54 protein-coding genes (2 of these 54 only partly in view) are annotated in these 56,313 nt (G+C 58.6%); 28 read left to right on the plus strand and 26 right to left on the minus strand.

What is annotated here, in order from left to right:
* Together rnr and dapE are read right to left on the minus strand one after the other, a co-directional pair.
* Window positions 1–1,070: the beginning of a ribonuclease R gene (gene rnr, locus ACXAH3_RS08965; RefSeq protein ID WP_474861730.1), read on the minus strand. 1,186 nt of this gene lie to the left of the window's left edge; the window shows 1,070 of its 2,256 coding nt (coding positions 1–1,070); it begins with the start codon at window positions 1,068–1,070; its stop codon lies off the left edge, out of view.
* A complete protein-coding gene (dapE, locus tag ACXAH3_RS08970) occupies window positions 1,067–2,224 on the minus strand; it encodes a succinyl-diaminopimelate desuccinylase (protein ID WP_474861731.1) in 1,158 nt (385 codons plus the stop codon). The genes rnr and dapE overlap by 4 nt, the downstream gene beginning before the upstream one ends.
* Before the next feature lie 164 nt (window positions 2,225–2,388).
* Here dapE and ACXAH3_RS08975 point away from each other — a divergent pair, with 164 nt between their 5' ends.
* A complete protein-coding gene (locus tag ACXAH3_RS08975) occupies window positions 2,389–2,970 on the plus strand; it encodes a hypothetical protein (RefSeq protein ID WP_474861732.1) in 582 nt (193 codons plus the stop codon).
* Window positions 2,971–2,973: 3 nt separating this feature from the next.
* On the opposite strand, the gene ACXAH3_RS08980 is transcribed toward ACXAH3_RS08975, so the two are convergent.
* On the minus strand, window positions 2,974–3,609 hold the full coding sequence (locus ACXAH3_RS08980) for an HAD hydrolase-like protein (protein WP_474861733.1): 636 nt from the start codon (window positions 3,607–3,609) through the stop codon (window positions 2,974–2,976).
* A 4-nt stretch (window positions 3,610–3,613) separates the two neighbouring features.
* Entirely contained in the window at window positions 3,614–3,955 is a 342-nt protein-coding gene (locus ACXAH3_RS08985; RefSeq protein ID WP_474861734.1) for a hypothetical protein, read from the minus strand.
* A gap of 108 nt (window positions 3,956–4,063) precedes the next feature.
* Here ACXAH3_RS08985 and ACXAH3_RS08990 point away from each other — a divergent pair, with 108 nt between their 5' ends.
* On the plus strand, window positions 4,064–5,134 hold the full coding sequence (locus ACXAH3_RS08990; protein ID WP_474861735.1) for a transporter substrate-binding domain-containing protein: 1,071 nt from the start codon (window positions 4,064–4,066) through the stop codon (window positions 5,132–5,134).
* A 66-nt stretch (window positions 5,135–5,200) separates the two neighbouring features.
* Here ACXAH3_RS08990 and dapD read toward each other — a convergent pair whose 3' ends face one another.
* On the minus strand, window positions 5,201–6,028 hold the full coding sequence (gene dapD, locus ACXAH3_RS08995) for a 2,3,4,5-tetrahydropyridine-2,6-dicarboxylate N-succinyltransferase (RefSeq protein ID WP_474861736.1): 828 nt from the start codon (window positions 6,026–6,028) through the stop codon (window positions 5,201–5,203).
* A gap of 215 nt (window positions 6,029–6,243) precedes the next feature.
* On the opposite strand from dapD, the gene ACXAH3_RS09000 reads away from it, so the two are divergent.
* Window positions 6,244–7,086, plus strand: a complete 843-nt coding sequence (locus ACXAH3_RS09000) for an LOG family protein (RefSeq protein WP_474861737.1) — start codon at window positions 6,244–6,246, stop codon at window positions 7,084–7,086.
* A 109-nt stretch (window positions 7,087–7,195) separates the two neighbouring features.
* Window positions 7,196–8,464: a Hint domain-containing protein gene (locus ACXAH3_RS09005; RefSeq protein ID WP_474861738.1), complete on the plus strand. Its 1,269-nt coding sequence runs from the start codon at window positions 7,196–7,198 to the stop codon at window positions 8,462–8,464.
* A gap of 12 nt (window positions 8,465–8,476) precedes the next feature.
* Here ACXAH3_RS09005 and rlmN read toward each other — a convergent pair whose 3' ends face one another.
* Both rlmN and ACXAH3_RS09015 read right to left on the minus strand, forming a co-directional pair.
* Window positions 8,477–9,664, minus strand: coding sequence for a dual-specificity RNA methyltransferase RlmN (rlmN, locus tag ACXAH3_RS09010; protein ID WP_474861739.1), 1,188 nt, complete (start codon window positions 9,662–9,664; stop codon window positions 8,477–8,479).
* Window positions 9,665–9,769: 105 nt separating this feature from the next.
* Complete coding sequence (locus ACXAH3_RS09015; RefSeq protein WP_474861740.1) at window positions 9,770–10,297, minus strand: invasion associated locus B family protein; 528 nt, start codon at window positions 10,295–10,297, stop codon at window positions 9,770–9,772.
* A gap of 184 nt (window positions 10,298–10,481) precedes the next feature.
* Here ACXAH3_RS09015 and ACXAH3_RS09020 point away from each other — a divergent pair, with 184 nt between their 5' ends.
* Window positions 10,482–11,486 carry an asparaginase gene (locus ACXAH3_RS09020; protein ID WP_474861741.1) on the plus strand — a complete coding sequence of 335 codons (1,005 nt, stop codon included), beginning with the start codon at window positions 10,482–10,484 and terminating at the stop codon, window positions 11,484–11,486.
* A gap of 8 nt (window positions 11,487–11,494) precedes the next feature.
* Here ACXAH3_RS09020 and ACXAH3_RS09025 read toward each other — a convergent pair whose 3' ends face one another.
* Together ACXAH3_RS09025 and serB are read right to left on the minus strand one after the other, a co-directional pair.
* On the minus strand, window positions 11,495–12,253 hold the full coding sequence (locus ACXAH3_RS09025) for a TSUP family transporter (protein ID WP_474861742.1): 759 nt from the start codon (window positions 12,251–12,253) through the stop codon (window positions 11,495–11,497).
* Window positions 12,246–13,124: a phosphoserine phosphatase SerB gene (gene serB / locus ACXAH3_RS09030; protein WP_474861743.1), complete on the minus strand. Its 879-nt coding sequence runs from the start codon at window positions 13,122–13,124 to the stop codon at window positions 12,246–12,248. The genes ACXAH3_RS09025 and serB overlap by 8 nt, the downstream gene beginning before the upstream one ends.
* A gap of 263 nt (window positions 13,125–13,387) precedes the next feature.
* On the opposite strand from serB, the gene ACXAH3_RS09035 reads away from it, so the two are divergent.
* Both ACXAH3_RS09035 and serA read left to right on the plus strand, forming a co-directional pair.
* The gene (locus ACXAH3_RS09035) at window positions 13,388–14,533 is read left to right on the plus strand and encodes a phosphoserine transaminase (protein ID WP_474861744.1); all 1,146 of its coding nucleotides are present in this window, start codon (window positions 13,388–13,390) and stop codon (window positions 14,531–14,533) included.
* A 66-nt stretch (window positions 14,534–14,599) separates the two neighbouring features.
* Window positions 14,600–16,192 carry a phosphoglycerate dehydrogenase gene (gene serA / locus ACXAH3_RS09040; RefSeq protein WP_474861745.1) on the plus strand — a complete coding sequence of 531 codons (1,593 nt, stop codon included), beginning with the start codon at window positions 14,600–14,602 and terminating at the stop codon, window positions 16,190–16,192.
* A 54-nt stretch (window positions 16,193–16,246) separates the two neighbouring features.
* Here serA and ACXAH3_RS09045 read toward each other — a convergent pair whose 3' ends face one another.
* On the minus strand, window positions 16,247–16,930 hold the full coding sequence (locus ACXAH3_RS09045; RefSeq protein WP_474861746.1) for an aquaporin: 684 nt from the start codon (window positions 16,928–16,930) through the stop codon (window positions 16,247–16,249).
* A 110-nt stretch (window positions 16,931–17,040) separates the two neighbouring features.
* Here ACXAH3_RS09045 and ACXAH3_RS09050 point away from each other — a divergent pair, with 110 nt between their 5' ends.
* Window positions 17,041–17,775, plus strand: coding sequence for a metallophosphoesterase (locus ACXAH3_RS09050; protein WP_474861747.1), 735 nt, complete (start codon window positions 17,041–17,043; stop codon window positions 17,773–17,775).
* A 3-nt stretch (window positions 17,776–17,778) separates the two neighbouring features.
* Here ACXAH3_RS09050 and ACXAH3_RS09055 read toward each other — a convergent pair whose 3' ends face one another.
* Entirely contained in the window at window positions 17,779–18,147 is a 369-nt protein-coding gene (locus ACXAH3_RS09055) for a winged helix-turn-helix transcriptional regulator (RefSeq protein ID WP_474861748.1), read from the minus strand.
* Between the two features lie 92 nt (window positions 18,148–18,239).
* Between ACXAH3_RS09055 and ACXAH3_RS09060 the strand changes: the two genes are divergently transcribed.
* Entirely contained in the window at window positions 18,240–18,566 is a 327-nt protein-coding gene (locus ACXAH3_RS09060) for a nuclear transport factor 2 family protein (protein ID WP_474861749.1), read from the plus strand.
* 6 nt (window positions 18,567–18,572) lie between these two features.
* Entirely contained in the window at window positions 18,573–19,016 is a 444-nt protein-coding gene (locus tag ACXAH3_RS09065; RefSeq protein ID WP_474861750.1) for a nuclear transport factor 2 family protein, read from the plus strand.
* 41 nt (window positions 19,017–19,057) lie between these two features.
* Here ACXAH3_RS09065 and ACXAH3_RS09070 read toward each other — a convergent pair whose 3' ends face one another.
* The 3 genes from ACXAH3_RS09070 to ACXAH3_RS09080 all read right to left on the minus strand — a co-directional run bounded on the left by ACXAH3_RS09070 (window position 19,058) and on the right by ACXAH3_RS09080 (window position 22,869).
* Entirely contained in the window at window positions 19,058–19,675 is a 618-nt protein-coding gene (locus ACXAH3_RS09070; protein WP_474861751.1) for a pyridoxamine 5'-phosphate oxidase family protein, read from the minus strand.
* A 141-nt stretch (window positions 19,676–19,816) separates the two neighbouring features.
* A complete protein-coding gene (gene pnp, locus ACXAH3_RS09075) occupies window positions 19,817–21,970 on the minus strand; it encodes a polyribonucleotide nucleotidyltransferase (RefSeq protein WP_474861752.1) in 2,154 nt (717 codons plus the stop codon).
* A gap of 164 nt (window positions 21,971–22,134) precedes the next feature.
* On the minus strand, window positions 22,135–22,869 hold the full coding sequence (locus tag ACXAH3_RS09080; protein WP_474861753.1) for a sterol desaturase family protein: 735 nt from the start codon (window positions 22,867–22,869) through the stop codon (window positions 22,135–22,137).
* A 214-nt stretch (window positions 22,870–23,083) separates the two neighbouring features.
* Between ACXAH3_RS09080 and ACXAH3_RS09085 the strand changes: the two genes are divergently transcribed.
* Window positions 23,084–23,770, plus strand: a complete 687-nt coding sequence (locus ACXAH3_RS09085; RefSeq protein WP_474861754.1) for an SGNH/GDSL hydrolase family protein — start codon at window positions 23,084–23,086, stop codon at window positions 23,768–23,770.
* A 66-nt stretch (window positions 23,771–23,836) separates the two neighbouring features.
* On the opposite strand, the gene rpsO is transcribed toward ACXAH3_RS09085, so the two are convergent.
* Complete coding sequence (rpsO, locus tag ACXAH3_RS09090) at window positions 23,837–24,106, minus strand: 30S ribosomal protein S15 (RefSeq protein ID WP_474861755.1); 270 nt, start codon at window positions 24,104–24,106, stop codon at window positions 23,837–23,839.
* Between the two features lie 130 nt (window positions 24,107–24,236).
* Complete coding sequence (locus ACXAH3_RS09095; protein WP_474861756.1) at window positions 24,237–24,554, minus strand: DUF5665 domain-containing protein; 318 nt, start codon at window positions 24,552–24,554, stop codon at window positions 24,237–24,239.
* 178 nt (window positions 24,555–24,732) lie between these two features.
* Between ACXAH3_RS09095 and ACXAH3_RS09100 the strand changes: the two genes are divergently transcribed.
* The gene (locus ACXAH3_RS09100; RefSeq protein ID WP_474861757.1) at window positions 24,733–25,932 is read left to right on the plus strand and encodes a calcium-binding protein; all 1,200 of its coding nucleotides are present in this window, start codon (window positions 24,733–24,735) and stop codon (window positions 25,930–25,932) included.
* A gap of 9 nt (window positions 25,933–25,941) precedes the next feature.
* On the opposite strand, the gene ACXAH3_RS09105 is transcribed toward ACXAH3_RS09100, so the two are convergent.
* A complete protein-coding gene (locus ACXAH3_RS09105; RefSeq protein WP_474861816.1) occupies window positions 25,942–26,448 on the minus strand; it encodes a DUF1643 domain-containing protein in 507 nt (168 codons plus the stop codon).
* A gap of 88 nt (window positions 26,449–26,536) precedes the next feature.
* Between ACXAH3_RS09105 and deoA the strand changes: the two genes are divergently transcribed.
* Window positions 26,537–27,844 carry a thymidine phosphorylase gene (gene deoA / locus ACXAH3_RS09110; protein ID WP_474861759.1) on the plus strand — a complete coding sequence of 436 codons (1,308 nt, stop codon included), beginning with the start codon at window positions 26,537–26,539 and terminating at the stop codon, window positions 27,842–27,844.
* Window positions 27,845–27,931: 87 nt separating this feature from the next.
* On the opposite strand, the gene dapB is transcribed toward deoA, so the two are convergent.
* Window positions 27,932–28,741, minus strand: coding sequence for a 4-hydroxy-tetrahydrodipicolinate reductase (gene dapB, locus ACXAH3_RS09115; protein WP_474861760.1), 810 nt, complete (start codon window positions 28,739–28,741; stop codon window positions 27,932–27,934).
* 98 nt (window positions 28,742–28,839) lie between these two features.
* On the opposite strand from dapB, the gene rbfA reads away from it, so the two are divergent.
* On the plus strand, window positions 28,840–29,274 hold the full coding sequence (rbfA, locus tag ACXAH3_RS09120) for a 30S ribosome-binding factor RbfA (protein ID WP_474861761.1): 435 nt from the start codon (window positions 28,840–28,842) through the stop codon (window positions 29,272–29,274).
* Window positions 29,274–30,179 carry a tRNA pseudouridine(55) synthase TruB gene (gene truB, locus ACXAH3_RS09125; RefSeq protein WP_474861762.1) on the plus strand — a complete coding sequence of 302 codons (906 nt, stop codon included), beginning with the start codon at window positions 29,274–29,276 and terminating at the stop codon, window positions 30,177–30,179. The genes rbfA and truB overlap by 1 nt, the downstream gene beginning before the upstream one ends.
* A gap of 16 nt (window positions 30,180–30,195) precedes the next feature.
* Here truB and ACXAH3_RS09130 read toward each other — a convergent pair whose 3' ends face one another.
* Window positions 30,196–30,423, minus strand: a complete 228-nt coding sequence (locus tag ACXAH3_RS09130) for a DUF1674 domain-containing protein (RefSeq protein ID WP_474861763.1) — start codon at window positions 30,421–30,423, stop codon at window positions 30,196–30,198.
* 68 nt (window positions 30,424–30,491) lie between these two features.
* Here ACXAH3_RS09130 and ACXAH3_RS09135 point away from each other — a divergent pair, with 68 nt between their 5' ends.
* From ACXAH3_RS09135 to ACXAH3_RS09180, 10 genes are all read left to right on the plus strand, one after another.
* Complete coding sequence (locus tag ACXAH3_RS09135; protein WP_474861764.1) at window positions 30,492–31,751, plus strand: RsmB/NOP family class I SAM-dependent RNA methyltransferase; 1,260 nt, start codon at window positions 30,492–30,494, stop codon at window positions 31,749–31,751.
* Window positions 31,752–32,018: 267 nt separating this feature from the next.
* A complete protein-coding gene (locus ACXAH3_RS09140) occupies window positions 32,019–33,620 on the plus strand; it encodes a heparinase II/III family protein (protein ID WP_474861765.1) in 1,602 nt (533 codons plus the stop codon).
* Window positions 33,621–33,650: 30 nt separating this feature from the next.
* Window positions 33,651–35,240 carry a bifunctional phosphoribosylaminoimidazolecarboxamide formyltransferase/IMP cyclohydrolase gene (gene purH, locus ACXAH3_RS09145; protein WP_474861766.1) on the plus strand — a complete coding sequence of 530 codons (1,590 nt, stop codon included), beginning with the start codon at window positions 33,651–33,653 and terminating at the stop codon, window positions 35,238–35,240.
* Between the two features lie 3 nt (window positions 35,241–35,243).
* Entirely contained in the window at window positions 35,244–35,720 is a 477-nt protein-coding gene (gene lspA, locus ACXAH3_RS09150) for a signal peptidase II (protein ID WP_474861767.1), read from the plus strand.
* A gap of 57 nt (window positions 35,721–35,777) precedes the next feature.
* Window positions 35,778–36,305 carry a DUF3035 domain-containing protein gene (locus ACXAH3_RS09155; protein ID WP_474861768.1) on the plus strand — a complete coding sequence of 176 codons (528 nt, stop codon included), beginning with the start codon at window positions 35,778–35,780 and terminating at the stop codon, window positions 36,303–36,305.
* Between the two features lie 137 nt (window positions 36,306–36,442).
* Window positions 36,443–37,777 (plus strand): M16 family metallopeptidase, encoded by a 1,335-nt coding sequence (locus tag ACXAH3_RS09160; protein WP_474861769.1) that lies wholly within the window; start codon window positions 36,443–36,445, stop codon window positions 37,775–37,777.
* A complete protein-coding gene (locus ACXAH3_RS09165) occupies window positions 37,777–39,087 on the plus strand; it encodes a M16 family metallopeptidase (RefSeq protein WP_474861770.1) in 1,311 nt (436 codons plus the stop codon). The genes ACXAH3_RS09160 and ACXAH3_RS09165 overlap by 1 nt, the downstream gene beginning before the upstream one ends.
* A 50-nt stretch (window positions 39,088–39,137) precedes the next feature.
* Window positions 39,138–41,000 (plus strand): DNA mismatch repair endonuclease MutL, encoded by a 1,863-nt coding sequence (mutL, locus tag ACXAH3_RS09170; RefSeq protein WP_474861771.1) that lies wholly within the window; start codon window positions 39,138–39,140, stop codon window positions 40,998–41,000.
* Window positions 40,997–42,226, plus strand: a complete 1,230-nt coding sequence (locus ACXAH3_RS09175; protein WP_474861772.1) for a DNA recombination protein RmuC — start codon at window positions 40,997–40,999, stop codon at window positions 42,224–42,226. Before mutL ends, ACXAH3_RS09175 begins: the two co-directional genes overlap by 4 nt.
* 53 nt (window positions 42,227–42,279) lie before the next feature.
* Window positions 42,280–42,720 (plus strand): hypothetical protein, encoded by a 441-nt coding sequence (locus tag ACXAH3_RS09180; protein WP_474861773.1) that lies wholly within the window; start codon window positions 42,280–42,282, stop codon window positions 42,718–42,720.
* 283 nt (window positions 42,721–43,003) lie between these two features.
* Here ACXAH3_RS09180 and ACXAH3_RS09185 read toward each other — a convergent pair whose 3' ends face one another.
* The 4 genes from ACXAH3_RS09185 to ACXAH3_RS09200 are packed head-to-tail and all read right to left on the minus strand — an operon-like array spanning window position 43,004 to window position 46,123.
* Window positions 43,004–44,146 carry a saccharopine dehydrogenase family protein gene (locus tag ACXAH3_RS09185; protein WP_474861774.1) on the minus strand — a complete coding sequence of 381 codons (1,143 nt, stop codon included), beginning with the start codon at window positions 44,144–44,146 and terminating at the stop codon, window positions 43,004–43,006.
* Between the two features lie 14 nt (window positions 44,147–44,160).
* Window positions 44,161–44,409 carry a SemiSWEET family sugar transporter gene (locus tag ACXAH3_RS09190; RefSeq protein ID WP_474861775.1) on the minus strand — a complete coding sequence of 83 codons (249 nt, stop codon included), beginning with the start codon at window positions 44,407–44,409 and terminating at the stop codon, window positions 44,161–44,163.
* Window positions 44,409–45,464: a saccharopine dehydrogenase gene (locus ACXAH3_RS09195; protein ID WP_474861776.1), complete on the minus strand. Its 1,056-nt coding sequence runs from the start codon at window positions 45,462–45,464 to the stop codon at window positions 44,409–44,411. Before ACXAH3_RS09195 ends, ACXAH3_RS09190 begins: the two co-directional genes overlap by 1 nt.
* A gap of 8 nt (window positions 45,465–45,472) precedes the next feature.
* Window positions 45,473–46,123 carry a histidine phosphatase family protein gene (locus tag ACXAH3_RS09200; RefSeq protein ID WP_474861777.1) on the minus strand — a complete coding sequence of 217 codons (651 nt, stop codon included), beginning with the start codon at window positions 46,121–46,123 and terminating at the stop codon, window positions 45,473–45,475.
* Between the two features lie 145 nt (window positions 46,124–46,268).
* Between ACXAH3_RS09200 and fdhF the strand changes: the two genes are divergently transcribed.
* Window positions 46,269–49,019 (plus strand): formate dehydrogenase subunit alpha, encoded by a 2,751-nt coding sequence (gene fdhF / locus ACXAH3_RS09205; protein WP_474861779.1) that lies wholly within the window; start codon window positions 46,269–46,271, stop codon window positions 49,017–49,019.
* A 138-nt stretch (window positions 49,020–49,157) separates the two neighbouring features.
* On the opposite strand, the gene glpD is transcribed toward fdhF, so the two are convergent.
* Window positions 49,158–50,717, minus strand: coding sequence for a glycerol-3-phosphate dehydrogenase (gene glpD / locus ACXAH3_RS09210; protein WP_474861780.1), 1,560 nt, complete (start codon window positions 50,715–50,717; stop codon window positions 49,158–49,160).
* A gap of 168 nt (window positions 50,718–50,885) precedes the next feature.
* On the opposite strand from glpD, the gene ACXAH3_RS09215 reads away from it, so the two are divergent.
* On the plus strand, window positions 50,886–51,644 hold the full coding sequence (locus ACXAH3_RS09215; RefSeq protein ID WP_474861781.1) for a DeoR/GlpR family DNA-binding transcription regulator: 759 nt from the start codon (window positions 50,886–50,888) through the stop codon (window positions 51,642–51,644).
* On the opposite strand, the gene ACXAH3_RS09220 is transcribed toward ACXAH3_RS09215, so the two are convergent.
* Together ACXAH3_RS09220 and ACXAH3_RS09225 are read right to left on the minus strand one after the other, a co-directional pair.
* A complete protein-coding gene (locus ACXAH3_RS09220) occupies window positions 51,641–52,330 on the minus strand; it encodes a response regulator transcription factor (RefSeq protein WP_474861818.1) in 690 nt (229 codons plus the stop codon). The two genes, ACXAH3_RS09215 and ACXAH3_RS09220, sit on opposite strands and share 4 nt — an antisense overlap.
* Before the next feature lie 8 nt (window positions 52,331–52,338).
* Window positions 52,339–54,261, minus strand: coding sequence for a hybrid sensor histidine kinase/response regulator (locus tag ACXAH3_RS09225; protein ID WP_474861782.1), 1,923 nt, complete (start codon window positions 54,259–54,261; stop codon window positions 52,339–52,341).
* 214 nt (window positions 54,262–54,475) lie between these two features.
* Here ACXAH3_RS09225 and ACXAH3_RS09230 point away from each other — a divergent pair, with 214 nt between their 5' ends.
* Window positions 54,476–56,313 carry the 5' portion of an AMP-binding protein gene (locus ACXAH3_RS09230; protein ID WP_474861783.1) on the plus strand. It continues 328 nt past the right edge of the window, so 1,838 of the gene's 2,166 nt are visible here — the first part of the coding sequence; it begins with the start codon at window positions 54,476–54,478; its stop codon lies beyond the right edge, outside the window.

Raw genomic sequence — 56,313 nt, forward strand, 5'->3', positions numbered from 1 at the left:
TTGCCTTGCGCGTCCAGAACCATACGCACCGCCAGACAGGCGCGCGGGACGCCTTCGTGCAGGCTGCACAGATCGCCCGACAGTCGGTCCGGCAGCATCGGCACCACGCGGTCGGGGAAATAGCTGGAATTGCCGCGCTTGCGGGCCTCAACATCCAGCGCCGAGCCAGGCGTGACGTAATGCGCGACGTCGGCAATCGCGACCCAGACCACATGCCCGCCGGGATTGCCGGGCGTGTCATCGGCATGGGCGTAAACCGCGTCATCATGGTCGCGCGCGTCCGCAGGGTCGATGGTGACAAGCGGCAGGTTGCGCAAGTCCTCGCGGTTTTTCAGGCCCGCGGGCTTTTGGGCGTCGGCTTCTTCGATCACGCTGTCGGGGAATGCATCGGGGATGCCGTGTTGGTGGATCGCGATCAGGCTGACCGCCTTGGGTGCAGTCGGGTCGCCCAGACGCGCCACGACCCGCGCGCGGGGCAGGCCCATGCGCGACTTGGGGCCGGATTGCTGCGCCTCGACCAGTTCGCCATCCTTGGCGCCATCAGCTGCGCCGGGTTCGACGCGCCATTCCTTGTCCGCGCCCTTGTCAATCGGCACGATCCGCCCGCCTTCGGACCCTTTACGGAAGACGCCCAGAATGCGCTGAGGGTTGGTGCCGATGCGCCGGATCAATCGACCTTCATAGGCGTGTTGTTCGTCCTTTATCTCGGTCAACCGGGCCAAAATGCGTTCGCCCTGCGCCAGCGCGGGATCGCCATCTTTGGCCACCAGCAGCACGCGCGGCGCAGTGCCTTCGCCGGCCCATTCAGTCGGGTATGCAAACAGGTCGCCATCCGCGTCCGGACCTTCGACGCGCAGCACGGATACTGGCGGCAGTTTATCTGGATCGCGATAGGTCTTCTTGCGTTTTTGCAGATGTCCGTCGGCCTCAAGCTCTTTCAAAATTCGCTTCAGGTCGATCCGGGCCGCGCCCCGAATGCCAAAGGCCCGCGCAATATCGCGCTTGCCAGTTTGGGTTGGGTTTTCCGAAATCCAGTTCAGGATGTCTTTCTTAGTGGGCAGTTTGCTCATGCGAAATAGTCCTGAATGATGCGGCTGTAGATGGATTTAAGCTGAGGGATCAGGGCGACTTCGACCCGTTCGTCGACCGCGTGCATGGTTTTTCCGACAAGGCCGAATTCGACCACCGGGCAGTGATACTGCACGAAGCGCGCGTCCGAGGTGCCACCGGATGTGGACGCTTCGGGCACCATCCCGGTTTCGGCCTGCACGGCGCTGGAAATCAGCTCGGATAAAGGGCCCGGCGGCGTCACGAAACTTTCGCCCGAGACCTTCACGACCATTTCGATATCCACACCTGTGTCTTTGCCGACGCGCGTGGCCTCGGTCTGAAGCCATTTGGTCAGACTGTCGGAGGTATGAGCGTCGTTGAAGCGAATGTTCACCGTGGCGCGGCTTTCGGCGGGGATCACGTTGGTGGCCGGGTTGCCGGTGTCGATGGTGGTGACGGCCAGCGTCGAGGCGTCGAAATGGTCGGTGCCTTGGTCCAACTCATGTGCAGCAAGGTCGGCTATCAGGCGGGCCAAGGCTGGCACCGGGTTCAGCGCACGATGCGGATAGGCCGCGTGACCCTGCACGCCGCGTGCGGTGAAGTAAGCAGTCATGGAACCGCGCCGGCCGATCTTCATCATCTCGCCCATCTTATTGGGGCAGGTGGGTTCGCCGACAACGCAGTCGGTCATTTTCTCGCCCTGCGCTTCCATCCAGTCCAGAATGGCGACTGTGCCATCCGTGGCCGGGCCTTCTTCGTCGCCTGTGATGGTGATGACAAGCGATGCATCCTCGGGCGCGTCGCGGGTGAAATCCACTGCCGCGGCCACCCATGCCGCCACGCCCGATTTCATGTCGGTCGCGCCCCGGCCATAGAGGTATCCGTCACGAATTTCCGCGCCAAAGGGATCAACGCTCCAAGCATCCGCATCACCCACCGGCACCACATCAGTGTGGCCGTTAAAGCCAAGTGTGCGCGCATTCTTAGAGCCCCAGCGGGCAAACAGGTTCGACACCTCGCCACGATCCACGCGGGTACAAGTAAATCCTGCCTCGGTCAGGATGCCCTCAAGCAATGTCAGCGCGCCGCCCTCGTCCGGCGTCACCGACGCGCAGCGCACAAGTCTTTGGGTCAGGTCCACAGGGTCTAAGGGGGCGGGCAGGGTATGCGTCATCGAAATCTCCATTCCCACCACCCTTAACAGGTGCGGCGACGGGTGGAAACGTCCCTTCCCCGCGAAACGCCGCGCATTGCGCAAAGGTGCCTTGGCACGCTGGACCCTGCGCGCCCGCACCGCTAACCTGCGGGCAATTACAAACTTCTGATCGGAGCGCCCACATGCGTAAACTCCTGTTCCTTTTGTGCCTTTTGCCTCTGACCGCCTGTATCGACGCCGATATGAAAATGCAGGTCGAAGGCGACACGGCGACTGTGTCCTCGGTGATCACGATGGGCCCTGATGGCTATCAGATGATGGCGTCCAGCGGTCAGGATCTGTGTGAAGACGGCGTGGGCACGCAGTTGGACGATGGTGGTTATCGCTGCGAGGTCGAAGAGATCGGCACTATCGACGAAATGATTGCCGAGCTTGAGAGTGCCAAGGAAAATTCGGATGGCATGGCCCCTGACAACACCGCCCAGATCGAGCGTCTGGACAATGGCGATGTTCGCGTGTCTTTCGATCTGGCCGAGCTGAAAGCGCAGATTTCCGAGGGCGGCATGGATCCCACGATGATTGCCATGATGCAGCAAGCCTTTGTGGGTCGCCGGATCATGATGGAGATCGAGGGCAACATCGTCGAAACCAACGGCGTTCTGTCTGATGATGGGCGCAAGGCTTCGGTCACGATCCCCTTGGACAAGCTCTTGATGCAGGATCCGTCCGTGGCGGATGGGTTCGTGACGATTGTAACGCCCTAAGAGCTAGGACAGCATAGCTTCGATTACGCCCGGCAACTCGTCGGGCGTTTTCACATGCGCGTCCGCGCCCGACAGATCATCCTGCCCGCCATAACCCCAGTCCACTGCGATGAACGCCATTTTGTTGGCCTGTGCAGCTTTCAAATCGTAGTGCCGATCCCCGATCATCACGCAGTTTGCCGGATCGTCACCGGTGATGGTCAGTGCATGGGCCAAAAGCTCGGCCTTGTCATTGCGCGTGCCGTCCAGTTCTGGACCGAATTCATGTTTCATGTGTTGGGACAGCCCAAAATGCGCGGTGATCTTGCGGGCATAGGCGTGAGGCTTGGCGGTCGCGATGTGCATCACGTGGGACTTGGCCAGTACCTCTAACGCGGCGGGAATGCCGTCATAGACGGTGCAGTCATACATGCCTCCGCCGTCGGTGTAATACTTGCGATAGGCGTCAAGCCCGGCCTCCGGGTTCGGCGCGCCCAGCTTCTCGAAGCTCCAAAGAAGCGCTGGGCCAATCACCCATTCCAGATCATCCGCGCTGGGGGCGGGTAGACCAAGATCGTGCAACGCCTTGATCACACTGCCAGTGATGCCCGGTTTGGGATCGATCAGCGTTCCGTCCAGATCCCAGAAAATCGTGCCCATCGGGTCAGTCCTTGTCGTCGAAGAAGGGAGTCATCTGCGCGACGATCACGCTGTTCTCGGCCAGCGCACGGCCCATCAGTTTGCGTTCTTCGGCGGGGATGTCGTGGCCTTCGGCCAGTCGATCATCCAGCGATCCGTAGCCGCTGACATCCAAGGGGGCCAAATCTGCCTGCTTCAGGATCGCAACAGTCTCGCGCACGGCTTCGGCTTCGTCCACGCCAGACGCATAGCAGACCAGCGCAGCCCCGGTGGCCCCGTCAGGTAACCCATCGTCATCCTTGCGGCCTACCTCGACCAGAAGTGTATAAACTTTATGCGGTTTCTTGGTTTTGGTCGTCTTGCTCATGAAAAATGCGTGGCAGATCGTCCCAAAAAGCGCAAGGGGGTACCGCAATCAGTTGGCACTTAGGGCGTGCCGGGGTATGTGGGAAATGTAGATTTGGGGAAAAGCGCAATGAATGCACAAAGGCTTCGCCACTTGGCCGCTGTGTGTCTGGCAATGATTTGTATGACCACCGTGTCATATGCTCAGGCATCTGATTTGGAATTTGTAACGGTCGAACGGCCGCCCTTTGCCATTGCTGGAGAGGGCGAGCCAACAGGTTTTGCCATCGACCTTATGACTGCCATTGCTGGCGAGATGGGTCAAACCGTCAGTTTCGAGCTCGCCGAGAGTTTCCCTGACATGCTGGGCCGCGTTGAGAACACCGTGGTGGATGGCGCGATTGCCAATATCTCGATCACCCGCGACCGTGAAGCGCGCATGGATTTCTCGCAGCCGATCTATCACGGCGGGCTGCGCATCATGGTGCCCAAAAATCAGGATGGCGTCAGTATCTGGTCCACCTTGATCAGTCTTGATCTGGCACTGGCCATCTTGGCCGCATTTGCACTGCTTCTGGGTGGTGGAATGCTAATGTGGTTCTTTGAACGCGACAAGCAGCCCTATTTCGAAGGCAACGCACGTCAGGCGATGTTCCCGTCCTTCTGGTGGGCGCTTAATCTGGTGGTGAATGGCGGCTTTGAAGAACGCATGCCGCGTTCGACCTTCGGGCGCCTGTTCGGCACGTTCCTTGTGATTTCAAGCCTGTTTGTCGTGTCGGTCTTCGTGGCTCACATCACTGCATCCATTACGGTCAGCGCGATCTCGGGCTCGATCCATTCTGTGTCTGACCTAGATGGCAAGCGCGTTGGCACGACCGAAGGCTCGACCGCAGCGACCTTCTTGGAAGAGCGCAACATGGTCTATGCGGGATACGACTCGCTTGATGGGCTGTTGGGGGATTTCGAACATGGCGAATTGGACGCGGTGATTTTCGACGGCCCCATTTTGGCCCACTACGCCCAAAACGAAGGCGCGATATATGGCGAGGTTTTGGACAGCGTGTTCCGCCCGGAAAGCTATGGCATCGCCTTGCCCACAGGCAGCCCCCTGCGTGAAGAGATCAACGTCGCCCTGCTGCGTCTGATCGAAACCGGCGCCTATTCCGAGCTTTCAAGAAAGTGGTTTGGCGGCACAAACTAGGCCAGCCAAACGAAAACGGCGCGCATTTGACTGCGCGCCGTAATCTTTTGTCAGAGCGTGCTGAAATCAGTCGCGCAGCAGCTCGTTGATACCCGTTTTTGAACGCGTCTTGGCGTCTACGCGTTTTACGATCACGGCGCAGTACAGGTTGATGCCGTTTTTCGACGGCATCGAACCGGCCACAACAACCGAATAGGGCGGCACTTCGCCATACATCACTTCGCCGGTCTCGCGGTCTACGATCTTGGTCGACTGGCCGATGAACACGCCCATGCCCAGAACCGAGCCTTCGCGCACGATGCAGCCTTCAACGACTTCCGAGCGTGCGCCGATGAAGCAGTTGTCTTCGATGATGGTCGGACCGGCTTGCATGGGCTCCAGCACGCCACCGATTCCAACACCGCCCGACAGGTGCACGTTCTTGCCGATCTGCGCACAGCTGCCCACCGTTGCCCAAGTGTCGACCATGGTGCCTTCATCAACGTGAGCACCAAGGTTCACGAAAGACGGCATCAGGACCACGCCCGGCGCGATATAGGCTGACTTGCGCACGACAGCGTTCGGCACGGCGCGGAAGCCTGCGGCCTTCCACTGATTATCGCCCCAGCCTTTGAACTTGCTGTCGACCTTGTCCCACCAGCCGCCGCCTTGCGGGCCGCCGGATTGTTCTTCCATATCTTTGATGCGGAAGCCCAGCAGAACCGCCTTCTTGGCCCATTGGTTCACATGCCAGTCACCGCTTTCCAGCTTCTCGGCCACGCGAAGCTTGCCGCTGTCCAGCGCGTTCAGCGTGTCTTCGATGGCTTCGCGGGTTTCGCCGGTGGTGGCGGGGGTGATCGTGTCGCGCGCCTCCCAGGCGGCTTCGATGGCGGCTTCCAATTGGGCGTTCGACATGTCGGTATCTCCGTAGGCGCGTGAATGTTCCACAAGGCCTATAAGGCCCACGTCCCCTTTTCGCAATGAAGTTTGAGCCCGGTATGCCCAACTGCGGCGACGCGCATGTCCCATGCGACTTTTTCATCGCGCGAAGGTGTTCACGTGGCTCTGGCCCTTACGGCTTAAAGCCGTTACCCCTTGAGTAAAGACGTTAACGTGACAGGACCAGTTTCATGAAAGATGACCGCAACCACCCGCTTCGCGACAGCCATCAGGACCGCGAGGCCGCTCACCAGACGCCCGACACCCCACAGACCCGCGCACCTGCCTATAAGCTGGCCTTTGACGATCTGGATTTCCTCTGCCGGGACGAGCTGCGTCCGGTCCGTTTGCAACTGGAACTTTTGAAGCCCGAGCTGATGATGCAGGAATATGGTGTGGAAAGCACCGTGGTCCTGTTCGGCGGCGCGCGCATTCCCGAGCCTGCCAAGAAAGACACCGCTCGTACGCAAACGTTGGCGGATCTGTCCAAATTCTATGACGAAGCACGCGAGTTTGCCCGGCTGATGACCCTGCGCTCGAAGGTGAACAATCACCGTGAAAACGTTGTCGTCACAGGCGGTGGCCCCGGCGTGATGGAAGCGGGTAACCGCGGCGCAGAAGACGCGGGCGGCGTGTCGATCGGTCTGAACATCGTGCTTCCTCACGAACAGGCTCCGAATGAATATGTCACGCCCGACCTGTGCTTCAACTTCCACTATTTCGCCATCCGCAAGATGCATTTCCTGATGCGCGCCGAGGCCATCGCCATCTTCCCCGGCGGTTTCGGCACGCTGGACGAGCTGTTCGAATCTCTGACCCTGATCCAGACGGGTCGCATGAAAAAGGTTCCGATCCTGCTGTTCGGGCGCGAGTTCTGGACCAAAATCGTGAACTGGGAAGCGCTGTCAGATGCCGGAACCATCAGCGCCGAGGATCTGGACCTGTTCAAATTCGTCGAAACCGCACAGGAAGCGGTGGACGCCATCGACAACTGGCCGAATGCCGAAGCACGTGATGCATTGCCGGGCAGATAGAGCGGGGGATTTTGGCCGAGTTGACTAGAAATTCGGATCAAGCCTTGCCTGATTGCATACTACTGAGTGACTTTTGTTAAAGTGGGTTCAGTAATCGCTTGGGGGGCGTATGCCGGTATTCATTTCACCAACGACTGCACAGGTGCTCGATCCTGCCTTCTGGGCAGGGCTAACCATCGACGACAACAGTACCTTTGACGCGACGGGCGTTGATAATGCCTATCAAATTGTGATGACCGCCACGGGGATCGCGATCACCAACACCACCACTGGCGTCGTGACCAGCTTTACCAATGCCGACCTTGGCGGAGGGGCGTTCAGCAATTTCGTGGCCTTTCGCGCCAATGATGCTGATACCAATGTCAGTGGCTCGGTGGGGCTGGACAGTTTCGGATATGTCGGCGGCTCGGGCGACGACACTTTCACCGACAGCGGCTCAGATGGTGGCTCCATCCAAGGGGGCGAGGGCGATGACACGCTGGTTGGCGGTTCGGGCAACAACGAAATTCAGGGCGGCGCGGGCAATGACACGCTGATAGGTGGCGGCGGCAATGACAACCTTTTGGGAGGGGCCGGTCAGGATACGCTCATTGGCGGAACCAGCTCGGGCACTCTGATTGGCGGCGACGGGGCCGACACGATCTATGTCGGCGAGAACACCACCTTTGTGGATGGCGGAAACGGCAACGACGTCATGATCCTTCCCGAGGGATCGACATTTTCTCCTTTTAGCCCCGGCAGTCAAAACGGCAGCATCACCCTACCTAACGGCAACGTCATCACCTATATCAGCATCGCGGAAGACAATATTTCGGTCGCATGCTTTGCCGCCGGAACTTGTCTGCAAACCCCTACCGGCCCCGTTGCGGTCGAAGACATTCAAGTGGGGCAACTGGTCGACACGCTGGATTTCGGCCCGCTACCTGTGCGCTGGATTGGCGTGCAGTCCGTCCCGGGCGAAGGTCGTTTCGCCCCCGTTCGCTTTGCGACGGACTCCATAGGCAACGACGCCCCGCTTTTCGTCTCGGCCCAACACCGGATGCTGATCGCGGATTGGCGGTGCGAACTTGTGACCGGCGAGCCCGAGGCGCTTTGCGCTGCCATCCACCTGTGCGATGGAGACGCCATTCAGCAGGTTCAGGTCGAGCGCATAACCTATTACCATATCATGTTCGACAGCCATCAGATCGTGTTCGCCAACGGCGCGCCATCCGAAAGCTTCTTTATAGGGGACTATCAATCACAGGCGGACGCTGCGACCTATGAGGAACTGATCACGCTGTTCCCTGAACTGAAAGATCATGATCACCCGACGCGTGTTCCAGCGCGTATGTTCCTGAAGCAATACGAAGCGCAGGCCATCGCTGCGCTTCACTGACCCACACAGGCCTTAGTTGAGCCCGGCTTCCGCCTCGATCTGCTTACGCGACTTGCGCGCACGCTCGGTCGCGGACTTCAACTGACCACAGGCTGCCATGATATCCTCGCCGCGGGTTTTGCGGATAGGGCTGGCGTATCCCGCCTGATAGATGATGTTGGCAAAGGCGCGGATGCGGTTGTTTGACGACCGCTTATAGGGCGCGCCGGGCCATTCGTTGAACGGGATCAGGTTGATTTTGGCGGGGATGTTGTGGCGCTTGATATGTTCGATCAGACGGTGCGCGTCTTCGTCCGAGTCATTCACGCCATCCAGCATCACGTATTCAAACGTGATCCGTTCGCTATTCGAAACCTTGGGATAGGCGGACAGTGCCCCCAGCAATTCCTCGATATTCCAGCGTTTGTTGATCGGAACCAGCACATCGCGCACGTCATCCGTGGTGGCGTGGAAGCTGATCGCCAGCAGACAGCCGATTTCCTCGGCGGTTCGGGCGATTTCCGGTACCACGCCAGAGGTCGATAGGGTGATCCGACGGCGCGACAGCTGAATGCCCTCGGCGTCCATTGCGATCTTCATCGCGTCGCGCACGTTGTCGAAGTTATAAAGCGGCTCGCCCATGCCCATCAGAACGATGTTCGACAGAAGGCGCGTTTCGTCCTTGGGTTCCCCGGGAACGGGCCATTCGTCCAGATCGTCGCGGGCCATCATCACCTGACCAATGATTTCACCAGCGGTCAGGTTGCGCACCAGTTTCTGGGTGCCGGTGTGGCAGAAAGAACAGGTCAGCGTGCAGCCGACTTGGCTGGAAATGCACAGTGTGCCGCGGCCTTCTTCGGGGATATAGACGACCTCGACCTCGTGACCGCCGGCGATGCGGCACAGGTACTTTCGGGTGCCGTCTTCCGACACCTGACGGGTCACGACCTCGGGAATTTCAATGGTGAAATGCTCGGCCAGTTGCGCGCGGTAGGCTTTGGCCAGATTGGTCATGTCGGCAAAGTCGCGTTTGCCCCACTGATAGATCCACTGCCAAATTTGGCCTGTGCGCATCTTGGCCTGCTTTTCGGGCGTGCCCATGTCGATCAACGCATCGCGCATCTGGTCACGCGTCATCCCGACAAGATTGCGCTTGTCGCTAGGCTCTTCTTTGCGGGGAAGAGTCATCACATCCTGAGTAATCGGGGCCTTGGGGTCCATGTCGCGTTCCTTACTGTGCAAGGCGGCAGCTTATAGGGAAACACATATAGCTTGTCACGCGAAGGTTTTCACCCCCGCGTGGCATAACGCGTCGATCAGTTCGGTTTAGTTGGTGCAGCGCTTCCCGGCTTCGTCCACCGCAGCGGTGAAGCCCAACAAGCTGAACGTGTCCTGCGTTTTGGTGCCGCGTGATGATTGCGCCGACAGAACCGCCTTTGCGCCGCCCTTCATCGCACTGATGATTTTTGCATCATCCGCGGGGCTGGCAGACCAAGCCCATTCACCGTCGGTGAACAATTGGAAGCTGTTGCTGCCGATGGTCAACCCCACGGTCGAGCCGGGCGCGAACGGATAGCCACCTGTGAACGACACTTCGCCCTTCACGTCGCTGCTGGGACGATAGCTGACAAATAGCAGGATATCGCTGCGTTTTACCGCAACGGCGCGGCCGTTTTTGGTGTTCACGGTTTCCTTCGGGCTGGAGACACTCCAGCACTCGGTCGGGTTATTCTCGACGAAAACGCTCCAATCGGTGTTCGCGGCCACCCGGTTCGAACTTTCCTGCGCCATTGCGCCTGCCGCTGCCACCGACAAGCCAAAGGCACCAATTGCACCTAAAATCAAACGATTCATGTCTAATACAGCCTCCGCTGCCTCTGCCTCGGACCTTTGCGCTGTCCCCGGCCATCTTAAGTGGCCCTTGACCAGAACGCTCAGGTCGTTTCCATGTCTGCACGCGCAGTTTAGCGTCAAAAGACAGGGTAATGAAAGCCCCGGCGGCGGATTTCCGCGTGTTTTCGGGCCGAAGGAGAGCGATATGAGTAAGGCGGAACGTCTGGTCGAGGTCTGGCGCGGCGGCATTTTGGAAAGCCAGCACCGGGGACATGCGGTTGTGGTCGATAAAACCGGCGCGATTGTGCATGCATGGGGCGACCCGGATCAGGTGATCTTGCCGCGCTCGTCGGCGAAGATGTTGCAAGCGCTGCCGTTGGTGGAAAGCGGGGCTGCGGATGCGGCTGGGCTGACCACGGAACAGCTTGCCCTGTCCTGTGCCAGCCACCAAGGCGCGGCCATCCACACCGAGCGCGTGTCGCGGTGGTTGTCGGATATGGGTTTGGGCAATGACGACCTGCGCTGTGGTCCGCAATGGCCTGATGATAAGCCTGCCAAAGTTGGCCTGATCAAAACCGACGATAGCCCCTGCCGCATTCACAACAACTGCTCGGGCAAGCACGCTGGGTTCCTGACACTTAGCCGCCATATGGGGGTAAGTGACCCGGATTATGTGGACGCGGATCACCCAATTCAAGTGGCGATCAAGCAAGCGTTTGAAGAAGTCACGGGCGAGGTCAGTCCCGGTTACGGTATCGACGGTTGCTCTGCCCCGAACCACGCCAGCACCCTTTTGGGCATGGGGCGCGCGATGGCCGGGTTCGCCGCTGCAAAGGAAAGTGGCGATGCTCGTCAGAAAGCATCGGTTCGTCTGCGTGAAGCAATGATGCTGCATCCCGATCTTGTCGCCGGTGAAACGCGCGCCTGCACCGAGCTTATGCGCTCGGCCCCCGGCAAAGTTGCGGTGAAAACCGGGGCCGAGGCGTTCTTTGTCGCGATTATCCCTGAACTTGAGATGGGCGTTGCGCTGAAGATCGAGGACGGTTCGACCCGGGCCTCGGAATGCGCGATCGCGGCGATCTTGGTGAAGTTGGGTGTGCTGGATCCAGCGCATCCGGATGTGAAGAAGCGTCTGAACCCGGATGTTTTGAATTTTGCGGGTCTGAACACGGGTTTCATACGCCCGTCCGAGACCGTTCTAGCGCTTTAAGCGCCCTATCAAACCAAGTCGGTGATCAGCTTCAACGCCATGGCGGATGAGGCGATCACCAGAAGGGGTTTGATCAACCGCGCGCCGATGCGGGACGCCAGCGACGACCCGACATAAGCGCCGGCCATTTGAGCTGCGCCCATTGCCAGCCCGATAACCCACAGCGGCGAGAGCACCAGCAAAAACCCAGCCAACCCGCCCACATTCGACGCGAAGTTCAGAAGCTTCGTGTGTGCCGTGGCTTTCAGGATGCCTTGGCCTGCCGTCGCAACGAAGGCGAGCATGAAAAACGCGCCCGTTCCGGGGCCAAGCAACCCATCGTAAAAGCCGATCAGAGGCACAAATGTCAGCGTGAACAAGGTCGGGGAAAGGCGCTGGTGGCGGTCTGCATCATCCAGTCCCGGTTTCAGCGCGAAAAACAGAGCGATTGCGACCATCAGGATGGGTAGGATCCAGCGGATCAATTCTAGCGGCAAAGCGTTGACGGACAGCGCCCCCAACAGCGCTGCGGCAAAGGACAGGACGGCGGGTTTTACCTGCCTGCGCAGGTTCACATGGCCCTCGCGGGCATATGTCACTGCTGCCATCCCTGCGCCAAACAGCCCTTGCACCTTGTTGGTGGCCAGCGCCGTGACCGGAGGTACTCCTGCGATCAAAAGCGCCGGGACTGTGATCAGGCCACCGCCCCCTGCGATACTGTCGATGAAGCCTGCCACGAAGCCAGCGGCTAGCAGGAACAGCAAGATTTCTGCCGAGAAATCAGCCATTTACGAAGTCTGACTTCGCAAAGCCTTGGATATAGAGAAGCGCCGTCAGGTCGCCATGATTGATGCGGATATCGCATTCTGCGGCGACGGATGGCTTGGCGTGCAGCGCAACTCCAGCGCCAGCAAGGCCTAGCATCCCAAGGTCATTGGCGCCGTCGCCCACGGCCATCACGTCGTCATGCGACAGGCCAAGGCGGGCGGTGATTTCTTTCAGCGCCTGCACTTTGGCTTCGCGGCCCAGAATGGGCATGCCCACCGTGCCGGTCAGCGCGCCACCCTCGACGTTCAGTGTGTTGGCGCGGTTCTCGTCAAAGCCCAGCGTGGCGGCGACATGGGCGGTGAAGGCTGTGAACCCGCCGGACACCAGCGCGGCATAGGCCCCGCCCGCCTTCATCGTCGCCAGCAGAGCCTTACCCCCCGGCATCAAAGTGATGCGATTGGCCAGCACGTCGTCAATGACGCTTTCGGGCAGACCTTTCAGAAGCCCAACCCGTTCGGTCAGCGCACCCTCAAAGTCCAGCTCTCCGTTCATTGCGCGCGCGGTGACGTCTTTGACGCGCTCACCTACACCGGCCTCGTCTGCCAATTCGTCGATGCATTCTTGCTGGATCATGGTCGAATCCATATCCGCCAGCAGCATCTTCTTCTTGCGCCCCTCGGCAGGCAAAACGATTAGATCGATGCCCAGTTTTTGCAGATCCTCCCAAACGTCCCAGCGATTGTCGGGCATGGCCTCCAGCGGAAATTCGGCCGCTTCGTCCGGGGCCAGCCAATCCGCGTCCCCTCCACCCCAAGCGTTACGCAGGTTTTCGACCAAAGCCGGTTCAAGATTGCGGGCAGATGGCGAGGCGATCAGCGTTACGATAAACATGGACGGGCCTTTGGGTGGTCATTTCAATTGCCCGTTTCATGCGCCACCTCGCGCCCGTTTCACAAGCGCAAATCCGCTAGACCCACGTAAAACCCGTGTTTCCAGCCGCGACGCAAGTTTCCGATAGTGGTCAAACGCGGCCCGTTTTCGACCCCTCGGGTGACAGTTCCGACATTTTTTTGCTTGTGCAGCGCGAAAACGCCCCTTACCACGGTCCGTGGGACACCCTTCCCCAACGAAGGGCATATATCTGCGAGGGTATCATGACTGATATTTCGAAACCGGCAGCGCGGCCGGAAAATCCGCGTTTTTCCTCTGGCCCCTGCGCCAAACCCCCCACATGGACACTTGATGCCTTGGCCGATGCCGCCTTGGGTCGCTCGCACCGTGCCGCCATCGGCAAGGACAAGCTGAAAGCGGCCATCGAAGGCACGCGCGAGGTTCTGGGCATCCCCGCTGATTACAAGATCGGCATCGTTCCCGCGTCAGACACCGGCGCGGTTGAAATGGCGCTGTGGTCGCTTCTGGGCGCCCGCAAGGTCGAGATGCTGGCATGGGAAAGCTTCGGCGCAGGCTGGGTCACCGATGTGGTGAAACAGTTGAAAATCGACGCCATCGCCAAAACCGCCGATTACGGCCAACTGCCTGATCTGGCCTCGGTCGATTTCGCCAATGACGTTGTTTTCACTTGGAACGGCACCACCTCGGGCGTGCGTGTTCCGAATGGTAACTGGATTGCGGATGACCGCGAAGGTTTGACCATCTGTGACGCGACCTCGGCCGCGTTTGCGATGGACCTGCCGTGGGACAAGTTGGATGTGACCACCTTCTCTTGGCAGAAAGTGCTGGGCGGCGAGGCTGCACACGGCATCCTGATCCTAAGTCCCCGCGCTGTTGAGCGTCTGGAAAGCTATACCCCTGCTTGGCCCCTGCCGAAGATCTTCCGCCTGACCAAAGGCGGCAAGCTGATCGAAGGCATCTTTACTGGTGCGACCATCAATACGCCATCGATGCTGGCGGTTGAGGACTATCTGTTTGCTCTCGATTGGGCGCGTTCGGTTGGCGGGCTGGAAGGTCTGATCAAACGTGCTGACGCCAACACCGCCGAAGTCACAAAATTCGTCGAGGCAACCGATTGGATCGAGTTCCTTGCAGAAGACGAAGCGACAAGTTCCAACACGTCTGTATGCGTTAAGTTCACTGACGACCGCATCAAAGATGGCGCTACTTTCGCGAAAGCCGTGGCCAAGCGTCTGGAAGCCGAAGGTGTGGCGCTGGATGTTGGCGCTTATCGTGACGCCCCTGCCGGTCTGCGCATTTGGTGTGGCGGTACGGTCGAAGCATCCGATGTGGCTGCGTTGATGCCGTGGCTCGATTGGGCGTTCAACGCCGAAATCGAAGCTCAGTAAGACATTTGCCTCGCGTGCTGATGCGCGAGGCCACCCCCATACATCTTTGTGAAAAGGACCAAACACATGGCCCCCAAAGTACTCGTATCCGACAAGCTTTCGGAAACCGCCGTTCAAATTTTCCGTGATCGTGGCATCGAAGTCGACTTCGAGCCGACCCTGGGCAAAGACAAAGACGCTTTGCTTGCTAAGATCGGGGAATATGACGGTTTGGCAATCCGCTCGGCCACCAAAGTCACCGATAAAATCCTTGAAGCCGCGACCAATCTGAAAGTCGTTGGACGCGCCGGCATCGGTACCGACAACGTAGACAAAGTTGCTGCCTCGAAGGCTGGTGTGATCGTGATGAATACGCCATTCGGCAACATGATCACCACCGCCGAACACGCGATTGCGATGATGTTCGCCGTGGCGCGTCAGATCCCCGAGGCCTCGGCGTCGACCCATGCAGGCAAGTGGGAAAAGTCCAAATTCATGGGTGTTGAGCTGACCAACAAGACGCTGGGCGTCATTGGTGCGGGCAACATTGGTGGGATCGTGTGCGACCGTGCGCTTGGCCTGAAAATGAAAGTGGTCGCCTATGACCCCTTCCTGTCGGAAGAGAAAGCCGACAGCATGGGCGTTGAGAAGGTCGAGTTGGACGAGCTGTTGGCTCGCGCTGACTTCATCACCTTGCACGTGCCGCTGATCGACGCGACCAAGAACATCCTAAGCCGAGAGAACCTGCTGAAAACCAAGGCCGGTGTGCGGATCATCAACTGTGCCCGCGGCGGTTTGGTGGACGAAGAAGCTTTGGCCGACCTGCTGAAATCGGGTCACGTGGCCGGTGCGGCCTTCGACGTGTTCGCCGAAGAGCCCGCGACTGAAAACCCGCTGTTCAACCTGCCCAACGTGGTCTGTACGCCGCACCTTGGCGCGGCAACGACTGAAGCGCAGGAAAACGTGGCGTTGCAGGTGGCGGAACAGATGTCGGATTACCTGCTGACAGGTGCCGTTCAGAACGCGCTGAACATGCCGTCTGTGACTGCTGAAGAAGCTAAGGTCATGGGTCCGTGGATCAAACTGGCCGAGCATCTGGGTGCCTTCGTTGGTCAGATGACCGACGAGCCGATCAAGGCTGTGAACATCCTTTACGATGGTGTTGCGTCCGAGATGAACCTGAAGGCTCTGGATTGCGCCGTTATTGCAGGTTTGATGAAGCCGCAAACGCCTGACGTAAACATGGTGTCGGCACCTGTTGTTGCGGCTGATCGCGGCATCAAGACCTCGACCACCACGCAGGCCAAAGGCGGCACGTTTGATGGTTACATCAAAGTGACCGTGGTGACCGAAAACCGTGAGCGTTCTATCGCAGGGACAGTCTTCTCGGATGGCAAACCGCGTTTCATCCAGATCAAAGGCATCAATATCGACGCCGAGATCGGAAACCACATGCTGTACACAACCAACGACGATGTGCCGGGCATCATTGGTATGTTGGGAAAAACCATGGGGGAGAACGGTGTGAACATCGCCAACTTTACCCTGGGCCGTAAGGAAACCGGAGGCGACGCGATTGCGCTGCTTTACGTGGACAACCCGATCCCCGAGCCGATCCTGAAAAAGCTGCGCGATACTGGCATGTTCAATACGGTCAGCCCGCTTGAGTTCGACGTTTAAGTCATAGAGAAAAGCGAAAAGCCCCGGAATTCCGGGGCTTTTCTTGTTTATGGATCACTCTGCGTCGAGCAAGCCAGATTTGAACAGAATGCCCGCCACAATAGCGCCCAGCACCGGGGCAACGATGAACAGCCACAACTGGCTAAGGGCGTGACCACCTGCGAACAGGGCAGGGCCAAACGATCGCGCTGGGTTCACTGATACGCCTGTGACGTTGATGCCAACCAGGTGGATCACGACCAGGGTCAGGCCAATGGCCATGCCAGCCACGGCGGTGGGAGCTCCGGCCCCGGTTGATCCAAGGATCACAACGACAAACAGAAAAGTCGCAACCAATTCGAACACAAATGCTGCGGTCATATTGTACTCGCCCAGATACCCGGTGCCCCAACCGTTTTGACCAAGGCCTGATGTCGAGACGTCGTATCCACCACCTTTACCGGTTGCGATGATGTAGAGGATTGCGGCCCCAGAGACGGCCCCTGCAATTTGGGCAAGGATGTACGTCAAAGCCTTGGCGCTGGGCAAACGTCCGGCAATCACGGCACCGATGGTCACTGCCGGGTTGATATGACAACCGGACACGCTGCCGATCCCATAGGCCATGCCAATCAGGGCAAGGCCGAAGGCAAAGCTGATGCCGGTCAGGCCGATGTCGGCACCCGCGATGACGGCGGCACCACATCCGAATAGCACCAAGGTCATGGTGCCAATAAACTCTGCTACTGCATGTTTCATAAGAAAAATTCACTCGTCCATTACTCTTGTCTGATCCTATTCTGCGCTGGACAAACGCGGTGGTCGCGAGGAATTTTGCAACAACGAAACCCATATGTGGAACAAGCATCATGCGCGCCTATGCGATCGGAGACATTCACGGCCATCTGGACAAGCTAGAAATGGCGCATGCGTTGATCGCCGAAGATCGCGCGCGCTGTGGCGATACAGATGCGCCTGTGGTGCATATCGGCGACCTTGTGGACCGTGGCCCGGACAGCAAAGGCGTGATCGAGTATCTGATCGCGGGACAGGCGCGCGGCGAGAACTGGGTGGTGCTGAAAGGCAATCACGACCGGATGATGGGGATGTTCCTGCGCGAACAGCCCATGGTCGATACCCAACTTCTGTATGATTACAATTGGCTACACACACGGATCGGCGGGATCGAAACGCTGGCCAGCTATGGGGTCGAGGTGCCCGAAGGCATCCGTACCTATCAGCTGCATCCCAAGGCCCGCGCAGCCGTGCCCGAAAACCATCGGGACTATCTGGCGAGCCTGCCGTCGCACTATCAGTTGGGCGATCTGTATTTTGCCCATGCGGGCATACGTCCGGGTGTGCCCTTGGATCAGCAGACCGAGGACGACCTGTGCTGGATCCGCAAGGAGTTCCACCAATCCAACGCCGATCACGGCCCTCTGATCGTGCACGGTCACACGCCTGTGGACGCAGTCACGCACTATGACAACCGCTTGAACATCGACACTGGGGCAGGGCACGGGAAAGCCATCTCGGCCGTGGTGATCGAGGGTCGGGATGCGTGGCTGCTTGGCCCGGATGGGCGGCAAGAGATCTTGCGTTAGGGCTTACTCGGCCGCGAAGGCAGCGCGTGAACGCGTAACATCCGGGTGCCGTTCGGCTGCCCAGAACAGCAGCGGCTTTAGGTGGCCACACAGCTCTTCACCCAAACCCGTCAGCGCATAGGTGACGGAAACCGGAGGCCCCGCGTCCACGGTGCGGGTCAGATACCCGTCACGTTCCATTTTGCGAAGGTTCTCGGTCAGCACGCGCTGGGTGATGTCACCAACCTCGCGCTTCAATGCGCCAAACCGAAGGGGATCGTCTTCCAGCGCGAAGATGATCAGCATCTGCCATTTGCCTGTAACTTGCGACAGAACCTGCCGGACCGGGCAGTTGTCGGCCTCGTCTTTCGTAAGGGCGGTTACTTTGACCATACCTAGTTCCTAAATAGTGCGTAATTGATACTTGGTTCAAAAATAATACCTACTCGGATCAGAGAGAACAACTGATTCGAAAGGACTTCGAAATGACCCCGACTGAAACCGTACTTGCCGCGCTGACTGCCCTGTTTGTGGACTTCGATCCGGATGCTGCCGGGAAGCTGTTGAAAGAGGGCTATATCCAGCACAATCCCGCCGTTCCCACCGGTGCGGCCCCCATCTTGGGCTTCCTGCCGGCCTTGAAAGAAAGTGGCTTGAACGCCGATGTGCACCGCGTGATCTCCGAGGGCGATCTGGTGGTTCTGCACTCGACCTATAACAACGCACAGGCCTTTGGTGGTGATACTCTGGTGGCGTTTGATGTGTTTCGCGTCGCAGACGGCAAATTGGCCGAGCATTGGGACAACCTGTAAGCCGCTGTGCCTGCAGATCAGACCGTATCGGGTAACTCGATGACTGACGGTGTGACCCAGGTGACGGACAAGGAAAAGACCGCCGAAAATAAAGCATTGGTCGAAGGGTTCCTTGCAGATGTGCTTTACGGTGCAGCGCCTGAAAAGATCACCGACTACATCTCGACCGAGACCTATATCCAGCATAACCCGATGGTGGGCAACGGGCTGGACGGGCTGGGCGCTGCGATCCAAGCGATGGCGGAATCCGGCAACGCGATGAAATATGAAGAGACCCATATGGTTGTCGCCGATGGCAACTTCGTCTTCACCGCGTCTGAAGGGAAACTGGGTACACAAGACACCGCGTTCTTCGACCTGTTCCGCGTGGGCGATGGCAAGATTGTCGAGCACTGGGACACGATCTCCGAGATCCCTGCCGAAATGGCGCATGAGAACGGCAAGTTCTAAGTATCGCAACTGAATGGCTCCGGCACATCGCCGGGGTCATTTCACTTCTGGGACTTCACGAGCGCCAGTTCAGCCTTCAACTTCGCCACTTCTTTTTGCAGCTCAAGCGTATAGTTGTCCGTTGCCTCGTTAGCGACCTGCACCGGGATCAGCGCCGGTATGTATTTGGGGCAGTTCCAATCCAGCGCGACAACATCTATGACCAGCAGGCGCTGGGCCGGGACGCCTTCAAGCGAGAACTGGCTGACAATGTCCTGATCCGCATCTTCAAGCGAAAGCAGGCTTGCGCGGCCCTGAATTTTCAATCGCGCACGGTTCATGTAATCCATTAGGAACAGCGACACGCGCGGGTCGTCCGCCACATGGCCCATCGTGATGAACTGCCGATTGCCGACGTAATCGAGACATGCCAGCCTATTGGACCCAATCGCACGCAGAAAGCCCGGAGGGCCTCCGCGATGTTGGACATAGGGCCAACCGTCCGGACTTACACTGGCGATATAGAAACTTTCCCGCGATTGGATAAACCGCAGATCGTCCGGTCCAAGCTCTTTCTGGGTACGCCGCGGATAGACCGCCATGTATTTGTCGTGGCTGCCCTCGTCTTTTTGCAGGTCAGCGACTTTGCCGCGGAACATCAGGTCTGCATAGTTTTCCATCGGCACACTCCTTTTTGCGTTAAAGAAGAATAGCAAACCGGCGCGGGACGACGCATGTAGACTTTCGTGCATACGCAAGCGTGAACGAAAAAGCCCCGGTGTTTCCACCGGGGCTTTCGAACTTGAAGTTAGAGCGACAGATTAATCGTCAGCATCTTCTTTCTTTTTCTTCGGCTCAGGAGCAACCTCTTCGCCGGTTTCCTGATCGACCACTTTCATCGACAGGCGAACCTTGCCGCGGTCGTCGAAGCCAAGCAGTTTGACTTTGACTTCTTGTCCTTCCTTCAGAACGTCCGAAGGATGGTTCAGGCGGCGGTTTTCGATCTGGGATACGTGCACAAGGCCGTCGCGCTTGCCGAAGAAGTTCACGAAGGCGCCGAAGTCGACGATCTTCACGACCTTACCGGTGTAAATCGCGCCTTCTTCCGGCTCGGCGACGATCGAGTGGATCATCTCGTAAGCCTTGGCGATGGCGTCGCCGTTGGGCGATGCGATCTTGATCACGCCGTCGTCGTTGATGTCGACCTTAGCGCCCGATACTTCAACGATTTCGCGGATGACCTTACCGCCCGAGCCGATCACTTCACGGATCTTGTCGGTTGGGATGTTCATGGTCTCGATGCGCGGTGCGTGTGCCGAGAATTCCTGACGGCCTTCTGATAGCGCTTTGTTCATCTCGTTCAAAATGTGCAGACGGCCTTCCTTGGCTTGTGCCAGGGCTTTCTCCATGATCTCGGGCGTGATGCCTGCGACCTTGATGTCCATCTGCAAGGACGTGATGCCGTCTTCGGTACCAGCCACTTTGAAGTCCATGTCACCCAGGTGATCTTCGTCACCCAGAATGTCGGTCAGAACAGCGTACGAACCGTCATCTTCCAGGATCAGACCCATAGCAACACCAGCTACCGGAGCTTTCAGCGGAACAGCGGCGTCCATCATGGACAGCGAACCACCGCAAACCGATGCCATCGAGGACGAGCCGTTCGACTCGGTGATCTCGGACACAACGCGGATGGTGTAAGGGAAGTCGGTCGGGGTCGGCAGAACGGCCTGCAGTGCACGCCATGCGAGCTTGCCGTGACCGATTTCACGACGACCGGTGAAACCAAAGCGACCAACTTCGCCGACCGAATAGGGCGGGAAGTTATAGTGCAGCATAAAGTTCGATTTGTAGGTGCCGGTCAGCGCGTCGATCATCTGTTCGTCGTCGCCGGTGCCCAGAGTTGTCACAACCAGACCTTGGGTCTCGCCGCGGGTGAACAAGGCCGAACCGTGCGTACGGGGCAGAATGCCTGCTTCCGATACGATCGGTCGCACGGTGTCCAGTGCGCGACCGTCGATACGCTTGCCGGTTTTCACGACGTCGCCGCGTACAACCGAGCTTTCCAGTTTCTTCAGAGCCGAACCAAGGTTCTCGTCTTCTTGCTGCTCTTCGGTCAGAGCGGCGACGATTTCCTCTTTGGCAGCGTTTACGGCTGCGACACGTTCTTGCTTGTCGGTATTGCCGTAAGCTGCGCGGATCTTGTCTTCGCCAACGGCTTTCACAGCGGCATAGAGGTCCGAATAGTCAGCAGGCTGGAAGTCGAACGGCTCTTTCGCAGCGTCTTCGGCCAGATCAATGATCAGGTCGATGACTGGCTGGATTTGCTCGTGCGCGAAGTTTACAGCGCCCAGCATTTCAGCTTCGGTCAGCTCGTAAGCTTCCGATTCCACCATCATCACGGCGTCTTTGGTGCCAGCCACAACAAGGTCCAGACGCTGGTCTGGGTTGTTGCGCAGCTGATGCATGTCGTCGCAAGTCGGGTTCAGAACGTATTCGCCGTCCTCAAAGCCAACACGTGCTGCACCGATCGGACCCATGAAGGGGGCGCCCGAAATGGTCAGAGCAGCCGAAGCAGCGATCATTGCAACGATGTCGGGATCGTTGACAAGGTCGTGCGACAGAACAGTACAGATCACCAGAACTTCGTTTTTGAAGCCGGGAACGAACAGCGGGCGGATCGGACGGTCGATCAGGCGCGAGGTCAGCGTCTCTTTTTCGGTCGGACGCGCTTCGCGTTTGAAGAAGCCACCGGGAATTTTACCAGCGGCATAGTATTTTTCGTTATAGTGAACCGTCAGCGGGAAGAAGTCCTGACCGGGCTTCTGTGCCTTCGCGAAGGTCACGTTGGCCATAACGGAAGTCTCGCCCAGAGTGGCGATGACTGTGCCGTCGGCCTGACGGGCAACCTTGCCCGTTTCCAGAGTGAGGGTTTCTTCGCCCCACTCCATCGTTTTTTTGGTTACGTCAAACATCATGTTTTCCTAGTTGGAAGCGCTCCCGGCCCTCCGGGTCTTCCGTTTTCATGGTGGCCCCATTGCCACCGACCCCTCTACCTTTTTCATGCGCCGGGGTCGAAGCGTCACGTCTCAGATGCGTGCGCCATACAGGAAAACAAGGGGTTTGGAAAGCAAAACCGTTAGCGCCTTTGTGGGTGCTGGCTGTGGCGGCGTCGCGGGTGTCTGGTGATGCCAAATGCCTTGCGAGCCGTGACAAGGCGCAGGTCTTCCGGGTCCATGCCCATGGACAGGATGGTTTCGCGGTCAAAGCGATCGCGTGCGACCTGCGCGTCATGCTTTGTTCCGAACAGCTTGTCGATCCAGCCCATACCGAAGCTGACGTGGAAGGTCGCCTCGTGGTCTTGGAAATGGTGGGCCAGATGCGATCTGGTGATCCGCCGTCCGAACCATCCTTTCGGCACGTTCAGATGGGCCAGAGTGTGGCAGTATTCGTAGAAGGTGAAGGCACTGACAGATCCAACGAACAGGGCCACATAAGCGAATAGTGCAGCCGGTCCCAACCCCAGAACGGGCCAGAGGGCAAGTGTATGTATCGCAAAGGATATCGTGCCGAACTTTAGCGCGTACCAGTGATCTCCGCCGGTGAAGAACTCGGGGTCATTGGGAAATTCGTGGTGGCCAATATGGCTGCGGTAAAGCTCGTTAAACACGCCTTGATCGGTGGGTGGCTCGCGGTGCAAAAGGAAACGGTGCATGGCGTATTCGACGAAGAACTGCGCCAGAATGCCATAGGCAATCGCAAGCAAAAGCCATGGTGAGAACCAGTTCACCAGCGCGACAAGGCCCAAAAGCCAGAACGGGGCCAGCCGGTGCAGGCTGCCCATATTCATCAGAATACGGATTGCTTCTTTCATTGGTGTCTCCTCCCACTGGATAGGCTGAGCGACGAATGCGAGTCATTTCAAGGAAAACCAAACGTAAAGCTGTGGCGGTGAGTTGCGGGAATATTTCGATTTTAATACATCTAATGGTTGACTTGGGCTGCGCAATTGCTTCACGCTTGATGCAGTTTCACCCGGTGACTGCCCCTTGTGGCAAAGACCCTCCAAGCTGCCAGAAAGCCTGCCAATGTCTAGATTTCTGACCCCTCTGCTGTGCCTGTTTTTTCTGGCCGTACCGGCGATGTCCCAGACCCACCAGCCTAAGGTCTTGGTGATCGGAGACAGTTTGATGGCGTGGCATAAGGCGTCTAATCGTTCGATTGGGGACATGCTGGAGCGCTATTTGAAAGAGCCGGTTGTAAATCGTTCAATTGGCGGTGCGCGCATCATGTACGAGCTGCCAATATCCGGTAGTATGGGAATGAAAATCAGCCGACAGTTCCGTGGTGGGCGTTGGGATTGGGTGGTCGTGAATGGCGGTGGCAATGACCTTTGGTTCGGGTGTGGCTGCAACAGATGTGGTCGCAACATCAACCTGATGGTCACGATCAACGGGCGTTACGGTTTCATGCCAGATTTGATCAACCGAATTCGGGCGACCGGTGCGCGGGTGATTGTGATCGGATATTTGCGGAGCCCGGGCGTCGACAGCTCGATCGAGCATTGCCGGGATGATGGTGATGCGTACGAGGCAAGGCTTGAGCACATGGCCCGCCAAATGAGTGGGGTCTATTTCATGTCCAACAAGGATCTTGTTCCGCACGGTGACAAGTCATTTCATACCAAAGACATGATCCATCCGTCGTTTAAAGGCAGTGCAATGATCGCCAAACGATTGGCATTGTTGATCAAGAAGCTGGATCGAAACAGGTAACCGGCCCTGCAATAAAAAACGCCCGCCTTTTGCAAGGCGGGCGTTTCTATTCGAGCGGTTCCGGTCTTAGCGACGCAGACCCAGACGCTTGATCAGGTCCTGATAGCGGGCTTCGTCTTTACCGCGCACATAGTCCAGCAGCTTACGGCGCTGGGCAACCATCTTCAAAAGGCCACGGCGACCGTGGTTGTCTTTCTTGTGGGTTTTGAAGTGCTCGGTCAGGGTCGCGATGCGCGACGACAGGATGGCAACCTGAACTTCGGGCGAACCGGTGTCGCCGTCTTTGGCGCCAAATTCTTTGATCAGGCGAGTTTTTTCTTCAACAGTGATCGACATCGGGGTCTCCTTCATAGGTTAGAGTGGATGGCGCAGGCCGGGATGTCGTCCAGCAAGGCCCGTGGAGATACCCGCCATTTTCAGACGGATGCGGGTGTCTAGAAGGATTCTGCGTCAAACGCAAAGGAAATCATTCACCGGGCGGCGAGACTTTGATTTCGTCGATGATCTGCGTCGCCCAGTCGCCCAGCACCGGGATAAAGTCGATGGATCCCAACATATATATGACCCAAGATACTAGGATGGTGGCGCCCAGTACGGATCCCAGGCCGAAAGCCAGGCCGCGATACAGTTGAAACAACCCCAGCTTGAACAGGCTGTCATGCAGGCGGATGAAGCGGTGGTTGTTCATGCGTTCGACCTCGGCCCGCAGGGCGCGCACTTCGGTGGAAAGCTGTTCCTCGCGCTGGGCTAGCGGGTCGGGTGCTTCACTGTCTTTATCTTGCATCACACAATCCTTGTTTAGCGGGGCAGGCCTGCCGTTAACGCTTTGTTAACTTTTGGTTTGATTAAACTTGTCCGCATATTCCGGTCGAAGAATGCGTGGTGTTTCATACATTCGCAAGCGGTGATCGTCATGATCGGGCTGATTGATGTGTTACCGGAACTAACGGGCGGCGTACTGAATGCTTTTTGGGTTGTTGTTTCTAAGCCTTATGCCAGTGGCTTTGATGGCAGAAAGCTTCACCGACGAGGTGGGGAATGATCTTGATGGAAATGGCGGCGGTGCTGGGGATCCCGATGGCGGGACAATGCCAGCGACCGATATCACGGACGATATCCTGACCCCAAGCAGTGGGGCCGGGGATGGGGACAGTCCGCATAAGGACCAGACCCTTTTGGATCAGCTTTTGGGCAGTGAAACCGATTCGCATTACGGGCGCGAAGATCTGGATCATTTCGTTCCTGAGACCGAGGAGTATGTGCTGACCGACGGTGACGATCACATAACCCTTGGCGGGCCTGATGTGGAAGGTGACACAGGCCAGATTTCAACATTCCGCGGGACGGCCGTTGTGTCGGGCGATGGAACGGTTGATGTGGTTGATGCGGGCGCAGGGGATGACACGATTATTGCCGGCGATGATGCGGCCTATCTATTTGGCAATGATGGTGATGATACAATCGTTGCAGGGGACGGGGCTTTGGCGGCATTTGGTGGGCAAGGCGACGACCAGCTGGACGGGTCGGATAGCTCTGACAGCTATCTTGACGGAGGTACCGGCGATGACGTTCTGACCGGCGGCGATGGCGATGATCAGCTGTTCGGCGGCAGTCATGAGGATGGAATTGTCAGCGATGCGGATACAACCGACAACGATATTCTGGATGGTGGCGCAGGCGACGACATTCTGAAAGGTGGACTGGGCGAGGACCTGCTTTTTGGCGGGGATGGCGATGATGTAATCGACCATTTCGGCCACGCAATGGAAGAAAGCGGGGCTGAACAGCATGACTATGACTGGCACAAAGACGATGCATCGGACGTGTTGGACGGCGGCGCGGGCAATGACACGTTGATCTTCGGCGCGTCGGATGTTGCCACCGGCGGCGAAGGTAACGACGTGTTCTGGCTGTACTCGGACGGGAATTTTGACGTGCCGGTTGCTCAGGTCATGGACTTTGAATCGGGCCGCGACTTCCTGCGTGTATCACTTGATGAAAGCGAGGGGGATGAGGACCTAACCTGTGATGTGTCCCCATCCGACAACGGAGAGGACGGGGTGGTTTCCGTCGGCGGACAAGTGGTTGCGATCCTGAAAGGCGCGCCAGATGCCACCGCATATGACGTCTATGTCGAGGTGCGCTCTGACGTCTTTACCTAGGTCCGGTTTTTAAAACCAGCGCTCGGGCTGCTTGGCATAAGCAATATAAAGAGGATGCTTCGGGTGCCCATCCTTGGTCAGGCCCAAATGAAAGGTCGGTTGACCCGACTGGCGTAAAAGCTCTTCAACTTCAGGCCCGCGCGACAGATGTGCGCCATGGGCTCCCCAGCCGCAAACAACCTGATCGGCCCATGGGCAACTGTCCAGAATGGCCGCGTCATTGGCTGGCCCAACTGGGTCCACAGCAGCCCGCATTTTGCGCGGGTCCGTGTCGCGCCAAGCAAAGATGTTGGTGACACGAAAGGCTCCAAATCCAAGCGTCCTTGCGCGCCTTTCGCATCGTTCGACGGTCGGGTCGTTCTGAACCTCGGTCGCGGTCGAAGGGTTCAGCATGATGAACAGTGCCTTACGCCCAGTGGGCTCCCACACGCGGGTCAGGGTATAGCGATACTTCTCGCAATCCGAATAAACAGCTGTGGAATGGGCATCGCCCTTCTGGAACTCGCGTGTGATCATGACCGCTTTCTGCGCGTAGACCTGACCCTTGGCAACCCCTTGCGTTGCCGCGTGTTTGGGCGGAAGGTGAAAGAAAACGGAGCAGATCATGCTGATTTCCGAAGTCATTCGCAAAAAACGTGATGGTCAGGTTTTGACCGGAGACGACATAACCGCAATGGTAAACGGTATTGCGGAAGGCGGTGCCAGCGACGCTCAGGTCGCGGCCTTCGCCATGGCCTCGTGGTTGAAGGGGTTGTCGCCCGATGAAACCGCCGCTTTGACCTTAGCGATGCGCGACAGCGGCGATGTGTTTAGCTGGCTAGATATGCCGGGACCGGTGGTGGACAAGCATTCAACGGGCGGCGTCGGTGATAATGTCAGCTTGATGCTTGCGCCCATTCTGGCGGCTTGCGGGGCGTTCGTACCGATGATTTCCGGCCGCGGTTTGGGGCATACAGGTGGCACGCTGGACAAGATGGATGCGATCCCGGGTTATACTTCTCAGCCGGACAATGCGCTGTTTGACAAGGTCGTGCGCGATGTGGGCTGCGCCATTATTGGCCAGACCGGGGATCTGGCCCCCGCAGACAAGCGGCTTTACGCGATCCGGGATGTGACCGCGACTGTGGAAAGCATCCCGCTGATCACGGCCTCGATTCTGTCGAAGAAACTGGCGGCGGGGTTGGGATCGCTGGTGATGGATGTGAAGTTTGGCAACGGAGCTTTCATATCCAATTTTGATGAAGCCCGTGAATTGGCGGCGTCCATCCAGCGGGTCGCACACTTGGCGGGGCTGCCCTGTCATGCTGTGCTTACTGATATGAACGAGCCCTTGGCCGACGCGGCGGGCAACGCGGTCGAGACCTTGAACGCCATCGAGTTTCTGACAGGCGCGCGCCGTACCAAAAGGTTGGAGGAGGTCGTGATCGCGCTTTGTGCGCAAATGCTGGTCGCGTCGGAGTGCGAAAGGGATGAGCTAGCGGCAAGGGCGCGCGTACAAGGCGCGTTGGAAAGCGGCCAAGCTGCTGAGAAATTTGCGCAGATGGTGTCTGCTTTGGGCGGGCCCTTGGATGTGATGGAACGGCCTGATGCGTATCTGGCTAAAGCGCCGGTAATCGTTAAGTTGCGCGCCGAACAGGCGGGTTATGTCAGTGCGATCGACACGCGCGAAGTTGGTCTCTGCGTGGTCGAACTGGGCGGGGGGCGCACCCGCGCTGCGGACAAGATTGACCCTGCAGTGGGTCTGACCCGCTTGGCACCGTTGGGCGCGAAGCTCGAAAAAGGAGACCCGATCGCGGTGATCCATGCGGCCTCGGATACGGATGCCGAGGCGGCGAAGGCGCAATTGTTGGCAGCCTATCACATCGGGGAAGAACCTAAGCCCGGACCAGTGGTCGCCGAGATCCTGACCTGAGCGCCCGCCGGTGCCGCAGGCACGGGCCACCCCCAACCAGTGCGGCCCGACAGGGCTGCCGCTGGGCGGGAGAACGTCGCCACGAAGTTACAGGCCCAGAACATCCAACATGTTGTATTCGCCGGGCTTTTTTTCTTGCCCCCACAGGGCGGCCTTTACAGCCCCTCGGGCAAAAATGGCGCGGTCAGTGGCCAGATGACGCAGCACGATGCGCTCACCGGGGGCGGCAAACATCACGTCATGCTCGCCCACGATGTCGCCGCCACGGACAGCGTGAAAGCCAATGTCGCCACGTTTGCGTGCGCCCGTGATGCCGTCGCGGCCACGGTCAGACACATCAGCCAGATCCACGCCACGCCCTTCGGCGGCGGCCTCGCCTAGCATCAGCGCGGTACCCGAAGGGGCGTCGACCTTGTGGTGGTGGTGGGATTCGACAATCTCGATATCGAAATCCTCGTCCAGTGCTGCAGCGACTTGCTTGGTCAGCTGTACTAAAAGGTTCACCCCGAGGCTCATATTGCCGGCACGGACGATGGTGGCGTGGCGACCGGCCAGCGCGATCTTTTCCAGATCCTCGTCAGTCAGACCGGTGGTGCCGATCACGTGTACGGCGCGGGCTTGGGCGGCGATCTCGGCCATGTCTACGGTAGCGGCAGGTGCGGTAAAGTCGATCACCGCTTGCGCCTTCGCCATGGTTTCCAAAGCGTCATCGGATACCGTGATGCCAATGGGCTGACCGCCCATGCATTCACCCACGTCGCGCCCGACCCAATCACTGCCCGAACGTTCCAACGCACCGATCAGACGCGCCTTGTCATTGGCCAGCACCTCTTTGATCAGCATTTGGCCCATTCGGCCCGAGGCTCCCATCACTACAATGCCCGGCAAATCGCTCATGTCTGGTCTCCGAATTTCGTTTGACGGTGTCTAACCCGAGTGCGCCCGGTTGGCAAAGCCCTGTTGCGCCCAAGCGCATCAAGGAATACATGGCGGATATGGCAAAGAACCGTTTTGAAGACCAACGTGGCCCCAACCAGCGCCAGCTGCGCGTGGCTGAACTGATCCGCCGGACCCTGTCCGAAGCCCTGATGCGTGGCGATGTGCACGACCCTGACCTGTCGCGTATGTCCATCACCATCGGTGAGGTGCGGGTGACTGCTGACCTGTCGATAGCGACCGTTTATGCGCTGCCATTGGGTGGCAAGGGCGGCGAGGAAGCCGTGAAAGCGCTGGCCCGCAACAAGGGCGAGCTTCGTCGCCTTGTGGGGCGTGCGATCAAGATCAAGCACACGCCTGAACTGCGCTTCATGGTGGACGAGACGTTTGACCAGATGGATCACACACACCGCCTGTTGCAGCAGGAAGACGTGCAGCGCGATCTGCGCAAGCCCGACACAGATGATTCTGGTGACGAGGCCGGAGAAGACTGATGGGACGCCGCAAGAAGGGGCGCGATATCCATGGCTGGTTGGTCGTGGACAAGCCCGCTGGTATCAGCTCGAACGCAGTTGTGAACAAAGTGCGCTGGGCGATGGACGCCAAGAAAGCGGGCCATGCAGGCACGCTTGATCCCGAAGCGACCGGCGTTCTGGCTGTGGCTTTGGGCGAGGCGACGAAGACGGTGCCGTACATCACTGACGCGCTGAAGGCCTATGAGTTTACCGTACGTTTGGGGCAGGCGACCAACACCGATGACGCAGAGGGCGAGGTGATTGTGGAAAGCGACGTGCGCCCATCAGACGAAGATATTCAGGCCGCTCTGGCGCAGTTCACCGGCGATATCATGCAGGTGCCGCCGAAGTTTTCCGCCGTGAAAATCGATGGCGAGCGCGCATATAAGCTGGCCCGCGATGGTGAGGATGTCGAGATCGCCGCCCGTCCCCTGTGGGTCGAAGAACTGGTGATGGTGTCCCGCTCGGATGCGGATCACGTCACGCTGGAAATGACCTGCGGCAAAGGCGGATATGTCCGCTCGATCGCGCGTGATCTGGGCGAGGCGCTGGGCTGTCATGGCCACGTGCGCAATTTGCGCCGGATTTGGTCGGGGCCGTTTGACGCCGAGGATGGTGTGACCATCGATCTGATTGAAGAGCTTGCGAAGACTGGAGAGCTCGACGCCTATCTGCGCCCGCTCGAGGAAGGCTTGCAAGACCTGCCCGAGCTGAAAGCCAGTGCCGAAGGCGCGACGCGTTTGAAGCATGGCAATCCCGGCATGGTTCTGACGTCAGACGTAGAATACGGCGACGAGGCTTGGGCGTCTTACGAGGGTAAGGCTGTTGCCGTCGGCACCTATCGCGCGGGCGAGCTGCACCCCAGCCGGGTGTTCAATCAGTAAAGCGCGCTGCCATCGATCAAAAGTCGATGGCGATGCCTTTCTTTTCCCAATCCCCGAAACGCACCGGTTCGGGCCCGTCGCGACCGCCGAGTTCAGTTGGCAGAGATTTCGCCTCGGCTTCTGCCTTCTTGCGGCGTTCTTCTGCTTCTGCCAGTGCACGAATGGCGGCGGGGGGCAGATCACGCTTAGGGGTCTCGGGCGCGGCTTCTTTCGATTGTTCGGCCTTGGGGCTATCGTCTGACATGCGGCGCTCCTTGTTTCGGTGTTGGGGATGATATAGGGCGCAATGCAGCGAAACGCAAAGGACGTGAGATGAGCAACCCGAAAGACGTGCGGCATGTGGTGGTGGACCTTTTGGATGATGTCACCGTGGAAAAACGGCTGTTATCCGAGGCCTTGCCGAAACGTCTGGCGAAACTGCCTGCCGAGGATCGCGCCCGTGCGCAACGTCTGGTGATGCAAACTTTGCGCGACATGGACCGCTGCGACCGGATGCTTGGACCGTTTCTGCGTCAACGTCCTGTGCTGCGTGTTTTGAATATTCTGCGGTTGGGCGTGTCCGAGATCTGCAATGGCGGGGCCGCGCATGGGGTGGTGAACGCCTGTGTGGAGATTACGAAGGCACAGGCGGAAACAGAACATGCGCGCGGCTTGGTCAATGCGGTTCTGCGCAAAATCGACCGCGAGAAAGCCAAGTGGGACACGCTGCCCATCCCGCGTCTGCCCAAATGGCTTCGTAAGCCGCTGCTTGCGGATTACGGGAAAGAGGCCGTGGCGGCGATGGAGGCCGTGCAGTTTGCAGGCGCTCCGGTGGATTTGACCGCGAAAGAGGATGCCAAATCGCTGGCGGGCCTCGTGAAGGGCGAGTTGCTGGATATGGGTTCGGTCCGTTTGGCGGATGCGGGGCAGATCACCAACTTGCCGGGCTATGCTGAAGGCGACTGGTGGGTGCAGGATGTCGCTGCTACTTTGCCAGCCAATGTGTTGGCCGCGCAGGCAGGCGAAACGGTTTTGGACATGTGCGCCGCGCCGGGCGGGAAAACCATGCAGCTTGCAGCGGCTGGGGCGAGCGTCACCGCGCTGGATGTGTCCGAGGGTCGGATGAAGCGGGTCGAAGAAAATCTGACCCGCACCAAGTTGTCGGCCGAGTTGGTCACTGGTGATGCACTGGAGTTTGAAGGCGGGCCGTTCGATGCAATTTTGCTGGACGCGCCCTGTACCGCCACTGGCACCATTCGGCGTCACCCGGACCTGCCATACGCCAAGGATGGTAGCGAGTTTCCAGGTCTGTTCGAGCTTCAGGAATACATGATCGATCGGGCGCTGGGGCTTTTGAAACCCGACGGACGTTTGATCTATTGCACCTGTAGCCTGCTGATCGACGAAGGCGAGGAACAGGTGCGCGACGCGATGGCGCGCCATGACGGGCTTGAGGTCGACTTGGACGCGCTGCGCCTGCCGGGCGTCGAATCTGATTGGATAGGTCCTGAAGGGCTTCGCCTGTTCCCGCATTACATGGCTGATAAGGGCGGGATGGACGGGTTCTTCATCACCTGCCTTCGCCGGAAATAAGCGACCTTACTGATTTCGCCATGACAGGCGCTGGCCGTATTGGTATGCTTTGCCAAAGCCCACATAGAGGGGCGGGTCGAAACGACCCCGAGCAAATTGAATGAGGCGAGGCGCGCTGTGGCTCCACAGATCGGTTCTTCTGGGTTAGGCACCCGATTTTCAAATCGTTGGCACGCAAAACGTGCGGCGCGAGCGCGACCTGCCGCAGGGTTTGTGTCGCAACCTGAACCGCGGACGATTGGCTCGTACGCGCGGGGTCGGCAGTTATTGGCTGGTAACTTTTTGTTTGCAGGTCATCTGGTGAACGCGCCGGGTCATATGCTGTGGAGCATTGCGCCTCCGAATCCAGCGTTTGTTGAAGAAACCCAAGGTTTTGCGTGGCTAGACGATCTGGCCAGTGTCGGTGATGCTGAAGCGCGCGCACGGGCGCAGGATTGGGTGTTTGGCTGGATCGACGCGTTTGGCAATGGACGTGGCGAAGGCTGGACCCCAGACCTGACCGGGCGGCGCTTGATCCGCTGGATCAGTCACGCGTTGTTCTTGATGCGGGGCATGACGTCCGAGCAAAGCCAGCAATTTTTCCGGTCGCTGGGACAGCAAACCCTGTTTCTGGCCCGACGTTGGAGCGGGGCGACTCCGGGTCTGCCCAGGTTCGAGGCGCTGACTGGGCTGATCTATGCAGGCTTCAGTCTGACCGGTGTGAAGGTGAATTTGGACGCGGCCATTCGGGCTTTGGCGCAAGAATGCGCCGATCAGATTGATGACCAAGGCGGCATCCCGACCCGAAATCCCGAAGAGCTTTTAGAAGTGTTCACGCTGCTGAACTGGGCCGCACTAACTCTGCGCGAAAGCGGGCGCGAGCCGGAACACGAACATCTGGAAGCGATTAACCGTATTGCGCCTACGCTGCGCGCGCTTCGCCATTCTGACGGCGGGTTGGCGCGGTTTCATGGCGGAGGGCGCGGACTGGATGGGCGGCTGGATCATGCGCTGGCAAATTCGGGCGTACGTGCTGGAGTAAGCGAAGACTTGGCCATGGGCTATGCTCGTCTGTCTGGCGGGCGGACAAGTGTGATCGTTGACGGCGCTCCGCCGCCTATTGGGAATGCGTCTGCGAATGGGCATGCGTCGACATTGTCGTTCGAACTGACCTCGGGTCGCCGTCCAGTGATTGTGAACTGCGGGTCCGGCATTCAGTTTGGGTCCGAATGGCACAAGGCAGGGCGCGCGACGCCGTCCCATTCCGTGCTGGGCATAAGCGGAAAATCATCTTCGCGTCTGTCCCGCCCCTATCTGCTTGATGGGATCGAGCGGACGTTTCTGGCGCAAACCCCCAAACAGGTTCCCTTGCAGCATGTCGTTGGCACTGGGACAACGGGTGTTGTGGCGGCCCATGATGGTTATGTCGCCACGCATGGTTTGACCCACATGCGCAAATTGGAACTCAGCGTGTCTGGGCGCGAGCTGTCGGGCGAGGACTCACTGGCGGCGGTGACCGAGGCAGATCAGCATCTGTTTGATACCGCGCTGGATGGCACCTCTTTGCAGGGGGTGCCTTTCACGCTCCGCTTTCATCTGCACCCCGAGGTCGACGCCACCCTTGATATGGGTGGAACGGCGGTCTCGATGGCGCTTCGGTCTGGCGAAATTTGGGTGTTCCGCTTTGAAGGGCGCGGCGAACTGATGCTGCAAAGCAGCGTTTATTTGGAAAAGTCGCGCCTGAAGCCCCGAAAAACGAAACAAGTGGTTCTATCTGGCGTCGCAATGGACTATGCGACACGCATCCGCTGGACACTGGCCAAGGCGCAAGACACCCCAACGGTTTTGCGTGACCTTGAAACGGGCGACCGGTCGGAGCCGCCAAATTAACAGATTTCAGGCCTTGGGGGGCCAACTGACATGACCGACCTTCATCCCGTGCGCCGCGCGCTGATTTCCGTATCCGACAAAACCGGCCTGATTGAATTGGGCCAGGCGCTGGAAGCCCGCGGGGTCGAGATCTTGTCGACTGGCGGCTCTGCCAAAGCGCTGCGCGACGCTGGCGTGGCAGTGAAAGACGTGGCTGACGTCACCGGCTTCCCCGAGATGATGGACGGCCGTGTGAAGACCCTTCATCCGATGGTGCATGGTGGCCTGCTGGCGCTGCGTGACAATGATGCGCACGTCGCCTCGATGGAGGAACATGGCATTGGCGCGATCGACCTGCTGGTGGTGAACCTTTATCCGTTCGAAGAAACCGTCGCCAAGGGTGCTGACTATGACACCTGCATCGAGAACATCGACATCGGTGGTCCTGCGATGATCCGAGCAGCCGCCAAGAACCATGCGTTTGTGAACGTGATCGTGGACGTGCAGGATTATGACGCGCTTCTGGCTGAACTGGACGGTAACGAAGGCCAGACCTCGTACGCGTTCCGTCAGCGTCAGGCCCAGATCGCCTATGCCCGTACCGGGGCGTATGACGCGGCTGTATCGTCGTGGATGGCAGGAGCTTTGGAGCTGGAGGCCCCGCGTCGCCGCGCCTTTGCAGGCGAGCTGAAGCAGACCCTGCGTTATGGCGAAAACAGCCACCAGAAAGCAGCTTTCTATACCGACGGCTCGAACCGTCCGGGTGTTGCGACTGCGACCCAGCTGCAGGGTAAAGAGCTGTCCTATAACAACATCAACGACACAGACGCCGCGTTCGAGCTGGTCGCCGAGTTTGACCCCGCTGTCAGCCCTGCCGTTGCCATCATTAAGCACGCCAACCCTTGTGGCGTGGCGCAGGGTGCGACGCTGGTCGAGGCCTATCAGAAGGCATTTGACTGTGACCGTACTTCGGCTTTCGGCGGCATTGTTGCGCTGAACCAACCGCTGGACGCAGAGACCGCAACCAAGATCGTCGAGATTTTCACCGAGGTCGTGATCGCCCCCGGGGCATCGGACGAAGCCAAGGAAATCTTCGCTTCCAAGAAGAACTTGCGTCTGCTTCTGACCGATGGTCTGCCGGACACGCGTGCTGCCCTGACGGCCTATAAGCAAGTGGCTGGCGGTGTTCTGGTGCAGGACAAAGACGTGGGTTACGTCGGTATGGATGACCTGAAAGTGGTAACCGAGAAAGCGCCGACTGACGAACAGATGAAAGACCTTCTGTTTGCTTGGAAAGTTGCCAAACACGTCAAGTCGAACGCGATTGTCTACGTGAAAGACCAAGCCACCGTCGGTGTGGGTGCCGGTCAGATGAGCCGTCTGGACAGTGCTAATGTCGCGGCCTCGAAAGCCGAGCGTATGGCCGCCGAGCTGGGTCTGGACGAAAGCCTTGCCAAGGGCTCGGCTGTGGCTTCGGATGCGTTCTTCCCGTTCCCCGACGGTCTGCTGGAAGCGGCCGCCGCGGGCGGTACCTGCGTGATTCAGCCCGGTGGCTCGATGCGCGATCAGGAAGTGGTCGACGCGGCGAACGAAGCTGGGCTGGCCATGGTCTTCACCGGCATGCGCCACTTCCGGCACTAAGCCATGATGCGCGTGATCGGCATATCGGCGCTGGTGGCGTTCCTGCTGGATCAGCTGACCAAGTATCACGCGCTGTATATCTTGGATCTGGACCGCGTCGGTGTGGTCCAGATCTGGCCGCCCTATCTGGTCTATCAGATGGGCTGGAACACCGGCATCAACTTTGGGCTCTTTGGCGGTGCGGACCCAAGCGTTACGCGTTGGATCTTGATCGCAATGGCCGTGATCATCGCAGTTTGGGTCGTTTGGTGGGTTCGTAAGGAACAGGTGGGGCGGCTGTCCCAGATCTCGGCCGGGTTGCTGGTCGGGGGTGCGCTGGGCAATGTGGTGGACCGTATCTATTACGGAGCAGTTGTCGATTTTCTTAACATGTCCTGCTGCGGTATCAACAACCCGTATTCCTTTAACGTCGCGGATATTTTCGTCTTTTCGGGGGCCATTGGATTGGTTCTTTTCACCTCGTCCAACAAGACCCCGTGACGCGGCTTTCCAGATGGGCTAATAAACCCATAGAGTACCTTGGGGATTGGACGTGAAATGCGTGTATCGTCTGTAAAGTTTCTGACTATTGGCGCTGTGCTGATGGGGCTGGTTGCCTGTTCCAACAGTGATCCTTCGCTGATGAACCTGCGCGCGTCTCAGGAAGGCCCGGACGAGTTTGCGATTCTTCCGACGAAGCCTTTGCAGGCGCCAGAAAGCTATGCCGAGCTTCCAACGCCAACCCCCGGCCAGTCGAATTTGACCGATCCGACACCCAAAGCTGATGCAGTGGCAGCGCTTGGTGGCAACCTTGGCTCGGGCAAGTTGCGCGGTGGCGAAGGGGCGCTGGTTAGCGCGGCCAGCCGTTATGGTGTTTCAGCCAACATTCGCGAAGTTCTTGCCGCATCGGATTTGGAGTGGCGCAGGGACAATCGGGGCCGTGTGTTGGAGCGTCTTTTCAACGTGAACGTCTATTACCGCGCTTACGAGGCAATGCATCTGAACCAACATCTCGAGCTTGACCGCCTGCGCCGGCGCGGCATTTGGACCCCGGCGGCTCCGCCCGAGGTGGTAACAGATAGCTAAGCATCAAGAATTGGGCCTACGGGCCCTTTTTCGTTTCTGCGCCACGTGCGCGGTTAACTTCGATCACATCTGCGTTTCCAAGGCTTGAAGCCCACGCCGGGGCGCGTAGTTTTAATCCGATACAGAAGGAGCAGTACATGCGTTTCATTCTTGCAGGATTATTGGCCATGGGGCTTGGCGCGCCTGTCATGGCCAAGGACGATGTCAGCAACTATGTGCTGGACAATGGGCTTGAGGTTGTCGTGATCGAGGATCACCGCGCGCCGGTCGTGGTTCATATGCTGTGGTATCGCGCAGGCGCTGCGGATGAACAGCCCGGTGTATCCGGCATCGCGCATTTCCTCGAACACCTGCTTTTCAAAGAGACAGAGAACTTTGCAGCAGGCGAACTTAGCCGGGTCGTTGCCGAAAATGGCGGATCGGACAATGCGTTCACGTCACAGGATTATACGGCCTATTTCCAGCGTGTCGCGGCGGATCGCTTGGGTCTGATGATGGAGATGGAATCGGATCGTGTGCGTAATTTGATCCTGTCCGAGGATGACATTGCGACGGAACGCGACGTGATCTTGGAAGAACGTGCTCAGCGCACGGATAGCGAACCGGGTGCCCTGTTTCGCGAGCAGATGAATGCTGCGGCTTATCTGAACCACCCCTATGGCATTCCGGTGATCGGCTGGCGGCACGAAATGGAGACCCTGTCGCGCGAGGACGCCTTAGCCTTCTATGAACGCTTCTATGCGCCCAATAATGCGGTTCTGGTGGTGGCGGGTGACGTAACCCCGGAAGAGGTTTTGGAACTGGCCAAAACTCACTATGGCCCGCTGGAGCCGACGCCGAACTTGGGCGAGCGGGATCGGGTTCAAGAACCTCCGCAGCTGGCCGAACGTCGCCTGCGTTTTGCCGACCCACGCGTGGCGCAGCCCTATGTGCTCAGGACCTATCAAGCACCTGAACGTGACAGCGGCGCGCAGGAAGACGCCGCCGCGCTGGTCTATTTGGCCGAGATCCTTGGCGGCAGTGGGGCGACCTCGGTCCTTGGGCGGGCGTTGCAGTTTGACGAACCAATCGCTGTCTATGCAGGGGCGGGGTATCGTTCGGTATCGCTGGATGACACGAGCTTTACGCTGATTGTCGTGCCGACACCGGAAGTGTCGTTGAAAGACGCGGAGGCCGCCTTGGATCGCGAGATTGCCGAGTTTTTGGAAACAGGTATCGATCCAGAGCAATTCGAACGGGTGAAGTTCCAGATCCGTGCAGGCGATATCTATTCTCAGGACAACGTGCAGTCACGTGCTGAACGGTATGGCCAAGCGCTGACCTCTGGCCTGACGATTGAAGACGTTCAGGTCTGGCCAGATGTGCTTCAGTCGGTGACGCCAGAGGACGTGATGGCCGCAGCGCGCGACTTGTTCGATGAACGCAAAGCGGTGACCGGCTGGTTGGTCCCCGAAGGCGGAGAGGAAATGTAATGAAACGGATCGTTCTTGTTCTGGTTGGGCTTATTGCCCTGACCCTTCCCGCCCGCGCTGAAGTGGCTATTCAGGAAGTCACCTCGGCCAATGGTCATGTGGCGTGGCTGGTCAACGAACCGGCGCTTCCCTTCACCGCCCTTGAAATTCGGTTTCGGGGCGGCACGTCGCTGGATCGCCCCGGCAAACGCGGGGCTGTGAACCTGATGGTTGGCCTTTTGGAAGAAGGTGCCGGCGACATGGACGCGCAAGAATTTGCCGAAGCACGCGAGGCTTTGGCCGCGTCTTTCGGATTTGATTCAGGGCGCGATACGGTCTCGATTTCGGCTCAGTTTCTGACCGAAAACAGGGATCAGGCTGTCGACCTTTTACACGAAGCGCTGAGCGCGCCGAGTTTCGACGACACCGCGCTGGAACGTGTGCGCACGCAGGTTCTGTCGCATCTGGCGTCCCGTGCCACTGATCCCAATTCTATTGCCAGTGACGCATTTGATGCTGCGGCCTATGGGGATCACCCCTATGGCAGCTATGACGGAGGGACCGTCGAAAGCGTCACCGCGCTGACCCGCGCGGATATCGTGAACGCCTATCGCGATACGATTGCGCTGGACCGGATTTATGTGGCCGCTGTGGGGGACATTACGGCTGAACAGCTTGGCCCGCTTTTGGACCGCTTGTTTGATGGCTTGCCGCAAACCGGGGCGGAGATGCCGGAGCGTGTCGATTTCGGACTGTCTGGTGGTACCACGGTTGTGCCCTTTGACACGCCGCAATCGGTTGCCTTGTTCGGACATGACGGGATCGCACGTGAAGATCCCGACTTTTTCGCGGCTTATGTGGTGAACACTGTACTTGCCGGACCCAGCTCGATCTCGCGCCTGATGAAAGAGGTCCGGGAAGAACGCGGTTTGACCTATGGGATTGGAGCCTATCTGATCCCGGCTGACTTGTCCGAGGTCGTGATCGGACAGTTTTCCAGCCAGAACGCAGTGATTGGCGAGGCGATTGGCGTGGTCCGCGATGAATGGGCGAAGATCGCGAGCAACGGCATCACAGCAGAGGAACTGAGCGCTGCGCAGACCTATCTGACGGGTTCGTATCCGCTGCGGTTTGACGGCAATTCCAACATTGCCAACATCATGGTGGCGATGCAACTCACGGGCCTGCCCATCGACTATATCGCGACCCGGAACGAGCAGGTGATGGCGGTTACTCTGGACGAGGCGAACCGCGTTGCATCCGAGCTTTATCGCCCTGATGCTCTGCATTTTGTGGTGGTCGGCCAGCCCGAGGGTGTCGTGTCGAATTAAGCATTTTGTGGAATGGTCGAATCGGGCGTGGATATGCTAAGTCTTGTGCCATGCCCGAAGACAGCCCCCATATAAGCCCGGAACAGCCGGTACACCGCCCCGTTATCCGTCAGTTGGATGATGCTGCAATCAACAGGATTGCGGCAGGCGAAGTGGTGGAGCGTCCGGCCTCGGCAGTGAAGGAGCTGGTGGAAAACGCCATTGATGCGGGCGCGACCCGGATCGAGGTCGCCTATGCCGATGGTGGCAAGACGTTGATCCGCGTCACGGATGATGGGTGCGGTATCGCGCCGGATGATCTGACGCTTGCCATGTCGCGCCACGCGACGTCGAAAATTGACGGCTCAGATCTGCTGGATATTCACACCTTTGGGTTCCGGGGCGAGGCATTGCCGTCGCTGGGCGCGGTGGGGCGTTTGACCATCACCTCGCGCACAGACGGCTTTGACGCAGCGGTGATCCGAGTGGCGGGCGGGCAGATGGAGCCGGTGAAGCCCGCAGCCCTGTCCGGCGGCACAGTGGTCGAACTGCGTGACCTGTTCTACGCCACGCCTGCACGTCTGAAATTTCTGCGCACCGACCGGGCCGAAGCTCAGGCGATCAGCGACGTGGTCAAACGACTGGCGATGGCCGAGCCACAGATCGGCTTCACTCTACGTGATGTGTCCGGCGGCGGCGAGGGTCGTGTGACCTTTCGCGCGGATCCTGAAACTGGTGACATGTTCGACGCGCTGTCGGGTCGTTTGGCGACGATACTTGGCCGTGATTTTGCCGAGAACGCGATTCCGATTGATGCGGAACGCGAGGGGCTGCGCCTGACAGGTTTTGCGGCGTTGCCAACTTATTCTCGCGGGGCTGCTGTGGCGCAGTTCCTGTTCGTGAATGGGCGGCCGGTGAAGGACAAGCTGCTGACCGGCGCTCTGCGGGCGGCCTATTTCGATTTCCTATCGCGTGATCGCCACCCGGCGGCGGCATTGTTCGTGTCATGCGATCCGCATCTGGTCGATGTGAACGTCCACCCCGCGAAATCCGAGGTGCGCTTCCGCGAACCCGGCGTGGCGCGCGGGTTGATCGTGTCGGGGCTGCGCCATGCACTGGCGAATGCGGGCCACCGTGCATCGACCACTGTGGCGGGCGCGACTTTGGGCGCGATGAGGCCCGAACCGACCGAACCCCGCGTTTATCAAATGGACCGCCCCAGCCTTGGCGCGATGCGGTCGTCTTATCAGGCCCAGATGCCCGCGTCCGACGCACCCGGTTTTGCAGAAATGTCCACGCCTTCGGCCCGGTTTGACCCTGTGGTTGAGCCTGCGCAAGAGGCCCCGCAAGAGGCTCTGCCTTTGGGCGCCGCCCGCGCGCAGGTGCATGAGAATTACATCATTGCGCAAACCGAAACCGGCATGGTGATTGTTGACCAGCACGCCGCGCATGAACGGTTGGTGTACGAGAAACTCAAACGTCAGATGGCTGAAAACGGCGTGGCCCGTCAGGCGCTGCTGATTCCCGAGATTGTTGAGCTTTCGGCAGGCGACGTCGCGCGGCTGTTGGAAGTCGCAGACAACCTCGCGAACATGGGTCTGGTCATCGAACCCTTCGGCGGCGACGCCGTCGCCGTGCGGGAAACCCCCGCCATTCTGGGCGAGATCAACGCCACCGCGATGATCAAGGACGTGTTGGACGAATTGGCCGATCTGGGCGATAGCAACATGGTGCAAGCCAAGATCGAGGCCGTCTTGTCCCGCGTGGCCTGCCACGGCTCAATCCGTTCCGGCCGCTGGATGCGCCCCGAAGAAATAAACGCCCTGCTGCGCGAGATGGAGGCCACGCCCCATTCCGGCCAATGCAACCACGGGCGCCCCACCTATGTGGAACTGAAACTTGCTGATATCGAAAGGCTGTTTGGACGCACATGATCCAGATCGGTGATACGACGTATGATCTTTCCAACCCGCTGGTGCTGTTGACCCTCGGGGGCATTGCGCTTGTGGTGTTGATGTTCATCTTGCTGGTGGTCGTGCTACGTCGCGCTGGCCGGTCGACCCAAGTGGCCGAGGATCTGGCGTTACAGATGGGTGGTCTGGGGCAGGCAGTCCAAGTGCTGGGCGCGGGGCAGGATCAACTGTCGGGCGGGTTGCGTACCGTGTCGGACGCACAAGCAACTGGGCAAACGCAGGTCTTGCAAGCGATGGAAAGCCGTCTGGCGCATGTCCAGCAGCAGATGAATGACCGGCTGCACGACAACGCGATGAAATCTGCCCGTGCCATGTCCGAGCTGCAAGAACGTATGAAAGAAAGCCTTCAGGGCAACACGGTGAAAACCACCCAAAGCCTGACGCAATTGCAGGAGCGGTTGGCGGTGATCGACAAAGCGCAGGACAACATCACGCGGCTATCGGGCGATGTGCTAAGCCTGCAAGACATCCTGTCGAACAAGCAAACCCGCGGGGCGTTTGGTGAAATCCAGCTGACCGACATCGTGTCCAAGGCGTTGCCAAAAGACAGCTATGACCTGCAACAGACCCTATCGAACGCCAAACGTGCGGATTGCTTGATCCACCTGCCCAACCCTCCGGGGCCGATTGTGATCGACTCGAAATTTCCGTTGGAGGCGTATGAGGCGTTGCGCAAAGCGGAAAGCCAGTACGACCTGAACGAGGCAGCCAAAGCGATGCGCGTCGCGGTGAAGGCGCACATCAAAGCGATCTCGGAAAAATACATCATTGAAGGCGAAACCGCGGACGGCGCGCTGATGTTCTTGCCGTCCGAAGCCGTCTATGCCGAGCTGCACGCCAACTTCCCCGAACTGGTCCGCGAAGGGTTCGAGGCACGGGTGTGGATCGTCTCGCCCACCACCTGCATGGCGACCCTGAACACCATGCGCGCGATCCTGAAAGACGCTCGGATGCGCGAACAAGCGGGCGAAATCCGCAAGATGCTGAAAAATCTGCACCGCGATGTGGAGCTGGTGGTCGAGCGCGCCAGCAAGCTGGAGCTGCATTTCGATCAGGCGCGGCGGGATGTCGAAGGGATTACAACGGCTGCGGAGCGAGCGGGTAAGCGCGCGGCGCGGCTGGATAACTTTGATTTCGAAGAGCTGTCTGATGGAGCCGAGAATGTGGTGCCGATTGGGAAGGGTTGACCCCAAGGGTTGCTCTGGTAAGCGTATCGCATTCAACTCAAGCTGGAACTACATTGGACTACTATCTTTCAAGAATTGCCTTTGTCTCGGTCGCGCTGTTCACTTTGATTTTTCTCGCGGGCTTTCTGTCCATCGGACTTATTTCTAAGCACGGAATGGACGCAGAAGCTGCAAAAGCTAGAGACCCAGATTTCAATGTGCCGGGTATGCGTCTGCGCAATGTTGCGTTGGCCATAGGAGTCTTCGCTATGGCGTACCTGCTCTATTTCGGTACCATCGACGGCTATTTTTATGGCTTGGTCAGCGTTGCCGTTTTTCCTGCGATCCTAGCGATGTCGCGGGCCATGAACGCGATTGGTGTCTATTCATTTGCGACAGTCTCAGATTGGCATCGCATTCGAAGAAAGGCGTTCCTGCAGGCGATACTGGTGATCGCCTTCGTGTATGCCTTGGATTACATATTGAAGCTGATGGGATTGAATGGTTTGGGGTGATGACGAGTGCCTCACCCTTCCCGCACCTCATTCAACTCCATATGCCCCTCTGATCGGCTAAACACACGGCGGCGCATCGGCTCGAAAAACTCCAAGGGCTTCGTTGGATAATCCGGGTCGAACGCGTTCTGGTCATACTCGTGGCAGAACCTCACGCAGGCACCGTAGTGCGCGCGTGTCTTCATTGGTGGCTGTCTTGAAACTTGTCCAGCATGGCGGCCCCCCTTTTTAGGGAAGCCTAGCACGGCTTTTCCGCCATGCTGGTCATTATGCGACGTCGCGATCAGGCGGTGTGATTAACCACTGCGACGTGTTGGGCGAGTTCGTTCACGTGACCCATCCATGTCTCGATCATCTCGGGATCGGCGGTGGCTGCGGTGACGCCAGAGGGGGCTTTGCCGTCAAGGATCATGTCGATGGCGAGCGATACAGGTGTCGAAACCAACCGCGCCATCGCGGTGCCGCGCGCGTCGCCCCATGCGTCCATCACATAGGTTTTGTGATAGGCGTCGGCGCCGTCTTTCTGGGCTTTCAGGGCGACACACATGATCACGCGGTCGGGCTCGCCTTCGTCGTAGGAGTTTTCGTCCCAGAACTGGTCGGACATCTCTTTCAGGCGGGCGTCACCGGCGTCTCCTTCCAGCGTTTCAACTTCGGCAAATACATCGCTCCACGCGTCCGCCCAGCCGTTCAGGCGCAGGGTGCCGCGCACGAAGAGGTCGACGTCCCACGCGGGGTCGAACTTGTAGTCTTCCATGAACGGGATCGAGTCGCGATTTGGGTAGACCTCGAAGGTCTCAGACGTGGGCAGCGGGGCGTCATAGCTGCTGATCGCGTCCCATGGGCGGGCCACGTCGAAAGGCTTGCCATCCTTGATGGATTTCGAGGGCGAACGCAGGGCTTTCAACACGCCCAAAGGCGACCAGCTGAACTTATATCGGAACGGGTTCGGGATCTTCGGAACACCGCCGCAATAGGAAATGAAGCTCAGCTTGTTGGATGCGTCATAAGCGTCCGAGGCGCGGTAATCCGCGACCAGCCAATGTGCCATCAAGTGGTCAATACCTGGGTCCAACCCGATCTCGTTCACGCAGGCCAGCCCGGCGTCTTTGAACGCGCCATCCAGCGCTTTCATTTCCGGCGCGATATAGCTGGAGGATACGAAATGCGCGCCATTCTCAAGGCAGAGCTCGGCGACGGGGACGTGGAGGTCACCGGGCAGCATAGACACAGCGATGTCGCCGGGTTTCAGGGCGTCGGCCAGAGCGTCCAGCGAAAACGCACGGATATCGTCGGTCAGATCGCCCACGGCTTCTTGTGCCTTATCGACGGTCCGGTTCCAGACGGTCACGTCTCGCCCGTTTTCGATCAGGCGACGTAGGCCGGGGATGGCCGACAGGCCGGTGCCACACCAGTGGATTGTCATAACAGGGCTCCTTTTCAGCCGAATTTCAACTTGGCGATGATGATCATCCCGACCAACGCGATGGCGATAGCGTTCGCCACGACCATGGGCCACGCGGCCAGCATAACGCCATAGATCAGCCACAGCGTGACCGACAGCAGCACCAGAAGATTGGTCGACAGCGACAGGTCTTTGGTCTGCCGTGTGCGCCATGTGCGGATGGTTTGCGGAAGCCAGCAAATAGTGCTGACGATGCCTGCAACGGTGCCGATCAACGTTTCCATCAGATGTCTTTCATGTGGGTGCGGAAGGTGTCTTCCGCTCGGCCCCAGACGCCCGATTTCAGGTCGGTCAGGGTTTTGAGCGAGGGCAAAAGCTGCCCGGCATAATCAATCGAGCTTTCCAAGGGCAGCATCGAGGGCAGGTTGTCGATGGCCATCACATCCAGCACGGGATCATCTGCCACGCGAAGGGCGGGGGCGTCCCAGCTGGTGGCTTTGTCATAGACCGGGACCGGGTTGTAGTCGCTGTCCGGGTCGCAGGCCACGTCGCCAATCGCAGTTAGTTTTCGGTCGACTGTCAGGGCGTCTTTGGGGACAAAAACCGGGGTTTGTGGGCCTGCAAGGATGCAATTGATGAACAGGTCGTGGTCCAGAATCTCTGGGAACGGGCCACCATTAGCGGTTTCGGCCATGTCCCATTTGGTGACGGTGACGCCCATCGCTTCCATAAGGTCGGATGCACCCGTCCCAACGCGACCAAGTGCGCCGATCACGATGGCGTTGGGGCGGGGGGTGCTGGTGGCGTCCAGTTCCGCGCGCAGCTCGTCCATCATGGCGTCTTTGTTCTTGTAGGCGCCAACTGGGCCACAAAGCTTGCCATGCTGTTGGGCAGCCCAGCTTTTCAGCGTCACAGCCGCGCCAGCAAACCCGGCCCAGTACCCAAACGCCGCAACGCGACGCCCCGTTTCATCCACCAGATATTCGAGGTCATAAAGCGTCCCGCCGCCTGCCTTGAAGCGCTCCAGTAACGCACGGCCTGAGTGCTGCCCCTTGAAGGCGTGGCCGAACATTATGTGGCGATGAGGCAGGGGGGTGCCGTCCTCGGGCAGTTCTTTCAGGCCGAAGATGATCGCGTCCAGCGGCGCATTGGGCCAGCTGTTCTCGGCCGCGACTTCGCACCCTGCATCCTTGTAGCCCTCGATGCCAATGGCACGGACCGAGCTTTCTTCGACCGTTACGCGGATGCCCGCTTTGATGAGTTCAGCAGCGCCTTCCGGCGTCAGGCCAACCCGGTCTTCATTTTCACGTTGCTCGGCACGGACCCAAAGATGTGTCATGTCGCCCCCTAGATATATGTCTGTGCGTGATGGCGATCTTGCGGGGCAAGATGCGGCACGGCGTTAAATTCGGTCATAGTCAGACTTTGCCCAACCGGGTGCACTCGGTGCACCGAGCTGTTGCGGATCGACAGCATTAATCGTGTGAAGGTGCCTGTATCCAGCCCCATTGTCACACGCATTGCCATGCCGATCACCCCGCCGGATGTAAAGACAGCGGCACGCCCATCTCCGGGTGCGACCTCGTGAATGAAGTCATCGACACGGGATTGGAAGTCGTGGAAGGTTTCAAAATCCCCGATCAGCCTACCTTCTTGCCATGCCGAAAATACCAGCGGCATATGCGCGATAAATTCGTCCCGGCTTGCCGGCCGAGGGATGTCATATTCGGCGTGAAACGCGTCTGAAATCTCATAATAGGGAAATTCGTTCAAACGTTCGTCGATGACCACACCGTCGGCACCAAATTCCTGTGCGGTTTGCTGTTGGCGGTTCAAGCTTCCCGAATATACACGGCGAAACTCTTCGCCATGAGAGCGCATATACTCGCCCAGCCAGCGGGCTTGCTGCCGACCAAGATCAGAAAGGCGGTCATAGCTTGCCTCGTCCTGAGCTGCCGTATTGGCTTGTCCGTGCCGGATCAGGGTGATGGTGGTCATGAAGTTTCCTTTCGGCTCATTGCTAGACCTTTGCGCTACGATCTGGAAGGGGGGCTGGCGCAAAAACGATGCCTTGCGTCGGGAATGGCGAACTGACGTGATGAAAGCCATGGTTTATACTGTTTCTTGAATGACGGAGGAACGGATGACCGACGGTATCAAATTCACCCTTGATGGGCGCGAAGTTGTCGCCCGCGACGGCGAAAGCATCTGGGATGTGGCCAAGCGCGAAGGCACGCTGATCCCACATCTGTGTCATAAGGATGTGCCGAACCTGCGCGCCGATGGAAACTGCCGCGCCTGTGTGGTCGAGATTGAAGGCGAGCGCACGCTGGCGGCTTCGTGCATCCGTGAACCCGCCGAGGGCATGGTGGTCACCACCGACAATGCCCGGGCCAAATCCGCGCGCAAGATGGTGATCGAGCTTCTGGTCGCCGATCAGCCCGAAGAACGCCACGACGAGGCCGCGCATTTCTGGGATATGGCCGATCTGAACGGGGTTGAACAAAGCCGCTTTCCGAAGATGGACGAAGGCCGTGTGCCGCTGCTGGATGACAGCCATGTCGCGATGAGCGTCAATCTGGACGCCTGTATTTCCTGTAACCTCTGCGTCCGTGCTTGTCGTGAAGTGCAGGTGAATGACGTGATCGGCATGGCCGGCCGTGGCCACGATGCGTTCCCGACTTTTGACATCGACGATCCCATGGGCGCGTCGACCTGTGTGGCTTGTGGCGAATGTGTGCAGGCCTGCCCGACGGGTGCATTGATGCCTGCCGATGTTAAGAACACTTCGGATTTCGACAAAGAGGTCGAAAGCATCTGCCCGTTCTGCGGTGTTGGCTGTCAGGTCAGCCTGAAAGTCAAAGGCGATAAGGTAGTCTATGCCGAGGGCATCAACGGTCCGGCAAACGAAGGTCGGCTGTGTGTGAAGGGCCGCTTTGGCTTTGACTACATCAACCACCCGCATCGCCTGACCAAGCCGCTGATCCGGAAGGAAGGTGCCGAGAAAGGCATGAATGTGGACCCGGCCAACCCGCTGACCCATTTCCGCGAAGCGACCTGGGACGAGGCGCTGGACGTGGCCGCGAAAGGCCTTATGAAGCTGCGTGATGAGCATGGCGGCGAGGCTGTCGCCGGTTTCGGTTCGGCCAAGTGCACCAACGAAGAAGCCTATCTGTTTCAGAAGTTCATTCGTCAGGGATTTACTCACAACAACGTCGATCACTGTACCCGTCTGTGCCACGCGTCATCGGTTGTGGCCCTGTTGGAAAACGTAGGTTCGGGTGCTGTAACCGCGACGTTTAATGAAATCGAGAACGCCGATGTGGCGATCGTCATCGGGTCTAACCCGGTTGAAAACCACCCGGTTGCCGCGACCTATTTCAAACAGTTCACCCAGCGCGGTGGCAAGTTGATCGTGATGGATCCGCGCGGCGTTGGCATGGGGCGTTTTGCGACGCACCGCCTACAGTTCAAGCCCGGCGCGGACGTCTCGATGCTGAACGCCATCATGCATGTGATCGCCGAGGAGGGTCTGCAAGACGACGCCTATATCGCCGAGCACACCGAGAACTGGGAGGCGATGCGCGAACATCTGAAAGCTTTCACGCCGGAAGCGATGGAGCCGATTTGTGGCATCCCGGCGGACGAGCTGCGCGCTGCTGCCCGCACCTTCGCAAACGGCAAGAACGGCATGATCTTCTGGGGCATGGGCATCAGCCAGCACGTGCACGGCACCGACAACTCGCGTTGCCTGATCGCGCTTGCCTTGATGACTGGCAATGTGGGTCGTCCGGGCACGGGGCTGCACCCGCTGCGCGGTCAGAACAACGTTCAGGGCGCGTCCGATGCAGGCCTGATCCCAATGTTCTATCCCGACTACAAGTCGGTGAAAGATGAAAGCGTTCAAGCGCTCTATCGCGACGTTTGGGGCGTCGACGAGCTGAACCCGAACCCCGGCCTGACCGTGGTCGAGATCATGGATGCCGTCTATGATCGCAAGATCAAGGGTATGTATATTCTGGGCGAAAACCCGGCCATGTCTGACCCGGATGTGAACCACGTGCGTGAAGCGCTACGCCGGATGGAATTCCTTGTCAGCCAAGATATCTTCCTGACCGAAACCGCAGGTTATGCCGACGTGGTTCTGCCTGCTGCGGCGCTGGCTGAAAAGACCGGCACGACCTCTAACACCAACCGTCAGGTGCAGATGTGCCGCCCTGCCGTTCCCGCGCCCGGTGAGGCAATGGAAGACTGGCAGATCACGACCGAGCTGGCCAAGCGCATGGGCATGGGCTGGACATATAACCACCCCAGCCAGATCTATGCCGAGATGGAGCTGGTGATGCCGTCGCTGGCCAATATCTCGTGGGACCGGTTAGAGAACCAGAATGCCGTGACCTATCCGTCGCTGTCACCTGAAGATCCCGGACAAGCCGTTGTGTTCGGTGATAAATTCCCGCGGGAAAGCGGGCGTGCCCGTTTTGCGCCTGCCTCGATCATTCCACCGGATGAAGTGCCAGATGACGAATTCCCGATGGTACTGACGACGGGCCGGCAACTTGAACACTGGCACACAGGGTCAATGACTCGCCGCGCCACCATTCTGGATGCGATCGAACCCGAGGCGAACTGTTCCATGAACCCTAAAACACTGCGCGACATGGGTGTAGAGCCGGGGGATATGATCCGTTTGACCACCCGTCGTGGCACGATCGACGTAATGGCGCGGGCGGATTACGCGGTGGCCGAGAACATGGTTTTCCTGCCCTTCGCCTATGTCGAAGCGGCGGCGAACATCCTGACCAACCCGGCATTGGATCCCTTTGGAAAAATCGCCGAAATGAAGTTCTGCGCTGTGAAGGTCGAAGTGCCAAGTCAGATCGCAGCGGAGTAATTGGCTTTACAGACCACAAAGAAAGGGCGCCCCATTCGGCGCCCTTTTTCTTGTCTTAAGTATCCTGGGGTGGCGTCGAATCTCAGATTTGGCGCAGGGGCAACGCCCCTCAGGCTCACGAAGTAAGCCACCGAACATCTAGCGTTCGTTCTGCATCCACGCGTCGATCGCGTTGATTTGGTCTGCATCCAGCAAAAGCCCCAGTTTCGAACGCCGCCAGATCACGTCTTCGGCCCGTTGGGCATATTCCTTATCCATCAACCAGCGCAGTTCGGCTTCGGTTAGGGTCGCGCCGAAGTCTTGGCCCAGATCGGTCAGAGACTTTGCAGTGCCCAGAATGTCCCGCGCCTCGGTCCCATAGGCGCGGACCAGCCGTTTGGCATGGCGCGGTGTAAGGAACGGGAAGTCTTGCTGAACTTGTGCCACCAGGGCGTCAAAACCATCCACGGGGAAGTCCCCGCCGGGTAAGGGCACACCTGCGGTCCAGTTTTCTGACAGCGGCCCAAGCTCGGCCTCGATCTTTTTCAGTGCAGATTCGGCAAGTCGGCGGTAGGTTGTGATCTTGCCGCCGAAGATGTTCAATACCGGCATGCCCTGCACCTTATCAGTACGCAGCACATAGTCGCGTGTTGCCGCTGCGGCCGAGCCATCCCCGTCGTTAAACAATGGCCGTACACCGGAATAGGTCCAGACCACGTCTTCCGCAGTAATCGGGTCTTTGATGTAGTTGTTGATAAAGGCGATCAGATAATCGCGTTCTTCATCGCTACATTCGGGCGTCGAATCCGGGTCATCGTGATCCGCGTCAGTTGTGCCAATCAAGGTGAAGTCGGTTTCATAGGGGATTGCGAAAATGATGCGCCCATCCTGTCCCTGAAAGAAATAGCATTTGTCGTGATCAAACAGACGTTTCGTGACGATGTGGCTGCCGCGCACCAGACGGATATTGGCTTGGGCATTGCTGCCTATGGTTTGTCCCAAGGTCTCGGCGATCCACGGTCCCGCGGCATTCACCAGCATACGCGCGGTCACTTGCCGCGTGGTGCCGGTGTTTGTGTCCGTTAGGGTTACGTTCCACCCTTCGCCTTGTGCTTCGGCCTTGGTTGCTTTGTGGCGCGGATTGATTTCGGCTCCTCGCGCTTCGGCGTCGCGGGCGTTCAGGGCGACAAGGCGTGCGTCCTCGACCCAGCAATCTGAATACTCAAATGCAGTTTCGAACATTGGGTTCAGGGGCGTGCCCTCCGGGCTGTTCTTTAGGTCAACCTTTGCCGTGCCGGGCAGAATCTCTCGCCCGCCCAGATTGTCGTACAGAAACAAACCAAACCGCACCAGCCAGCCGGGGCGACGGCCTTTCATCCACGGCATCACTGTGTTCAACAGGCGCGACGTGGGGGTTGAGCTCTCGAACCGCATTGAGTGGTGATAGGGCAGCACGAACCGCATCGGCCACGAGATATGCGGCATGGCACGCAGCAGGGTTTCTCGCTCTTTCAAGGCCTCGCGGACCAGACGGACCTCGAAATACTCAAGATAGCGCAGCCCACCGTGAAACAGCTTGGTCGAAGCAGACGAAGTTGCGCCGCCAATATCCCCCATTTCGGCCAAGCAAACGGACAGTCCGCGCCCTGCCGCGTCGCGCGCGATGCCGCAGCCGTTAATACCGCCGCCAATGATCAGAAGGTCGAAGTCGCTTTGCATGTCTGCCCCATGGGTGAGTCGCATTTGTGCAGACCATGCGCGCATTTGGTGAAATAAGGAAGGTGTGAATGTTCGTTTATGTTCGTATATTGCGGAAAAGTGATTGTGGCGCTGGATTTTCCCCGTGAACCCGGGTCATATGACGTGAAAACGAACATGAGGGGCGAGATGAGCACCACCTTGCGCAAATCCGAGATCATCAATGTCGCCCGCCGCGAAGGCAAAGTGACGGTCGAGCGGCTGGTGGATCTGTTCGGCGTCACCCCTCAGACCATCCGCCGCGACTTGACCGAACTGTCGGATGAGGGCGCGCTGGATCGGGTGCATGGGGGCGCGGTGCTGCCCTCGTCCACCGCGAACATCGGTTATGACGCGCGGAGGCAATTGAACCAATCGGCCAAGGTCGACATTGCGCGCGCCTGTGCGCGACAGATTCCGAATGACTGCTGCATCTTTTTGAATATCGGCACCACCACCGAGGCGGTGGCACAGGAACTTTTGCACCATAAGGGCCTGTTGGTGGTCACGAACAACATCAACATCGCGGTGATCCTGTCGGCAAACCCGGACGTACAGGTGATCGTCTCGGGCGGTAGCTTGCGCCGCGCCGATGGCGGGTTAGTGGGCGAGCTGGCCACCGACCTGATCCGCCGTTTCCGTTTTGATATCTCGGTCATCGGCTGTTCGGCCTTGAACGAGGCCGGAGATATTCTGGATTTTGACCTGCACGAGGTCAGCGTCAGCCAAGCCATCATGGCGCAAAGCGACAAGGTCTGGCTGGTGGCCGATCACAGCAAGTTTGACCGTAAGGCACCTGTGCGGATCGGGTCACTGGCGGATGTGGATGTGATCTTTACCGATCAAGCCTTGTCTGACAGTTGCACCGACCTGTGCACGTCAAAGGGTATCGAAGTTACGCTGGTTTAGCCCCAGCGCACATCCCCCAGAAAGATATACCCCGCGCCATAGATCGTCTTGATCAGGCGCGGGTTTTTTGGGTCCTCGCGCAGCTTCGTGCGCAGGCGCGAGATGCGGACGTCCATTGCGCGGTCGAAGCTTTCGCCTGCCATGCCACCCAGCGTTTCCTGCATTTGCGCGCGGGAAATCAGGCGTTTGGGGGCATCAACGAACAGGCGCAGAACCTCGCCTTCGGCATGTGAAAATGTGGTCTCTTCGCCTGCTTCGTCTTCCAAAACATAGCGATCGAAATGCGCAGTCCAGCCGTTGAAGTAGGCGGTGTTCTGGGCAGTGGTGCCCGGCTTCTGGTCGCGCAGACGGGCGCGGACGCGGGCCACGACCTCGGCCGGTTCAAAGGGTTTGACGATATAATCATCGGCCCCAAGCTCCAGCCCGGTGACCCGATCTTGCACCATTGAACGGCCCGAGATGATGATGATCGACGCGCCGCTTTCCAGCGCCAGACGGTGCACCAAAGTCAGCCCGTCACGGTCCGGCAGGCCCAGATCCACAAGGCATACATCGGGTGACATAGTGTTCAGTGCAGCCTCGAATTCCGTCGCGCGGGCGAAGGCAGCGGTGCGAAAGCCAGCCTCTTCCAGCGCATGAGACAACATGCGGCGGATTTCGGGTTCGTCATCCAGAATGGCGATCATGTGTTGGGTCACGATGGAACCTCTTGCGACAGGAATGTGGCCAGCTCGCCGGTGGTGAACGGCTTGGGCAGGACAGGGAAGGCAACGTTTTTGCGTTTCGGATCGTCGGGCGGCAGAGACGTCATCAGCAACATTGGCACATTGACCCCGGATTGGGCCAACGCGTCCAGAAACTCGGGGCCCGTCTGCGCGCCTTCCAGTATAACGTCTGACAGGATCAGGCCCAGCCCTTCGATGCCGGTCAGGCCCAAGGCTTCTTCGGCGGACGAGGCCTCGATCACCTGATGACCCATACTGATCAGCATTTCACGCACGGATATGCGGATGTCGTCGCTGTCTTCCACCAGCAGGACAAGGCGCGGGGAAATGGGTTGCGCGGGGATGCGCAAGGGTAGGCGCATGGATACGACGGCGCCGCCGGTTTCCGAACTGTTGAAAATCTTGACCTGCCCACCTGCGACCTTGGTTTGGTCATAGACCATGGACAGGCCCAGCCCCGATCCTTCGCCGCCTTTGGTGGTGAAAAACGGGTCGAGCGCGTGCTCCAATGCCTCTGGCGAAAAACCCGGCCCGTTGTCGGTCACGCGAAACTCGATCCAGGTTTCGCGGATCGGGCGGGCGGTCAGATGGATGTCTCCTCCGCTGCTGCCAAGAGCGTGGGTGGCGTTGATAATCAGGTTTAGAAGCCCATCCTGTACCGCGCCCGCATCAAGAACGACGCGCTTGTCCAGTTCGCAGACCTCAACTTTCAGACGGATGTTCTGGGGCAGGGTAGGACCAGCAAGGCTTTCCAACCCTTTCAGCATTTCTGGGATGTGCACCGGCTCCATATGCACGTCGCGACGGCCCGAGATCGTGGCGATCCGTTCCAGCAGTTTGCCCCCACGACGGACCGCAGCATTTGTGGATTGCACCAGTTCTTGTGCTTCGTCGCCGATGGACAATTGTGCCAAGCGGCTTTGCAGCCCCATAATGATGGTCAAAAGGTTCGAGAAGTCATGCGCAACGCCGGATGTCAGCTGTGCTGCCAGCTCGCGTTTGCGGGTCTGGGCGAGCGCGGCGCGGGACTGGGCTTCTTCCGTTACATCCATCGACAGGATGTAGACGCCGGTGATCCGATCCTCGCCCCGGTCGGGGGTCAAGGCCACACGAATCCGGCGGCCCGATGTTTCGTGCGTGAACTCGAACACGCTGCTTTCGCCGTCGAACGCACGGATGAAGTAAGGACCGATCCGGGCAAATGCCTCGTCCCCCAAAGCCTCGCTGGCATGGAGGCCCATAAGGTCGGTGGGGCGGCCCGGAATGACTTTGCCCAGACGTCGGTTCGAAAATGTATACTGCAGATTGCGGTCAATGCGTGCGATATGGGCGGGCATCATTTCAGCCGTCAGGCGGGTGCGGCTTTCCATCAAAGTCAACTGTCGCTTGGTTTCTTCCAGGGCGGTGTTGGCGGATGCCAGTGCGCGGTTCGTTTGTGCCAGTTCCTCGGTATAATTCAGAACCTGATCCGACAGCTCCTCGGATCGGGCACGAAGAAGCGATTCCTGCCGTTTGATCGGCGTGATGTCGGTATAGACGGTGACCCAGCCCCCCTGCGGAAGCGGGTGCCCTTCGACCGAGATCACGCTGCCATTGGCGCGCGTGCGCTCCATGTAATGCGGTTGAAAGTCCAGCGCTTGATCAACGCGGGACTTCACGAATTCGTCGATATCGCCAACGGCGCCATAGTCTCCGCGTTCAGCCAGATGGCGGATTGTGTCGGAAAACGAGGCTCCGGGTTGGGCAAGGTGGTCAGGCAGGTCGAACATGTCCTGAAACTGCCGATTGCCGATGACCAGTGTCAGGCGTCGATCATAGATGGAAAGCGCCTGCTGAATCAGGTTCAGCCCGGCTTGGGTCAACGTGGCTGTTTCTGAAGATTGTAGCGGCACCGGGTCCCCCTCCTGCCTCTATCGCTAGCACCGGAAGTGCCAAGGTAAAAGTGGAATGAGGCCTGCTGAAAGGATTCATCTGGTCCTGTAACAATTCGATAGAATTGGGAAAAAGTGCCGAAACCTTTGACCGCGAGATTTTTTTCGTCAGGGTTGTCGAACAGGATTCGTTTGGCGACCGGGAACGTCGACCGATCGACGGTGGGAGGAAAATTTGGCACAGGATCAAGTCGCTTCAGGCGCTTTTGCTTCCATTCCAGCGCTTCTGGCGCGGAATGTGAGGGAATATGGAGATCGCCCGGCTTACCGGGAGAAAGAGTTTGGGATTTGGCAAAGCTGGACCTGGGCAGAGGCGGCTGAAGAAATTCAGAACCTTGCCATGGGTCTTTTGGCTTTGGGGATCAACCGTGGGGATCATGTGGCCATCATCGGCCGCAACCGTCCGGCCCACTATTGGGCGATGGTTGCAGCGCAAAAAGTAGGGGCCGTTCCGGTGCCGCTTTATCAAGATGCGGTCGTGGATGAGATGGAATACGTGCTGGAGCACTGCGGCGCACGTTTCGTGGTCTGCGGCGATCAGGAGCAAGTCGACAAAGTGATCGAGGTGCAGGACAAGATCCACCACATCGAACACGTGCTCTACTATGACAAGCGTGGCCTGCGGAAATACGACCACAGCCACCTGCATTGGTATGTCGACATTCAGGAAGAAGGCCGCGTGGCCCATGCCCGTCTTGAAGACGAGATGGCCGCCCGCGAAGCCGAGCTGGAGTACGATAGCACCTGTGTAATGCTCTATACCTCGGGCACCACCGGTCGTCCAAAAGGTGTGGTTCTGTCGAACCGCAACATCATCGAAAGCGCGAAGAACTCGTCCGAGTTCGACAATCTGGGTGTGAACGAAGACATTCTGGCTTATCTGCCGATGGCATGGGTGGGTGACTTCATCTTCTCGCTGGGTCAGGCCATGTGGACTGGTTTCTGCGTGAACTGCCCGGAAAGCGCCGACACGCTGATGTCCGACTTGCGTGAGATCGGGCCGACCTATTACTTTGCCCCGCCGCGTGTTTTTGAGACGCAGTTGACCAACGTGATGATCCGTATGGAAGACAGTGGCGATCTGAAATATGCCATTTTCCATCACTTCATGGACTTCGCAAAAGGCGGCGCTGGCGAAAAGCATGGCATGCCCAAGCGCAAAGTGACGACCCAGAAGAAAACTCTGGAACAGAAAATCCGTCACGGCTTCAACTATGCGATGGGGATCGGCTTTGCGGCTGAAACCATCATCGAAAACGGTATCCGTCTGGCCTTTGCCAAGCTGCGTCACGGCAAGAACGTGCGCAAGCATTTCAAAGCCAAGGATCCGATTGGCCTGAAGCTGTATCGCGGCAATCTGCAGGAATACTTCAAGTATCGCTGTGGTGATGTGCTGGTTTACGGTCCGCTGAAAGACACGCTGGGCTTTGGCCGCATTCGTGTAGGCTATACCGCTGGTGAAGCGATTGGTCCTGAAATCTTCGCGTTCTATCGCTCGATGGGGATCAACCTGAAACAGCTTTACGGCCAGACCGAAGCGACCGTGTTCATAACCGTGCAGCCGGATGGCGAAGTGCGCAACGACACGGTTGGTGTGCCTGCGCCGGGTGTCGAAGTGCGCATCGAAGACAATGGCGAGATCTTCTATCGCTCGCCGGGCACCTTTGTTGAGTACTACAACAACCCCGAAAGCACCAAGGACACCAAGGATCCCGAAGGTTGGGTTGCAACTGGTGACGCTGGTTTCTTTGACAAGAAAAACGGCCATCTGCGCATCATCGACCGCGCCAAGGACGTTGGTAAAATGGCCGATGGCCGGATGTTCGCACCCAAATATGTCGAGAATAAACTGAAGTTCTATCCGGATATTCTTGAGGCAGTTGTTTTCGGCAATGACCGCAACATGTGTACGGCCTTCATCAACATCGACCTGACCGCGGTAGGCAACTGGGCTGAACGCAACAACGTGGCCTATGCCTCGTATCAGGAACTGGCTGGTCACCCGGAAGTGGT

This window comes from Aliiroseovarius sp. ABM4_368 (assembly GCF_056161205.1).

Bases quoted from the DNA above. Each gene is read 5' to 3' on its own strand.
- ACXAH3_RS09085 (WP_474861754.1), top strand. From the start codon at position 23,084: ATGTCTAGATTTCTGACCCCTCTGCTGTGCCTGTTTTTTCTGGCCGTA.
- ACXAH3_RS09185 (WP_474861774.1), bottom strand. From the start codon at position 44,146: ATGACAATCCACTGGTGTGGCACCGGCCTGTCGGCCATCCCCGGCCTA.
- ACXAH3_RS09135 (WP_474861764.1), top strand. From the start codon at position 30,492: ATGAGCAACCCGAAAGACGTGCGGCATGTGGTGGTGGACCTTTTGGAT.
- ACXAH3_RS09005 (WP_474861738.1), top strand. From the start codon at position 7,196: ATGCCGGTATTCATTTCACCAACGACTGCACAGGTGCTCGATCCTGCC.
- dapB (WP_474861760.1), bottom strand. From the start codon at position 28,741: ATGAGCGATTTGCCGGGCATTGTAGTGATGGGAGCCTCGGGCCGAATG.
- dapD (WP_474861736.1), bottom strand. From the start codon at position 6,028: ATGTCGAACGCCCAATTGGAAGCCGCCATCGAAGCCGCCTGGGAGGCG.
- serB (WP_474861743.1), bottom strand. From the start codon at position 13,124: ATGTTTATCGTAACGCTGATCGCCTCGCCATCTGCCCGCAATCTTGAA.
- ACXAH3_RS08975 (WP_474861732.1), top strand. From the start codon at position 2,389: ATGCGTAAACTCCTGTTCCTTTTGTGCCTTTTGCCTCTGACCGCCTGT.
- ACXAH3_RS09190 (WP_474861775.1), bottom strand. From the start codon at position 44,409: ATGGAAACGTTGATCGGCACCGTTGCAGGCATCGTCAGCACTATTTGC.
- ACXAH3_RS09035 (WP_474861744.1), top strand. From the start codon at position 13,388: ATGACTGATATTTCGAAACCGGCAGCGCGGCCGGAAAATCCGCGTTTT.
- ACXAH3_RS09215 (WP_474861781.1), top strand. From the start codon at position 50,886: ATGAGCACCACCTTGCGCAAATCCGAGATCATCAATGTCGCCCGCCGC.
- ACXAH3_RS09070 (WP_474861751.1), bottom strand. From the start codon at position 19,675: ATGGAAAACTATGCAGACCTGATGTTCCGCGGCAAAGTCGCTGACCTG.
- ACXAH3_RS09105 (WP_474861816.1), bottom strand. From the start codon at position 26,448: ATGATCACACGCGAGTTCCAGAAGGGCGATGCCCATTCCACAGCTGTT.
- ACXAH3_RS09045 (WP_474861746.1), bottom strand. From the start codon at position 16,930: ATGAAACATGCAGTAGCAGAGTTTATTGGCACCATGACCTTGGTGCTA.
- ACXAH3_RS09130 (WP_474861763.1), bottom strand. From the start codon at position 30,423: ATGTCAGACGATAGCCCCAAGGCCGAACAATCGAAAGAAGCCGCGCCC.
- ACXAH3_RS09015 (WP_474861740.1), bottom strand. From the start codon at position 10,297: ATGAATCGTTTGATTTTAGGTGCAATTGGTGCCTTTGGCTTGTCGGTG.
- ACXAH3_RS09175 (WP_474861772.1), top strand. From the start codon at position 40,997: ATGATCCAGATCGGTGATACGACGTATGATCTTTCCAACCCGCTGGTG.
- ACXAH3_RS09055 (WP_474861748.1), bottom strand. From the start codon at position 18,147: ATGGTCAAAGTAACCGCCCTTACGAAAGACGAGGCCGACAACTGCCCG.
- ACXAH3_RS09200 (WP_474861777.1), bottom strand. From the start codon at position 46,123: ATGACCACCATCACCCTGATCCGGCACGGACAAGCCAATACGGCAGCT.
- ACXAH3_RS09025 (WP_474861742.1), bottom strand. From the start codon at position 12,253: ATGGCTGATTTCTCGGCAGAAATCTTGCTGTTCCTGCTAGCCGCTGGC.
- dapE (WP_474861731.1), bottom strand. From the start codon at position 2,224: ATGACGCATACCCTGCCCGCCCCCTTAGACCCTGTGGACCTGACCCAA.
- ACXAH3_RS09000 (WP_474861737.1), top strand. From the start codon at position 6,244: ATGAAAGATGACCGCAACCACCCGCTTCGCGACAGCCATCAGGACCGC.
- ACXAH3_RS09060 (WP_474861749.1), top strand. From the start codon at position 18,240: ATGACCCCGACTGAAACCGTACTTGCCGCGCTGACTGCCCTGTTTGTG.
- ACXAH3_RS09195 (WP_474861776.1), bottom strand. From the start codon at position 45,464: ATGACACATCTTTGGGTCCGTGCCGAGCAACGTGAAAATGAAGACCGG.
- ACXAH3_RS09050 (WP_474861747.1), top strand. From the start codon at position 17,041: ATGCGCGCCTATGCGATCGGAGACATTCACGGCCATCTGGACAAGCTA.
- ACXAH3_RS09220 (WP_474861818.1), bottom strand. From the start codon at position 52,330: ATGATCGCCATTCTGGATGACGAACCCGAAATCCGCCGCATGTTGTCT.
- ACXAH3_RS08980 (WP_474861733.1), bottom strand. From the start codon at position 3,609: ATGGGCACGATTTTCTGGGATCTGGACGGAACGCTGATCGATCCCAAA.
- pnp (WP_474861752.1), bottom strand. From the start codon at position 21,970: ATGTTTGACGTAACCAAAAAAACGATGGAGTGGGGCGAAGAAACCCTC.
- purH (WP_474861766.1), top strand. From the start codon at position 33,651: ATGACCGACCTTCATCCCGTGCGCCGCGCGCTGATTTCCGTATCCGAC.
- ACXAH3_RS09095 (WP_474861756.1), bottom strand. From the start codon at position 24,554: ATGCAAGATAAAGACAGTGAAGCACCCGACCCGCTAGCCCAGCGCGAG.
- ACXAH3_RS09080 (WP_474861753.1), bottom strand. From the start codon at position 22,869: ATGAAAGAAGCAATCCGTATTCTGATGAATATGGGCAGCCTGCACCGG.
- rlmN (WP_474861739.1), bottom strand. From the start codon at position 9,664: ATGGACCCCAAGGCCCCGATTACTCAGGATGTGATGACTCTTCCCCGC.
- ACXAH3_RS09155 (WP_474861768.1), top strand. From the start codon at position 35,778: ATGCGTGTATCGTCTGTAAAGTTTCTGACTATTGGCGCTGTGCTGATG.
- rbfA (WP_474861761.1), top strand. From the start codon at position 28,840: ATGGCAAAGAACCGTTTTGAAGACCAACGTGGCCCCAACCAGCGCCAG.
- serA (WP_474861745.1), top strand. From the start codon at position 14,600: ATGGCCCCCAAAGTACTCGTATCCGACAAGCTTTCGGAAACCGCCGTT.
- ACXAH3_RS08985 (WP_474861734.1), bottom strand. From the start codon at position 3,955: ATGAGCAAGACGACCAAAACCAAGAAACCGCATAAAGTTTATACACTT.
- deoA (WP_474861759.1), top strand. From the start codon at position 26,537: ATGCTGATTTCCGAAGTCATTCGCAAAAAACGTGATGGTCAGGTTTTG.
- ACXAH3_RS09100 (WP_474861757.1), top strand. From the start codon at position 24,733: ATGCTTTTTGGGTTGTTGTTTCTAAGCCTTATGCCAGTGGCTTTGATG.
- rpsO (WP_474861755.1), bottom strand. From the start codon at position 24,106: ATGTCGATCACTGTTGAAGAAAAAACTCGCCTGATCAAAGAATTTGGC.
- ACXAH3_RS09160 (WP_474861769.1), top strand. From the start codon at position 36,443: ATGCGTTTCATTCTTGCAGGATTATTGGCCATGGGGCTTGGCGCGCCT.
- ACXAH3_RS08990 (WP_474861735.1), top strand. From the start codon at position 4,064: ATGAATGCACAAAGGCTTCGCCACTTGGCCGCTGTGTGTCTGGCAATG.
- truB (WP_474861762.1), top strand. From the start codon at position 29,274: ATGGGACGCCGCAAGAAGGGGCGCGATATCCATGGCTGGTTGGTCGTG.
- mutL (WP_474861771.1), top strand. From the start codon at position 39,138: ATGCCCGAAGACAGCCCCCATATAAGCCCGGAACAGCCGGTACACCGC.
- ACXAH3_RS09165 (WP_474861770.1), top strand. From the start codon at position 37,777: ATGAAACGGATCGTTCTTGTTCTGGTTGGGCTTATTGCCCTGACCCTT.
- ACXAH3_RS09020 (WP_474861741.1), top strand. From the start codon at position 10,482: ATGAGTAAGGCGGAACGTCTGGTCGAGGTCTGGCGCGGCGGCATTTTG.
- lspA (WP_474861767.1), top strand. From the start codon at position 35,244: ATGATGCGCGTGATCGGCATATCGGCGCTGGTGGCGTTCCTGCTGGAT.
- glpD (WP_474861780.1), bottom strand. From the start codon at position 50,717: ATGCAAAGCGACTTCGACCTTCTGATCATTGGCGGCGGTATTAACGGC.
- fdhF (WP_474861779.1), top strand. From the start codon at position 46,269: ATGACCGACGGTATCAAATTCACCCTTGATGGGCGCGAAGTTGTCGCC.